Here is a 57,671-nt window from a genome sequence, read left to right on the forward strand (position 1 = left end):
ATCGACGCAGCAGTAAAGTTCTTCTAAATTATACATGCCTGAGGATCTCCACGATTTTGTTTTCTTTAGCAAAAACTTTGATCGTGCCTCAGGCACTTTAGTTCCCTTCTTAAGCGAAGCTCAGGTTTACTACATAAAAAACATCAAAATATAAAGTTGCTGATGATCGGAGATCATTCAACCACTAAAAAAGGTGAACGCGAAATTTATCGGAAAAAAGTGCTGGATAAAGCTTCAAGAATGACTGATATCTGTATCCTCGCAGGGAGTATGCTTCCGGCAGATATGCATCAGGTATATCCACTTGCTGATTTAACCGTCGTGCCTTCATTAGGGGAAGAGGCTTTTTGCATGGTTGCCTTAGAATCAATGGCATGTGGAGTCCCCGTTTTGGTCAGTCCAAGAGGTGGAATAAAGGAGTTTGTGATCCCTGAAAGGACCGGTTTTTTATTGCAAGAACCTTTGTCTCCGGAATCTATTGCCAAAGATATTTTGTCTACCTTGTTGAATAATAATTTAAACGTTATCGCTGAGAATGCCAAAGAAACGGCAATAAACCAATATGATTGGACTAATGTCAGTATGTCTCTGTCAGAAGCGTTAGCTGAGTGGTTTTAACCATTTTTAATGGGCTATCCAAAAGTGTTGAATAGCCCTCAGAGTAGTTAACTTATGCTTCAGTTTTCTGCTTTCTTTCACGCCATCTTTGCTGACACAACGCAGCCAGTAAGCCAAGATAGATACCTAAGATATTCAAATGAATACTTTCAAAATTCCCTCTGACAATAAAATACCCAACGAAAGAGATAAATAAGATTAATGCGGCCTGATTATTACCGTTATTACTTGTTACCCATTCTTGAGTAGATTGTTTCAGATACGAGAAGATTAAAAATAAAAAGGCAATTAACCCGAATACTCCAGCCGCAAACCAAACAGTCAGGAAAATATTGTGGGGACCAAGCGATGTTTTAAAGGTCCAATCAGGATAATTTTGAACGTTATCGTTATAAATTTGGTCATAGATTTTGTTACCCGCACCATGACCTTTGATTGGATTGTCTAAAATTAAAGTTAGGGCAGATCCTTGTGTCCCATTGCTATAGCGATGGCTGCTATCTGTTTGTTCCAACTTATAAGTCAAAGTAGAACCTTTCATGAGATAGTCAGATTTGATGATAAATATAGCAGAGCCAATAATAACAATGCCGGTAATTAAGGTTTTCCAATTTTTGTTCATAACAATCATTATGAAAAACATGACAAAAACTGCAAGCCAGGCACCTCTGGAAAGCGTTCCAAGTAATACAAAAAATACAGATACAATAAGCAGAGTAGTCAACACAAAACGAACATAATTTTTCTTGTTTTGAAAATGCCAAAGAGCGACAAGTGCGGGGAAAAAGAACACTATGCCATCTGATATATTACGGTGGTTATAGGTCGTGAATGGCATGATATTATTCTGATAATCCTGATAAAACAGGTACATTTCTTTTAGCGTGATAAATAACAATCCAAGCAAAAATGAACCAATAATCATTTTCTGGATTTTAAGTTTATCCGTATGGCTTAATGCTAACGTAATCAGAACACTGGAGAGAACGACATCTCTGAAAAAAGGTGTTTTAAGCTCATTGAAGCTGAGCTTGGGATCAGGCGAAATAACTATCGAATAGAGATAAGTCAAAATTAATAATCCCAAAGCTAACACAATATTATTCTTCAGTGCAGCAACGCATCCTTTGGGATTTTTAATAAGCATATAGAGTGCAGTTATTGCTATCAAAGCAAAAAATAAGTTCTTATAGCGTGTGATACCCGTTACGTAGACAAGTGCGATGTAACCACCGACACAAAATGTACTCCAAGACAGATGATTTTTAACGTTTTCTTTCAACATAAGCATACCAGAACAGGAAGTGGGTTTCTGATTAGTATTTTGTATTATTTTAGTAATACAGGCACGAACAAAAATGTAATCTCATAAATCCTGAAACATTTTTCTCCCATCCTATGAAATTCAAAAGGAAATTCCTCTTTCAATACAAGAGTGATTTATTATCCCCACCCAACCTGTTGTTATTTTGACCAATCTTAATTACCTTACGCTCTATGGCATCACTAATTAAAAAATCTTATTACTGTCATTTTGCCTCAAGGAGATAAGGATACCCAACTTTCGGTGGAATTATTGAAGGACACGGCGGGATGCTGGATAGAATTGACTCACTTTGCTTCGCAGCCCCTATATTTTTCCACTTAACGCGCTACTTTTATACCTGAGACTGACTAAATAACCAAAGGGCTGTAGTCGATGAGTATAAATTATGGGCGATGGGTCAGTACCGCTGCGTTAGCAGCAACAGTGCTGGCCAGTGTGTTATTGATCGTAAAAATTTTTTCATGGTGGCTGACAGGCTCAGTGAGCTTATTAGCAGCGCTGGTGGATTCTTTGGTAGATCTGGCTGCATCTCTGACCAATTTTTTTGCTGTGCGTTATTCAATTCAACCTGCTGATAAAGAGCATACGTTTGGGCATGGTAAGGCCGAATCACTAGCAGTCCTGGCTCAAAGTATGTTTATCTCCGGTTCAGCGATTTTTCTGTTTTTGACAGGCCTTCAGCATTTATTTTCCCCCAAGCCTTTAGAACATGCGGTAATAGGTATCTGGGTGATCGTCATTGCCCTGATTACAACGTTATGTTTGGTAACATTCCAGAAATGGGTGATCAATAAAACTCAAAGTCAGGCCATTCGCGCTGATATGTTGCATTATAAATCCGATCTATTGATGAATGGGGCAATTTTGGTCTCGCTACTTTTGAGCCTGTATGGATTTAAACGTGCAGATGCACTGTTTGCTTTGGGGATTGGGAGCTATATCCTCTATAGTGCGTTAAGAATGGGATATGATGCTGTACAGTCTTTGCTTGATCGCGCTTTGCCGGATGAAGAGCGGCAAGAGATTATCGAGATTATCCAAAATTATCCTGGCATATCAGGTGGACATAATCTCCGAACCCGTCAATCAGGCCCAATTCGTTTTATCCAGTTCCATCTGGAGATAGATGATAATCTGCCATTGGTACAGGCCCATGCTTTGGCTGAAGGCATTGAAAATAAATTGCGGAACAGGTTTCCGGGTGCCGATATTATTATTCACCAAGATCCTTGTTCCCTTGTACCTGAAGAACATAAAAACCGTTGGGATTGATGGTGAATTTACCCATAATCAAAAGATCATCAAAAAATAGACATAATCTTAATGCAGGCTGAGTGTTTTTCCGTATCATAGGTACTATTGAATCAATTCAGCTAATAAAGTGACATATCAGGTTTCGTAAAATCGCTGTAAGTCTTCCTACACAAGCAGTCGTCGGCAGATTGGCAAATACTTTACCGACAAATAATATATCTACAAGTCAGAGGTCATCATGATCAACAAGATTAAAAGAATCGGAGTCTTAACGAGTGGCGGGGATGCCCCTGGCATGAACGCCGCTATTCGTGGTGTTGTTCGTGCCGCTTTAACCGAAGGGTTAGAAGTTTACGGCATTTATGATGGCTATCTGGGGTTGTATGAAAACCGCATGAAGAAGCTCGACCGCTTTAGTGTTTCTGACATGATTAATCGTGGTGGCACCTTTTTGGGTTCAGCCCGTTTTCCTGAATTCAGGGATGATAAGGTTCGGGAAATTGCCATTGAAAATATGCGCAAAAATGATATTGATGCGCTGGTGGTAATTGGGGGTGATGGTTCTTATTTAGGTGCGAAAAAACTGACTGAAGCGGGCTTCCCTTGCATCGGTTTACCGGGAACGATTGATAATGATGTCGCAGGCACGGATTACACCATTGGTTATTTCACGGCGCTGGAAACGGTAGTTGAAGCAATCGACCGCCTGCGTGATACCTCTACTTCCCACAAACGTATCTCGATTGTTGAGGTTATGGGACGTTATTGCGGTGATTTGACCTTATCGGCAGCAATTGCGGGTGGATGTGAGTTTATTGTACTACCTGAAGGTGAAACACCATTCGATAGAGAAGAACTGCTGGCTGAAATTAAGGTTGGGATTCAAAAAGGCAAGCGTCACGCGATTGTAGCCATTACTGAGCATGTTTGTGATGTTGCAGAGTTGGCGAAATATATTGAAGCAGAAACCCGCCATGAAACCCGGGCAACGGTATTGGGGCATATCCAGCGTGGTGGTGCACCGGTCGCCTATGACCGTATTCTTGCTTCCCGCATGGGTGCTTATTCAGTGCAGTTACTGCTGGAAGGACACGGAGGCAGGTGTGTTGGTATTCAGAACGAGAAACTTGTTCATCACGATATCATTGACGCGGTTCAGAATATGCAGCGTATCTTCAAGAAAGACTGGCTGGATACAGCGAAAAAACTCTACTAATCCTTTCATCATCTTTCTTATTAATCTGCAAAATTCATCTTCTGAGGCAGCCACATAATGTGGCTGTCTTATTTCTCATATCCCCCTATCGCCTTTCAAGATGCAGCATTGTTGGCTACGCTGCATCTTGAAATAAATCGTGCATATTCTTCTTACGTATAAGAAGAAATTTTAAATTATTTCAGTGTCATAACGCTTTCTGTCAGTTTTTATGGTGAAAAATGATAATAGCTTAGGGGAGCATGTCACCGTGATCATGAACACAGGAGTTATAAAGTTAAATATAAGAAGATATTCCGCATCGGCGGTATTTTTGCTGACGTTGGCAATTGTGACGGGCAATTCATGGGCGAAAGAGGTTCAACTTTTGAATGTATCCTATGATCCGACCCGTGAATTATACCAGCAGTATGATGAAGCATTCAGCAAATACTGGCATCAAAAAACCGGAGATGATGTAAAGATCCGCCAATCACACGGTGGCTCAGGTAAACAAGCAACTTCGGTTATCAATGGCCTTCAAGCGGATGTGGTGACTTTAGCACTGGCATATGATGTAGACGCCATTGCAGAAAGTGGGCGCATTGATAAAAATTGGCTTAAACGTCTGCCAGATAATTCAGCACCTTATACATCAACCATCGTTTTTTTAGTGAGGAAAGGAAATCCCAAACAGATAAAAGATTGGTCAGATTTAATTCGCCCTGATGTTTCCGTCGTTACACCGAATCCCAAAACCTCCGGTGGCGCACGTTGGAATTATTTGGCCGCTTGGGGATATGGGTTAGAGCATAACAATCAGAATCAAGATAAAGCCAAAGAGTTCATAAAAACACTTTATAAAAATGTTGAAGTGCTGGATTCTGGTGCCCGTGGTGCAACAAATACCTTTGTGGAGCGCGGAATTGGTGATGTGCTGATTGCGTGGGAAAACGAAGCACTGCTGGCGAACAATGCCTTGGGAAAAAGTAAATTTGAAATTGTTACACCAAGCATTTCTATTCTGGCAGAGCCTACCGTTGCCGTTGTCGACAAAGTGGTTGATAAGCGAGGAACACGTGAATTGGCAACAGAATATCTGAAATATCTTTATTCCCCGACCGGGCAGGAAATTGCAGTCAAAAACTATTATCGTCCTCGCGATAAAGCCATCGCTGAAAAATACCGTGCTGTTTTTCCTGAACTGAAACTTTTTACGATTGATGAAGTTTTTGGTGGCTGGGGTAAAGCGCAGAAGGAACATTTTGCTACAGGCGGAATTTTTGATGAAATTATCCGTCGCTAATCAGAGAATTGCTTAATAAATTATTGGTGGGGAAATAATTTCCCACCAATATAACCAAAATCTAAAATAGAAATAGTATGAAAAAATGCTTTATTATCAGCAAATAACCTCTATCAAACTGTAAAGCATTGATATATCCGGTTACATACCATGAATAAAACAGCATTATTTTTACGATAATGCCGTTGATAATAATTTTATTTCTCTACTTTAATTTTTGCTGATTTATATGCGGTCAATAATGCCAATATTGGTGCAATGGAGAAGATCAAAAATAACCAATAGGACGATGAAACAGCTCCTTCTACGCCACCGGGTTTATAAAAACCAAATATATTGACGATCATTCCTGCCAAGGCAGAGCCAAATGCAGAGGAAAATAACTGAATGGTTGTAATGGATGAACCAGCAATATTTTTATCCGCCTTACTGGAAACCTGCAAAATACGTGTCAGAAGATGCGGCCAGCCGAAACCTACACCAAAGCCAAATAACCCTAGCCCTAAAGTGATCAACACCATTATTTGCCACTCTCCTGCTGATTGGAATGGCAGCATAACAAACAGCAATAACATGCCAATCAACATGAATATAGGGCCACTCATAATCGAAAATCGCATTTTCGCGCCCTGCCAGCTGGCACTGAGCATTTCTCCTAATGTCCAGCCAAGTGCTGCGGAAGCCACTATATAACCAGCAGCCAAAGGAGACTGTCCATGCAGAATTTGCAAAAAGTAGGGGACAAAAACATCACTCGCCAAGCCAAGCATCAAGAGAAAAATAGTGGCAAATAAAATCATGTGGGGTGAACGAAAACTAAAGGTATTTTCAGGTAATAATCTCGCCGAAGTGCGACGTTCATAAATGATCAGTAAGAATACCAATATCACAGCCACCGCAACGCCGATAATATTGATCCGTACATCTTGTGACAAACTTCCCGAGGAAACCACCAAAATAGCCGTTGATAGCAAAATCAATTGTACCGTCGGCAATGGCGTTTTGGTTCTGTTTTGTTCCTGCTTTTTAGGCAAAATCAGATAGGCAAATAAGGCATAGAGCAAAATGGCGGGAATCATAATACCAAACGCATAGCGCCACGCATTCATTTCAGCGAAAAGACCACCAATGGCCGGCCCGATTAACGTCGATACCCCCCACACCCCCGAAATCAGCGCTATGGCCCGGGGCCAGAGTGATTGTTCAAAAACCAGATTAATCATCAAATAAGAAAGAGCAAATAGAAATCCACCTCCCAATCCCTGAATGGTTCTTCCTATCAACATAATTTCCATCGTAGGTGCGAGAGTACAAATCAAACTGCCGATGAAAAAGACCAATGCCGCAACCAAATAAGCATTTCTTGCGCCTGACACACTGAGTAATCTCACAGAAAGGATAGAACCAATAATTGATGCCATGACAAACAATGTCGTATTCCAGGCATAGAGATTTAACCCGCCTATGTCCTTCACAATGGAAGGTAAAATAGTAATCGCAATTAAGGTATTGATCGCCATCAATCCCACACCCAGTGAAAGCACTATTGCACTCGGCGCATTTTTGCTGGAAAAAAGATCTCTCCAGCGGCTTTCCTCAGTCATTATCATCATTATTGTCCTGAACACAGGTTGAGTTGTGAAAAATCTTAGGCTAAATTAAACAAGATAAATCTTGTAATAAATTAATGTCGGAATCAACAATATGTCAAGCACTGACTTGGAAAATAGAATAATCGCAGGACAGACAGTGAGTGAGAAGTTATTGATGCTTCTAAAAACTCGAGGTGCCTTACAAGCCTCTGATGCCGGCAAACTATTGGGAACAACAGGAGAAGCAGCCCGTCAACAATTTGTGAAGCTGGCTAAAGAGGGGTTGATTAAAGGGAAATCTGAAGCGAAGGGGGTCGGCCGCCCGATTCAACTCTGGTATCTCACGGAGAAAGGTCATGCCCTATTCCCTGATACTCATGCAGAGTTAACAGCTCAATTGATTACAATTATTCGCAACCAATTAGGCGAAACAGCCCTGGATTTGATTATCAGTGTCCGCGAGAAAGAGGCACTTTCCAACTATAAAAAGATAATGGAAGGTGCCACAGAGTTACAGGAAAGAGTTGAGCGTCTGGTCGCTATCCGCAGCCGGGAAGGTTATATGGCCCATTATGATGTTGATGAAAAAGATGGCTCTATTTTGTTTTTTGAAAACCATTGCCCTATCTGCTTCGCAGCTAAAATCTGCCAAGGATTTTGTCGAACAGAGTTGAATGTTTTTCGCGAAATACTGCAAGCCAATGTGGAAAGAACCGAATTTATTCTCAGTGGTAATCGACGCTGTGCCTATCACATCACACCATTGACTTAATCTCTGATAAAACCTACGCAGTATCAATTGCGTAGGTTTTGTTTATGTCTATCTCTTCAGATGACTCAGCCAAAAGCGAAATCGTTCAGATTACCCTTGGTTGGTGCTCCATTGGCACCAGGAAGGCTGACAACTATGGCTGCAACGCGGTTTCCAAGATCCACGGCATCCCGTAACGACATGCCCTGAGACAATCCCGCCAACATACCACCACAGTGTGCATCTCCGGCACCAATCCCATCCTCAAACCGAACTTTATAAGCAGGCACATGTTCAGGCTGGTGGTTTGGCTGGCATATCCATGCCCCTTCTGCACCGACGCGAGCAATGATCGTGAAGCCATGTTCATCTGCATAGCGATTGGCCTGTATCATGGGATCACCATCGCCACACAATAAGGCAATCTCATCTTTATTTAAGCTGAGCATGGTTCTATCCACAGGTAATGCCTGAATAAATTCAAGGTCAATATCAACCAGACGAGGACCAAAATCTAATACCAAAGTCAGGCTAGCAGGCGAGGCCAATAACCATTCGCGTAAATCACCCGCAGTGGGATTCGCTAATTCATAACCACTCGTATAAATAAATCCCTGTTCCGGCAGTGGGATAGTCGCCAGAATCTCTGTATTCCAGGCATCGTCACAACCGGGGACAGAAACATAGATGCGTTTGCCATCAGGTTTCATCATGGCAAAGCACCAACTATTGTCTTTTGTGGGATGGCGCAAGGTCACCCTTAAACCCAGATTTTCCATTTCTGTTGCGACACTCTTCCCCCAAGCCCCATTCCCCACAAATATGCCGTTGATAACCGGGGTTTGCTGACGGCAAAGGGCGCGGGCAACATTCAATGCACAGCCACCAACTTGCCGATCAACTTCTTCCGCTTCCCAATATTCACCATCATGGGACAATTCAGGTAACTTAAGAACAATATCCCCTGTTGCAGATCCCACCACAACGACAGGCAGTAAAGGCTCTTTCATCTTTTATCCCTATTCAACATCAAATACAGACCATAACAGATAAAGCTGACAAAAAATGACAGAAACAAGCCAAGGCTGGAATTCGCAAAAATCCCAACTGCCCACGGACCACTAATGAAATCATTTTTCGTCACCAGAAAACCCGCCAATGCTCCCAGTAGCCAGCACAATATGGGTATCCACTTAATGCCGCCATTCGGGCCAATGTAATTGAACAATTTATCCGAACAATACCCCTGCTTTCGACGGATCACGATATAGTCAAGCAAGAATACCGCCTCCCACGATGCCAAAAAGACACCGAAGAATATCAGGAATGCGATAAATGGCCCCATAAAGTCGCCGGTAACAAACAGGGTATAAATCGCGACAGTCAACACAATCATCGAATCAATGGTAACCGCATGGATTCGTTTTATTTTTATTCCTAATGTCAATAAGTTCAAGCTGGCAGAATAAAGGCTCATGACTGCCATAATGATTATGCCTGCAATGGCTGTCATCAGGTAAGGGATCAACATCCAATCCGGCAAGATGGAGCCAATGTGGGCAATAGGATTATCTGAGCTGGGAAGGTCAGGTAATTGAACAGAGAGCAAAATTCCCGCAAATAATAACAATACCAGAGGGAGCATACCGCCTGTGGTTACTGCGGTGAAAACCTTTGCATCGGACGAATTTTCATTCTGAAAACGGCTATAATCGGCACTTGAGGCCGCCCAAGCTATACCGCTTCCCGCAGCAACTACTGAGACTGCCGGCAAAAATCCCGTTAACCAACTACCTGATGGCATGGACAACACCGATTCCCAATTTGTTGTCATCAGAATGTAAAACACCACAACCAGAGTCATGATCCCGAAAACGCGGGTAACCCATCGCTGCATAGCAATGACCATCTCTTTTCCCAGCAGCGTGACACCTATTGATAGGCCTGAAAATAATATCATGCTGGCGACAGTCAACAGCGTACTTTCAGCAAGTCCGAAAGCCTGAAATAACGCGGAAAGGGTCAAAGTACCCGTAACAATATTGATGGACTCCCACCCCATGGAGATGAACCAGAAAATCACCGTCGGGGCAATATTACCTTTAATACCAAAAATCGTGCGGGAAAGGGTAAGAGTTGTGGTTCTTCCTCGTTTGCCACTGAAACTGACATAGCCAACCAATGCAAAACTGGAAAGCCCTACTAATGCTGCCAGGGCGGATTGCAGAAAGGAGAGTTTGAAGGAGACAATGATGGCACCGTAAACAATGCCGAGAATGCCAATATTAGCGGCTGACCAGACCCAAAATAAATCCAGTGGTGTACCTGTACGTTCTGAGGAAGGAACAATATCTATACCTGTGCGTTCTATCTTCCAGAACCGTTGACTATTTTTCTGTGTACTCATTTGTGTTTTCCATCACTGTCTTAAAACTTCTTGTTTAAATGACGTACTTAAGACTCCAGGCAGAAAAACCCTATCTGAGTTGTGTTGCTAACTTATACCACGACCTCAGTAGGGAACATGTGATACCGGATAACGTCCTGAAAATGGCTCTGGTCGTGGACCCTATGGTTCTCTTCCCTGGGTTGGCGCAAAAAAATCGCACACATTAATTGGAGTCCCATAAAACATGACACCATGACCAGAGCGCAGCGTACCGACTTGATTAGCCCATGATAAGCCGATGAAGTCTCTGTTTCTTCAAGCGGGCGTGGCAGCCGGACATTTAAACCACCATACCACTTCAAGGCCGATGTCATACATCAACCCTGAGCTTGAAGAATACGTCTCTTGCAATCCCTTTCATCTTTCAAGTCTCAGCTTTGTTGGCTTTATCTTGAAATCAATTGGTTATAATTCAGGACATTACAGAAAAAGGATTCTAAACTCCCGACTTCTTATATAAGCAAGGCTTATACTTTATCCATCAATTAAGGCCAATGAAAGTCCAATTTTGTTATTATGTGATGCCAATCTAATTCCAATACACGCTATACCCAATGGATTTCAAGGCGCAACGCGACGGCAAGGGCTGGAGTGACTGGGGTAAGTGAACACAGATAACAAAGCTGCAACTTGAAAGACGAAGGGTATATACCTTGCTGTACAGGCTAATGTAAACTTATGCCATCAAATAATCGGGGCTTAAAAAATGCTGAATCACTTTGTTGACTGGGTACGCGAACAACTTGAAAAGAAAAGCAATAGCCCCCGCTATATCCAATTGCAAAAAGCCATTGAAGCGGCAATTGAAAAACAGTTATTGGAAGTCGGTGATTTTCTGCCACCGGAACGCCGATTAGCTGAATTACTCAGCATATCTCGGGTGACGGTCAGTAAAGCCATGCAGCTTCTGGAAGAAAAAGAAGTGATTATACGCCAGCAAGGGATCGGCACTCAGGTCGCCAAATCGGGCAATTCTTCACTCAATAAAGCTGTTGGTTTTACCTCACAAATCATTAAAGGGGGAGGAACAGTATCCAATTGCTGGTTATCGAGGAATATTATCCCTGCTTCGGAAGAGATAGCGAAAAAATTATCCCTTAATATCGGCGACCACATTGCCGAACTGCGCCGTATTCGCCTTGCTAACGATACGCCAGTTTCACTTGAAAATACCTATATTCCCCGGAAATACCTGCCCTGTCCTGAATTACTGGAAGGCTCCCTGTATGCACATTGGGAGAAAGAAAACATTCATCTGACCAATGTGAATCACAAAATCAAAGCTATTGCCTGCCCTGCGGAGCTTGCCGAATTACTCAATATCGCGGAGAATTCTCCACTACTGCAAATTCATCAGATAAGTTTCAATGGACAAAATGATATCATTGAGTTCAGCGAGATTTTATGTCGTGGTGATATTTATGGGCTTGATTTCAATTCTCCGCAAAATATAGACATTAATTATAATTGATAAAAAATTAATGAATAAAACCCTTCACCACTGACTTTTCTCCCTGTTTTCAGAGGGAATTCAGTACAAATACTGTCCATCACCTTTTGGTCTGTCATATCTTCCTGTCATCAAAAGTGATTCTTTTGTATAAAAAACAACATTTACTGATCGGCAAACAATCAATACATTATTTAATCACAAAAATATCATTTTAATTTTCAGGCAATTCCAAATTATTAAGAAAAAGAAAAATAACTGACAAAATAGTACATTGAACGATAAGAGGCATATTACCTTTTACTGAAGGGATTATTTATGAAAGACATTAGTCAATTATATTCAGAACATCCTGAGTTCTACGATGCATTTTCGAAAGACAGAGACTTTTTGTCTCAATGCCACTCTCTTCTCGATTTTAGCTCTCCAACAGATCCTGATGACATAACTACATTAGAATTATTAGCGGGACCAGCAAGACACTCACAAGCGTTTAGCCAATTAGGCTGTAAAGCTTATTCTCTTGATGGTTCTGAGGGTATGAAAAAGTATTCCGTTGCAAAAGGCATACAACACGAAGCAAACTACTTCGTTTCTCATTTGCCTGCTGATAAACCCAAAATTCCTCCTGATTTGAAATTTAATATTTATACGTTACTCAGATATTCAATTGGTTACTTCTCAAAAGAATCTATTCAGTGGTTACTGAAATGGTGTCAACACCATTCCCGCAAAAACGGCATACTTTTCGTTAAGGTACATAAGCAGAGTACTTTCAATAATTTTATTGAAATACATGAAGATAGCCATATTATTAGTGATTCGGAACTGGGTAAAGCGGAATGTTATTGGCCAGTCACCCCACCTGAATGGAGCGATACAGAGTGGGAAATTAAGATGACAGTAAAAGTGATTATTAATGGCGAAACACATTTTTATGAGTCCCGGGAAATAATCCATTCCTATGAAGATATCAGGCACATATCTGAATCCGTAGGATGTAAAGCAGAAATCATTTCACCTCAAAAATTATCTGGGTTCACGGACAACGCCCACATTGTGGCTATTTATCTATAAATTAAAATTATGCCCTTCTGTCAGCAATTATTGGCTGACAGAAGGGATAATGGAGAATATGGCGGCGCGTTACTCTTTGCCTGCCACTCCCAGCTGTTGGTAAATATAATGCTTGTAGCTCTCCATCAGAGCCTTATCCTGACAATCATCCAACTCACCATCACACAAATGCCGCATGATCATATTCGCCTGATAAAATTCAGGTGTGGATAAGCGGGCTCGTTCCAGAATCATCCCGCCAAGGAAAGAGATATCTGTCAGATTGCCCATTGTAATTGGAGTTCCGTCTTTCAGATTATCCCGCATAGTAAATTGGGTGATATGTGCAGGATCAGATAACGGAGAATTGTAGTGATCAAAATGTATGTTCGGTTGATGATCACCAAAATAGAGAAAAATAGTTGGTTTATCTCGCTTGGCAACAAACTCACTGAAATCCTTGATGGCAGGATCAGAAACCGTGATTTTTTCCATATAATGGCTGAATTTACCTACCGCATTTGAACTATCAACTTTGTCAGTCAAACCATAGTCATCAAAGTGGCTCTCTTCATAAGGGCCATGCTCGTACATGGTCAGCGAGAAAATAAAGATCGGCTTGTCTGTTTCCTTCGCCAAAATGGTTTTCACGTAAGACAACATATCCTGTGTCGAAATTGTCCACAGATTTTCATCGATGCTTGCCGGATAGCCCAGTTCCTGTGGCTGGATAATCCGGTCAACGCCCAATGTTTTGTAGGCATGCCCTGCATGATAGGCCGATTTATTAAATGGCGTCAGCACAACCGTGTAATAACCATTGTCTTTCATCGCACGGAACAAACTGTTTTTCAGATGATCGACAACAAAATAAAACACCGCATTTTTGCGAACGCCGAAATCATCTGTATTCAATCCGGTCAGAACAGAGAATTCAGATAGCCACGTCCCTCCACCAAAGGTTTGTACCCTGAGCGGACTTTGGGCACTGACATTCTCATCATGTTGGAACATATAAAGATCTGGCAACTTAACATTAGCAGGTAACTGATAAAGGTAGGGATTGACGGTGGACTCCTGCAATAACAAAACCACATCGGGTTTCACATCTGACTGTGGTTCCGGCAACGTCACTTTCTTCGCCTGTTGTAAGAAATAGTCAGCAGATGTACCAAATTGTGGTGGTTGGTATTGTGCATCCATCGCTGACATCACCATATTGGTCACTGTTCCCCGTCCCTTTGGTAATTCCTCCTGCCATTGAGCATGGTAGGCTCTGACCGTCAGATTGATCCCCCAGACACTGGCCGCCACCAGAATAATACTGATAAGCCGCCATTTGATCCCCCGCGTGGGAGGAACCGCTTTCCAGCTCAATATTATGTTGAATATTAACCAGACAACCATCGCTGCTACCGCAATACCTGCCAGCCAATAATGGCGTAAGGTTTCCTGATTGGAAGGGTCCAGAATGACATTCCAATCAGAAAACATCAGCTGCTCTTTGTAGTAATGAACTTTTATCTGGTTAAGGAATTTGAGGATGATAAATAGGGTTCCAGTCAACACAACCGAAAATAGCCAGCGCGCTGACACGAAAAAAGCCAGACCAAAGATAACGCTGAATACGCCGACAGACACCAGCGCAGGATAAATATCTCCGCTTTTCTCAAACACGATTATCAAGGAAGCGATTAACAGCAATCCAAGATAAACCCCCGAGATTATTTTTTTCTTCATACTTGATTGAATTCCATATATGAGTTCAGTTTGACTTCACCCAAAAAAAGTAACATAGGCTATCAAATATGCAGAAAATAAAATTCTGTATATTCGCTCAATGAAGACACCTCTGACTCAAAGGAGTTCAATCGGTACGGCATTAAAAAACCACGGCTAAAACATGCCCTCATCCCGTAAAACATGTAAATCAGACTTTCTGCGGGTAAAGCCGGTGCGGTTAAAGAATTCTAGTATCTGGATCGCTAATTTTCGACCGATATTAAATTCATCGCGGAAATTCATAGCCGTTATGCCTCCGTTATCCTGATAATATTGACGGATCAAATCAGCAAATTGCTGAATGCGCTGACGGTGATAATAACGATCTGGCACGATCGCGATAATAATCCCCAATTGCGCCGCTGTCCGCAAAAGATGGCGCACGACATCTTTATCTTCCCCCATCTGCGTAGCCAAGTCGCGAACCCACCACGCTTCGGCCCTGAAATAGGGTTCCGCTTTTAACCAAAGGCTCACCTGCTCAGCAGTAAATGCCAATCCATGCTCAGGTAAATGCAAACTTCCATAAGTTTGCTTCAGTGCTTTCCGTTCAAGTAATCGATTGAACAGAGTATAAACCAGCGTTTCATCCAGTGCAGGTAATGCCATTCTTTTCAATCGGGCTTTACCCACTCCAAGTTGATCAGGATGTTTCTCGTGATATTCCGCCAGAATCTGCAATATCCGTTGTTCTGCCAGCACTGCATTATGCTTTGACAGAACCCAGTCCCCAGCAATGATGGCATCCATCTTTATCAACAAGTGGTTGAGCTGGCTTTCTGTTAACTGACGCGCCCATGCAAAGTGGCTGAGAGATAACGCTCCGCGTGGTAAATGAGAAGCGAGATTTTCCGCATGAGTATTCGCTCTCGCCAATTGGGATAACCAATCAAGAAACTCGGGCTGACGTTTTCCCCTGCGCGGAGAATTCAGATTAATGACCCGCGCTCCCGCCAGAGTCTTTCTGGCACTGATATCACGTAATATCAGGCGATCATTTTCCACCAGCCATAAAGGGCGATCTAACACCAGTTCAGCCAATACTGGCGTATCTGTCAGGGAATTCAGTAATGAAATTCGTCCCGTGATATGGCTTGCAGCATGATGAATATGAAGGGACTGCCAATTTTGCAGCGGCGCATCAGTTTCAATCTCCACTAACACTTTGACAGCCGCAGACATGGGCTGTTGTGATAATAGCCAATCGCCACGGGAAACCTGTTCTTTACTGATATCTCCGACAATATTCAATGCGATACGTTGCCCGGCTTGCGCATGCCCAGCTGGCCGATTCTGGGCATGCAGACCACGTACTCTAACAGTTTGCTCACTGCCGGTGAACCACAAGGTATCACCGACACAGATACTCCCCGCCAACGCGGTTCCTGTCACCACTACCCCCGCCCCTTTAACGGTAAAAACGCGATCGATAGCCAAGCGAAAGCGCTGGTTTAATTTTTCATGATACGAATTTTGACGAGAATAATGGTGTTGGTGAGCGGATTGTGATTGATGGACAGAAAGTAAATAGTCTCTGAGTGGTGCAATACCTTCCTCTGTGGTGGCGGCTGTTACAAACAAAGGAACGGATTGCCACCCTTGTGATACCAGTAACTGTGCAGCTTGTTGCCGGACTTCCTCAATCCGGGCAGGTTCAACACCATCCGCTTTGGTCAGTACAACCGTAATTTCAGGCCGTCCGATTAAACGTAAAATCGCCAGATGCTCGCGTGTCTGCGCCATCACACCATCATCGCAGGCAACAACCAGCAGGACATGTTCAATGCCCCCGATCCCCGCCAACATATTGGACAGAAATTTCTCATGGCCCGGTACATCGACAAATCCCAGCGAAGAACCATCCGACTGTGGCCAATAAGCATAACCAAGATCGATAGTCATGCCCCGCTTTTTTTCTTCCGGTAAATGGGTTGTATCAACCCCTGTGATTGCTTGAATCAATGTCGTTTTACCGTGATCAACATGTCCTGCTGTGGCAAAAATCATAGTAATTCAGCTCATTTGTATAACAACGATTTTTATAGCGACAATTTTTATGGCATTCATTTTTATAACAATCATTGCTATAACAATAACTTTTATAACAACAACTGTTATAACAACAACGCCTGCAATAATGCGCCGCTATCTTCAAGACAACGTAAATCCAGCCATAATCGCCCATCGTACAGACGCCCTATCACTGGATTGTGCAAATTGCGCCACTGGTGGGCTAAATTTTCCAATGTACTGCCGCGCCCATCAATCGCAGCAAAAGTCAGCGCCCAACTGGGCAGGCGATCGACAGGCAAAGAACCACTGCCAATCTGAGAATAACAAGGTTCGTCACGGACAATAAACTTTTCACCGTAATGATCCCGAATTTTGGGAAGGAGCTGCTGCACCATATCATGGATTTCATTTTGCGTACGAGACAACAGACGCAGCGTCGGTAATTTTTGATGGAGTTGTTCAGGATGTTGGTAAAGGCGCAATGTTGCTTCCAGTGCAGCCAGCGTCATTTTATCCGCCCGCAATGCACGTTTCAGAGGATGACGCTGGATAGCATCAATCCACTGTTTCTTGCCGACAATAATGCCGGCTTGCGGGCCACCCAGTAATTTATCACCGGAGAAAGTCACCAAATCAATGCCGTGATTCAGATAATCCCGGGGCATGGGTTCGGCAGGCAAGCCATATTGTGTCATATCTATCATGGAACCACTGCCAAGATCGATGGCTGTCGGGATTTGAGATCCCGCGCCCAGCGTCGCCAATTCCTCTCCCGACACTTCAGCAGTAAAGCCTTCGATGCTGTAATTACTGGTATGTATCTTCATCAGCAAACCCGTATCTGGATTGATTGCCTGTTGGTAATCTTTCAGATGCGTCCGGTTTGTGGTGCCCACTTCCACCAAACGACAGCCCGCCTGTACCATCACATCAGGAACACGAAATGCCCCGCCAATCTCCACCAATTCCCCACGGGAAACAACGACCTCTTTTCCCTGAGCCATCGTTGCCAATACCAATAAAACCGCTGCGGCATTGTTGTTGACGATACAGGCATCTTCTGCCCCTGTCAGCGTGCACAGGAGATCTGCCAAGGCACGGTCACGGTGCCCCCGACCGGCACCATCAAGGGAGTACTCCAATGTCACTGGTGAACGCATTGCCTGTGTCACCGCATCAATCGCTGACTCCGCCAGCACAGCCCGCCCGAGATTGGTATGGAGTACCGTGCCAGTCAGATTAAATACTGGTCTCAAAGCTGACAGGCTCTCTTGTTTGATTCTTTGATGCAATGAAGCAACCCAGTTACCATTCCATTCCGGCAAGTGTTGATGTTCCCGAATATTGACCCTCGCCAGCTCCTGCATTTCCCTCAGTATACCCACTACCCGTGTTTGCCCGTGCATCTCAATCAGCGGAGTGATTTCAGATTCCCGCAATAATTTATCGATGGAAGGTAACTGACGGTATAGCGAATTTATTTCCTGTGTCATCGCTGTCCCCTTAATCACTTATTCATTGGGAAACAGAAAAGGGTTCAGGCTACTGCGGGCAAAACCTTCATCTTCCATTTTGGCATCCAGAATCAGTGATGCCAGATCATCAGCCACCGCATCCACATTCGGATCTTTTTCCTGATAAAGGATTTTCAGGTAACTGCCACAATCACCACAACTTTCTGCTTTGACTGCCGCTTGCTCACTATCCAGTGACCAATAATTCAGATCGCCGGTTTGCTCACAGTTGCTGCATTTGATCCGCACAACGTGCCATTCACTTTCACACAAATGACAATGCAAATAACGCAGACGCTGACCAGTCCCAATCTGAACAACACTGGCAACAGGCATACTGCCACAGACCGGGCAAAACTGGCGATGCTCACCATATTCCGCACGCGCTTTACCGGGGATCAAACTGGCCATTTGCGTCCAATAAACAGACAGCGCAGCCCAGACAAACACCGACTGATCGGCACTGACTTTACTGAATTCGCTATTAAGCAATGCACTTGCCATCCCTTCTAATTCTTGCTCTGAATTTTTCGCCAGATTTTCGAGGGCAGGTTTCACATGTTCAGGCACGGCAGGCAGCAATTCCGCAATCAGAGAATGCAGGACACTGTGCCAGTGACGGGTACGTTTCAGGGTTTTGCAATCCAGCGGAACACGGGTTCCTTGTCGGGCATGAGAAAGGATCTCATCTAATTCCACACTCAAGGGATTATCATACTGAGCCTTTTGCTGTGCCTGAACAATTTCAGCAGCAAAATTCAGATAGCTTGAAAATGGGTTGTCCTCAGTCGCCAACATTTTCAGGCGCTCAACACGATGCTGATACAGATTTTTCAGGTTGGCAAACAGCAATGGTGGAATAAAACCTGCACTTCTTTCATTCATTCGTTCTTTGCCCAACTGTTCTTTAGGAACAATACGAATATTCATTCTTTTAACCTCCCCGTTATCATTATAATACGCCATCATCTTACTGACCTTGCCAGCCAGTGAAATACATTACGATTAATTTCAATACAAGTTTACAAATACTACATATTCAATCCAGACTAAACTGTTATTCAGGTTAGACTGTCAGTGTTATTACACCCAATAGATTTCAAAATGTGGCCAACAAAGCGGCAACTTGAAAGATGGCGGGTACAAAGGAGGAAGGGTGAATTTAGTCGCATCAATCATGAACACTCTTCTTGATTTGCAACTCAATAAATGAAGAGACTTATGATGAAACTCACACCTGAAAAATTATGCTCAGCAATAAACGAATATTCTCATAAACCTGAGAAACAGCGCCAATTAACCCCGGAACAAATGCAATGGTTTACTGATCCAGAGAACGTATTTTTACTGATAAACATGGCGTTAACGATACCTGAAGAAGCGATGGACGATATAGGCGATGCCATCAATAGTTGGGCTGAAGTTGCTATCGCTGAACTGGCACTGACCGCAACCAAATTGCCGGCGGAAGCCAAACAACAATTTGAAGAAACTATCGAGCAAATTCTGGTTGATACCAAAGAAAACGTCGAGCTCAATAATGAATGTATTTTGTTATTTTTATCAATATTGAAGAAACATCAGTTTCATATCCAAGCTGACATTACTCAGCTGCTGAAAACACCAAAACAGGATGACGACACTAATGTCGCCAGCTTTCCCCAACAACCGTTCAAATTAAGCCAGCTACTTGATCAATTTGATCTTAAATCGGGCATCGAATTCATTGAGTTCTTTGAAAATGGTTTTTCTGTTATACCTCACGAAGCTTTACCCTATTTACTGTCAGAAGTGACCCAATATCCATGGGGCATAGATGCTCTTCTGCTGTTAACCCAGTATTTTGAAGAGCCGGTTGCACTTGCCAGTGCGCAAGTGTTGGATAGTTGTCCCTCCTCCGCATGGGCACATTTATCCTCCCAACAGCTAATCAACCTGTGTACCCGATTCAACCGCCATCCTTCTATTAAGCGTTATATAAAACGCTGGAAAAAACTGGCAATGAAGCACAGTAAAGCTCCGGCGGCGGCAGTAATACATGAATTATACGTTTCCCATGTTGATGGCAATGATTGCGCCAGCATGATGATGAAAATCACTCTGGATGGTCAGATACTCCAGCTAAACATGATGTTGGATTTTAAATCTGGTATCCGGGAAACGTTATTGAATCTAGCGCCTGACCACACACTCACTGAACTGATGGCACAACTGGATGACAGTGTTGACTTCACCCCCGTCTCCCCGGACTGGCTGCAACAAATATTGCCATGGATACTTTCAGTTCAGCTCAATAAAAATACCCCAATCGATCTCTATTCTCTTCATTGGTTATCGCAATTACCTTTCGAATGGACACAACCAGAAACGTTTGAATTTGAGGTCTGGAGCAAAAAACTCGGTTATCAGGAAGATCCTAAACGACAAGAACGGAATCGTCTCAGCTCCATCTATATGGAACATTTTTCGCCGTTACTGATGAGTTGGCTGGCCCCAGAAGAATATTTACTGGCAGCGAAAAAGCCCAGAGACTTATTGAAGAATTATTACTACGCAAACCGGGAGTTGTTTACAGAGCGCCTGACTTACTCAGCCACAGTTGAACAATATAAACTACCGACACAAACTCAGCGTTTAACAAATGACTATTTGGATTTGGCTCATACGCTCTACGATCCTGCATTGAACCGCAAGAAATTTTCGCTATTTGATACTTTATCAGAGATAAGTTTTGAGTACTTTTCCATGATAATGGAACCCACCAATGCCGAACTACCACCGCAAGGATTAGTGATCAAGGTCAACTTACTTGATGCAAGCCCTGCGGTATGGCGTCGGCTCCGTATCAGTAATCAACTGACTCTCAGTGAACTCCATGAAGTGATACAAGATGCCATGGGTTGGGAAAATGCCCACCTGTACAGTTTTGATATTGGCGAAATAGAAATTCCGGAAGAACATAATGACCAAATACGTATCGGGGTATTCCTGAATGATATTGACGCAACACTCAACTATCAGTATGACTTTGGTGATGGTTGGTTCCATCAAATAACCGTCGAAAAAATACTTCCGAAAGATATTCTCCAACCCGAAGTCACCGCAGGTAATGGCATGTGTCCGGCTGAAGACTCCGGCGGTATCTGGCATTGGAATCATCTGCTCAAATTGAGGAAAAAGAAAATCCTGACAGAAGATGAAGCAGAGCAATTAGAGTGGGCAGGTTTGTCTCCGGATGAACAGCCTGAACCTTTTGATAAACAACAAGCTAACAAGAGACTGAAGGCACTGTTCAATTACTAAAAGCCCATAACATCCTGCAAAACCGGAGGGTAAAAACAGCCTCCGGTTTCATTTGTTCAAAATCCGTCAAAGAGGAAATCCATAGCATCTTTAATTGGTTTTCTGTGGGATGAGACATTTGTCATCTCATCACCTAACACAGAGACTCTGATGCTAGCCATCTCGTGGGTCATAACGAGATATTCGTTCCCATCAATGTTCAGGGTCGGGCATAATCGGGTTGGAATTCTCCCGTTGAAATTTGATTTTGGGAATAATGGAATAACTAATCGTGTTTCCAGTACGTCAATAATGTCGCTCTGAACATCCAACAGGTAGGGATAATCAGGATTACCTGTATTTTTGTAAACTGTATACTGCATCTTAGAATGTCCTGTATTGATCGGACAGTAGACCATGTTCACGGGTGATGCGATTGAGTTCTTCCAATCCCTCTCTATTCTCACGTTTCCACTGCTCAGCCGTCGCAGATTTAAGTTCTGCAATTAATGCCTGAGTCAAAATAGCAGAAAAATTTAGCCCTAGTTGTTTTGCCTGTTCATACAACTCAGGTGACACAGTTACGCTAACAGTTTTTTTAGTTCTAGAATGTAATGCTGTCATATAACCCCCGTAAATGACACGCGTAAGTACGCGTGTCATAATAGCAGGCAACACTAATTAATCAAAAACACCCTGCCCCAAATTCACTCTTTCTCTTTTTGTTGCCCGTTTCGTTGCTCTTGCTTCACGATTTCACGATTTCACGATACCAGCGTGGATGGTGTTTCTTCAATCAACTACTTGAATAAATCCGCATGACTACCAACACGGTACAATATTAATTCGGTGCCAGTGCGTTGATAAATCAAGAGTAGATCCGGAGCGCCATGGCATTCCAAATAACCAATATAATTACCAATCAGTCGGTGTTCTTTATATTTGGGTGGCAATGGCAGGCCTGTCTGTAAAAGCGCAAGAGTTTCAAGAATAACCTCTTGCGCTTTCTTATTGTTAGCATACTTCTTGGCGTCCTTTTTAAACCGACTCTGGTAAACAATGCTCAACATTATCTACCAACCTAGATCATGCTTTAATTCATCAATTGTGTTGACCCTGTGCACTTCATTACCATTTTCCAGATCACGAATTGCTTGCAACGTTTCACTATTTGGCTGGAAAAAACCGTCAGGTAATTGTCCTTCAACAGCCAACCGATTAACAAGCATACGGATCACAGTGGACAGATCCAATCCCAAAGCTTTGGCATTTGCCATCGCAGCTTCTTTAGAAGCTGAAGATACTCTGGCTCTTACAACAGTATCAGCCATACAGACGCCCTCACATCGTGTGTTTAATTAATGAACATTGTAGCTATTTTGTAGCCACACAACAAATATAAAAAAGCGGGATATATCAAAAACACCCTGCCCCAAATTCACTCTTTCTCTTTTTGTTGCCCGTTTCGTTGCTCTTGCTTCACGATTTCACGATACCAGCGTGGATGGTGTTTCTTCGCCCAGCCGCGCGTGACCCAGCCTTCCACCATCGCCCGCACTGATCCCTTCACCCAAAACGCCGCGTAAGCATGAATAATAATCGTCAGGATCAGGCCAATCGCCGACAGTGAGTGAACCAGCAAAGCAATTCGGATTAAGGGAATCGGGAAATATTCCGCAAAATAAGGACGCCAGATAATGATGCCGCTGACCAGCAACAGGAACAGGCAGACACTCACCGACCAGTAAATGCCTTTCTGTCCGAGATTGTACTGCCCAATATCCCCCGCTTCTTCATTACGCAGTACGTTGTGAATATTCTTCGCCCATTCAATGTCACCCTTGTCGATCATGTTATGTTTGAAGTACCTGAAAAACATAAAAACAAACAAGAAGAACATTACCGAACCCGCAAACGGATGCAGTATCCGTGATAACTGCGGCGTACCGAAGATATTCATCATCCAGTTCAGAGATGGAAAGAAAAAACCCAACCCACTGATGGCGGTGAACAGGAAGCAGATAACAACCGCCCAATGATTGACCCGTTCAACCGGAGAATGGCGAATGATGACATCGTTACGTTTTTTCATTTCTTCGTCTCCCCACAATCTGAATTGCCCGAATCAATGTCCTCAAGGGCGCTCTCTTCCTCTTCCCTGGAAACACGGTTAGGGCCAATTCCCACGTAATGGAAAATGGAAGCGGCAAAGGTCGCGGCAAAACCGATGGCCGCCAATGGCTTCCAGATACCTTTCCAGAATGTGATTGTCGGACTGATAGTCGGGTTATCCGGCAGACCGTGATAGAGCTGAGGTTTATTGGCATGATGCAGCACATACATAACATGCGTTCCACCCACACCTTCAGGATCGTACAGACCAGCATTGTCATAACCGCGTCCCTTAAGTTCTTCAACCCGTTCTGCCGCCAGCGCTTTCATATCCTGTTTACTGCCGAAATGAATCGCCCCTGTCGGACAGGTTTTCACACATGCCGGTTCCTGACCCACACCAACACGATCAACACACAGAGTACATTTGTAAGCACGGTTATCTTCTTTGTTAATGCGCGGGACGTTGAATGGACAGCCCGCAATACAATAGCCGCAACCAATGCAGTGCTCTGACTGAAAATCGACAATACCGTTGGCGTACTGAATAATCGCTCCTTCCGCAGGACACGCTTTCAGGCAGCCCGGATCGGCACAGTGCATACAGCCATCCTTACGGATCAGCCATTCCAGCTTTCCATTTTCCTCAACTTCGGAAAACCGCATGACTGTCCATGACTTCGCCGTCAGATCAGCCGGATTATCATAAACACCCACATTGTGACCAATTTCATCACGAATATCGTTCCATTCTGAACACGCCACCTGACACGCTTTACAGCCGATACAGGTTGTCACGTCAATAAGTTTCGCCACTTCTTGCTGGTGATCCCGCACACGGGGTGCGGGAGTCAGTGAATTGGTGGCAGAGCGACGAATAATGTCCTGAGATTGCAATGACATGTTTTCCCCCTACACCTTTTCTACATTAACCAGAAATGCTTTGAATTCCGGTGTCTGTGTATTGGCATCACCGACAAACGGCGTCAGGGTATTAGCAAGGAAACCTTTTTTCGCTGCCCCTTCAAATCCCCAATGAATCGGAATGCCAATGGTGTCCACTTCACGACCGTGAACATTCAAGGTACGAATACGCTTCGTCACTACCGCTTTGGCCTTGATATAACCACGATTGGAGCTGACTTTAACGGTATCGCCCTGTTTGATGCCTTTCTCTGCCGCCAACCGTTCACCAATTTCCACAAACTGCTCCGGCTGGGCAATGGCGTTCAGCAACGCATGCTTTGTCCAGAAATGGAAATGTTCGGTCAGGCGGTAAGTCGTTCCCACGTAAGGGAATTTATCGGCTTTGCCCATTGCTGCAAAATCACTCTTGAACACGCGAGCCGCTGGGTTGGAAACCACATTCGGATGCAAGGGATTGGTGCCCAGCGGCGTTTCGAACGGCTCATAATGCTCAGGAAATGGCCCTTCTGCCATTTTGTCGATGGCAAACAGGCGTCCCATGCCTTCCGGCTGCATGATAAATGGCCCGACATCGGTTCCGGGCGCGGCATTGCTGTAATCGGCAATATCCACCCCGCTCCATTTATCGCCATCCCACGCGATCAACTGACGTTCAGGATCCCACGGATTGCCCTGTGGATCGGCAGACGCACGGTTATACAAGATGCGGCGGTTCAACGGCCACGCCCATGCCCAACCCAGCGTATTGCCGATACCAGAAGGATCAGCATTATCACGGCGTGCCATCTGGTTGCCTTCCGGCGTCCAGCTTCCGGCAAAAATCCAGCAGCCGCTGGCGGTTGTTCCGTCATCACGCAATTGCGCGAAAGACGACAATTGCTGACCTTTTTTCACCAGTACATTGCCATTGGCATCCAGCACATCAGCCAGAGCACGACCGTTATTTTCCTGTGCGATTTCTTCCGGTGTCGGATTATCAGAATCGAGATAATCCCATGTCATGCTCAGGACTTGTTCCGGTGCCGCACCACCCTCTTCACGGTACAGGTCACGCAGGCGCTTATAGATACCTGACAGAATTTCACCATCCCCAATCGCTTCTCCGGGGGCATCAGCACCTTTCCAGTGCCATTGCAGCCAGCGTGCTGAATTGACTATCGAGCCATTCTCTTCAGCAAAACAGCAACAGGGCAGACGGAACACTTCTGTTTGAATGGAAGCCGGATCAACATCATTGAACTCGCCATGATTTTGCCAGAATGAAGCTGTTTCGGTACTGAGCGGATCAACCGTCACCAAAAACTTCAGTTTTGACAAAGCAGCGACAACTTTGTTTTTATTAGGAAATGATGCTAGGGGGTTGAAGCCCTGACAAATATAGCCATTGACTTCCCCTTTCGACATCATCTCGAAATATTGCAGTACGTCGTAAGGTTTATCCCACTTAGGCAGGAGATCAAAACCCCAGTCATTCTCTTTACGGGCATGATCGCCGTAGAAACTCTTCATCAGGCTGACAAAGAACTTCGGATAATTGCCCCAATAGTTGACCTGCCCCGGAACCGTGGATTTTGGTGTGTTGGCTTGCAGATAGGTTTGCAAATCCACCTGTTTTTCCGACGGCAAGGAGAGATAACCCGGCAAGCTCTGGGACAGCAGCCCTAAATCTGTCAGCCCCTGAATATTTGAGTGACCACGCAGCGCATTAATACCACCGCCCGCCATCCCCATATTGCCGAGCAGCAATTGGATCATCGCCATAGTACGGATGTTCTGGGCGCCTGTGGAGTGTTGAGTCCAGCCCAATGCATACAAGAAAGAAGTCGTTTTATCTTTCACACTGGTTTCAGCCAGATATTCACACACCCTGAGAAAATCTTCCTTCGGCGTCCCGCAAATATCGGTGACCACATCCGGCGTATAGCGGCTGACATGCTCTTTCAGCAGATTCCAGACACAACGAGGATGGCTCAGGGTCTTGTCACGTTTGGCAAAACCGTTTTCATCCAGCTCATAATTCCATGTTGTTTTATCGTATTGGCGATTTTCCGCATCATAGCCGCTGAACAGGCCATCATCGAACGAGAAATCTGCCCGCACAATCAAACTGGCGTTGGTATAAGCCTCGACATATTCACGGTTAATCTTTTCATTGGTCATCAGGTATAAAATCACACCTGACAGGAAAACAATATCCGTACCGGAACGAATAGGCGTGTAAAAATCCGCCACGGATGCCGTACGGGTAAAACGGGGATCGATAACAATCAGTTTGGCGTTGTTGTGAATCTTGGCTTCCATCGCCCAGCGGAAACCGACCGGGTGAGCCTCTGCGGCATTCCCGCCCATAACGACAATCAGATTCGCGTTCTTAATATCCACCCAGTGGTTGGTCATCGCACCGCGACCAAATGTTGGAGCAAGACTTGCTACCGTTGGTCCGTGTCAGACACGCGCCTGGTTGTCTACGGCAAGCATGCCGAGAGCACGAGTAAATTTTTGCGATAAATAACCGGTTTCATTGCTGGCAGCGGAGGCACACAACATGCCCGTTGTCAGCCAGCGGTTAACCGTAACGCCATCTTGGTTGGTTTTGATAAAATTGGCATCACGGTCTTGTTTCATCAATTTTGCGATACGATCGAAGGCGTCATCCCAGCTTATGCGCTGCCATTGATTGGAGCCTGGCGCACGATATTCCGGGTAATGCAGCCGATTTTTACTGTGAATAAAATCGACCAACCCGGCCCCTTTAGGGCACAAGGCACCCCGGTTTACAGGATGATCCGGGTCCCCTTCGATATGAAAAATAGTAGATTTGGCATTTTTGGCACCATCACCAAGGCTGTACATCAACAATCCACAGCCGACAGAGCAGTACGTACAGGTATTTCGGGTTTCACGCGCACGCAGCAATTTGTAGTTACGTGTTTGTGCAATCGCTGCGGTTGGGGAAAATCCCAACGCAGCTGCCGTCGTACCCGCCATACCGCCAGCACAGATCTTAAAGAACTGCCTTCTGCTGACTTGCATGGGGATCTCCTCACTCACATTGCTTATCTACACACCGTCTAACAGCGGTTCCCGTGGGTGTGCTCGCTTTTTATAAAAAAAGATCTTTTGAATGGTTTTTGATTTTGGGTACTGTCTGTTATAAACATTATTCACTGTGTACTCAGGTTACTTATCCTATATACCCACACAAATAGTCCACACAAACAGCATTATGAATTAATCTGTCGGGGAATTCACTAATGGATGATATTAAGCCAGAAAATGAGTTAGCCATTGAAGGTATCTGTGGTACTTTCCGCATCAATGTAAAACAAAAAAATCACCTGAGTAGTTCCAAACCGGACTGGGTAGCCGAGGAAGTGCCTGTCGCCCTAGTTTATAACGGTATTTCCCATGTCGTGATGATGACCAGCCCGAAAGATTTAGAACATTTCGCCATCGGTTTTTCATTATCAGAAGGAATTATCACTTCCCCGCAGGAAATTCGTGGCATTGATTCAATGATCAGCTGCCACAGCGGAATTGAGCTGCACATTGAACTGTCGAGCCGCCGTTTTGTTGCATTGAAAGAGCACCGACGCAATATGGCGGGAAGAACTGGCTGTGGTATCTGTGGCACCGAACAACTGGCAGAAGTCTTTCGTCCGATTACTCCCCTGCCTTTCACCCAGACATTTTCACTTTCTAACCTTGATTCAGCTCTTGCCCAATTACCTCGCCTGCAAGAAATCGGTGCGCTGACTGGTTGTACTCATGCGGCTGGCTGGATCTCCCCTGAAGGAAATTTACTCGGTGGATGCGAGGATGTAGGCCGCCACGTTGCGCTGGATAAATTGCTGGGAATGCGGGCAAAAACTGGCTGGCAACAAGGTGCGGTTTTGGTTTCCAGCCGGGCCAGTTACGAAATGGTGCAAAAATCGGCCAATTGTGGCGTGGAAATTTTGTTTGCTGTTTCCGCTGCCACCTCACTTGCCATCGAAGTCGCACAAAAATGTAACCTGACACTTATCGGATTTTGCAAACCGGGACGGGCAACAATATATACTCATCCTCAACGGATAACCGATTAATTGAAGCGCTGAAGCGCCTACAGACTCATTTTTACTCAACTTTAAAACCCAAAATCCTCAACTTTAAAAAAGTTAGCCCATCCCTCGATGTGATCATAATTCAATCAATAAAAGATAAACGAAAAGTTACTGATAATTTACATTATAAATTATCAGGGGTAATTTTTTTTCAAGTACACGTTTTTTTTTACCCAAAAAGTTAGGATCGCATTCCCGATAAGGAAATAACACACTCCTTAACTCCGTGAGGCTAACAATGAAAAAAATTAACATATTAATCACTATATTAGGCATTTCGGGATGGATAACACAGGCTCAGGCAGAAGTTGGATATGGCATAAGCCAAACAGAAACAAATCCACATATACAGCTCGGTGATAAAAATGGCGAACCCGGCATTGGTATCTCTCTCTTGCCTGATAGCCTCTACACGGCCTCTGAATTGAAAGAATTGGCCACACTTGATGATAATGGCATCTATCGTTACAAACTAGAGGATAATTGGAATATCGAAAACCAGTATATCGATATCGGTCAGGTTCCCAATGCAGACGTTTACTTTGGTGAATGGGCACAAACCACTCCCGATAAATCGGATATCACACATACTGTTTTTTATATCGGTAAAGATGTCACAACCAATATGCCAAACTCGGGTACTGCGACCTATTCGGTGAAAGGCCTCAGCCAATATAACGGTAACAATCTCCTCAACGGTCAACTTGTCGCAAACTTTGATACCAAAAAATTAGAGGGTTCATTGAGCAATGATTCACTCAAAATAGGTATCAATGCCAACATCAATGATAATGCCGAATTTTCAGGCAATGCTACAGCCAATAATAGTATTAAAGGCATCACTGATGGGAAATTCTATGGTGATTCAGCCTCTTCTGTGGCGGGATATACCAAATTTGATGGTGACAGAAGCAAAGATACCGCTTTCGGCGGTACTAAACAGTAATGGCTCATTTTCCAGATAACCGTGCCATTTCTGGCACGGTTATTTTCTTCGGCTCTCCATCTTCTTTGCCCTGTTTATTACATCTTGTATTGGGATTTACCCCCACTATTTACCTTCAACTACTTACCTTCAACTATTTGCCCCTAATAAATAAGGGACTTTTAATCAGGTGCTGCCATGACTGACAAGAGAAAAGTTTCGGTATTACTAACAACACTGCTGACTTCATTTATTCCCTTCGCAGTTTATCCCAATGAAGATATTAGCGACAAAATCTGGCAGAAAATGCAGTACAACCAAAAAGAGAATCAGAAGAAAAATAAAGCCGATTTGAAGATACCAGATATTATTTCCAAAAATAGAGGTACTTCATCAGCCGTGAATCATGGGCAAATCCTTAAGATTGAAAGTAGTCCTAAGGGTATTGGTCAAGCACTGTATCTTGCCATAAACGATCAGCAATGGCGGGACATCAGGAATTTAGTCGTGATTTATCAAGAACTGCCGGAACACAATCCGTTACTCGTCGATTTTGCTCAAGGCAGTCTGGCACGCCTTGAAGGAAACTTGGCACTTTCTGCCTCTTATTATGAAAAAATATTACGCCAACAACCGAATTCCACACGCATCAAACTGGAACTTTCCCGTGTTTATTTTGAAGATCACAAGAACCGGGAAGCCGAACAGATACTTGACGGATTAAGTCAACAACATCAGTTACCAGCAATGGTTTTGAAAAATATCGACAATTATCTAAAAACAATCACTACAAGAACTGGCTGGCACGGTTCATTATCATTAAGTTACGGTTATGACGATAATATAAATATGTCCTCAGAGCAGGAACCGACCTGCACATTTACCATAAAAGGAAAGTGCATAATTGTTAGAGAAATACCAAAAGCTATTAAAGAATGGGGAAACACTTATAGTGCTACGTTAAGCCGACGTTACCAAATCGCTGGGCATCACGGCATTTTTGGACGTGGCCTGATTCATGGTAAAAATTATCGCCATTATCACAACGAAAACGAAAATACGCTTCAACTAATCAGTGGCTATCACTATAAAAGCAGGAATCATGACATATCCTTTGGCCCACTGTTCGAATATAAACTGCGGGCTGGAAGTACCGAATACCACGCTGTCGGTGCAAAAATAGAATGGCAATGGGCTATCACCGCCCAAACCAACCTCAACGTTGAACTTAGACATAAGCGACTGACTTACCAGCAACTTTATCACTGGAAAAACGGGACACTTTCCTCATCCTATTTCGGCATGTCCCATGCCATCAACGACAAATTTATTCTGTTTGGCGGTAGCAGCTGGGTCTATCGGGACAATTCACAACCAGCGGCCCGGTATCAACAATGGGGAGTGAATGCAGGCATAGCAGGACAGCTCTATTCCGGCATAAATGGTTCACTGTTTATTTCATTGAAAAAACAACATTTCGCGGCCTACAACGCATTATTAGGTGCCAAACGGCGGGAAAGTGAGCAAATATACACTGCTTCCATTAAATTTCCTGCCACTAAAATTATGGGTATGACACCCTCTTTAACTTTCATTCATCGGTGCAATCACAGCAATGTGAGTTGGTTATACAGCTATGATAAAAATGAAGTACGGATACAAGTGGAGAAATATTTTTAGTCAAGGCTATGGAACACCCACAGATTAGGTTCAATGTAATAGGCCGTCTGTTTCTCGGCATCCACCACCAGCGGCACTAAACCACCCGGAATAATATACTCCCCGCTTTGTGGAAATTTCATGCCTGCCCACTCCTGCCATTGTTCCAGAGTACCGTAAATTTCCATGGAGCGCAGGGCGGGTTTGATGATTTTTGCGCCCAAACGGCAATGAGTACGGAGCCATGGGTCAAATGGCTCACCTTTTTCATTTTTCCAGCCACAATACTCAACAAAATCTTGCAAGGGATATTTGCTTTTCAAACTGGGCCTGACGGGAACAACCAGCCCTTCTAATCCTTCATCACGGGCAGTTTGTTTTAATCCATTAATTAATAAATCAGGAATGTTTTGACCTCGGAATCCGGGATCAACCGTCACGGACAATGCTGACAGCATATTGGCTTTCTGCTTACCCTTCGCTTCCCCACCAGCATGTAACACAGCATCCCAACCTTCATCAGGCAGTTGTTCTAATGAATGATGCTTCCAGGGAAAAGGCACGGAATTCAACATACCAACCAGACGTTCTTCTTGCCCTTGTTGCAAAATCGCGAATTTTTGAAAACGGCTGAAACCCGGCTCATATAATTTATCCCAATATTGTTCAGCTACTGCATCATAATTCATAAACTCAGGCCAATTAGCCCCGATTAAATGACTTACTGCTTCTTCTAAATCTGTTCTCTCTTCAGCAGACTGGATAATAATTTTTACTTCCATAATACATCTCCCATGAACCTTGATTCAGATATGACACAATAATATTGGGTGATTAAATCTACTTGCATCACATTTTTAGCAAAAATGTAGATTAACATCCACTTTTCAAAAATAATATAAAACCAAATTATTCAACGACTTAAAAACTAAGTCCTGCCAATAAACCCCACAATCACTATAACAAATGGTAATAATTATCATTTACATTATCATTTAAAAGGTGTACTTTTTTTTCGCGCAATAAATCAGGCCGTTTTTAAGACTGGGTAACGAGGGATCCCCCATTCCAAATGAGGATAATGATGAAAAAGTTAAATGTATTAGTCGCCGCTGTAGCAGCGTTGGGATTTATGGCACAGGCTCAGGCAGCAGTAGGATTTGGTCAGAGTCAGAAAAACACAACACCACATATTATTGTTGGTGCAACTGAAAAAAGTTCAAATTCACACGGCGGGGCAATCGGTGAACCAGGCATTGGAGTCAGTACAATTGGAGAAGGCAGACTCATCGGTTTTGCCGGACTGACACGCATGGCCCCAGCAGACAGCAATGGCATCCATAACATCTCAATGGCAGGAGCACCCGGCTCTCACGGCGGTATGGGCGTATTTCATTTCAGCAAAGTTGCCAATGCAGATGTTTACTTCGGTGAATGGTCAGCAACCGGTAACGCATCAGATCCTACCCACACCGTTTATTATGCGGGCAAGGATATTACTACCAATATACCAACCGACGGCACAGCAACCTATACTGTGAAAGGCGTTAACCAGTACAGCGGTAACAATGCCCTGTCCGGTACATTTACCGCAGACTTTGGTGACAAAACTCTAATTGGCTCTATGGCAAATAACATGATGACAATAAATATCGATGCCGATATCTATGCTGATGCCAAATTTGAGGGTGATGCAAACATTGGCAATCTTGCCGGAACAACGGAAGGCCATTTCTTCGGAAACGATGCTTCCAGTCTGGCTGGGCATGCCACATTTGCAGGTGACCACTCCAAGGATACCGCTTTCGGTGGTTCTAAACAGTAAACAGTAATTTTTCAGAGAACAGTGCTACTTTTGGCGCTGTTCTCTGTTTTTATTTCTTATTAACACGAGCCTTGTGATCTGGTTTCCCGATGTCTGACAAGAAAATAATACCCATATTATCAACGGCACTGATGGCACTTTGCCTCTCTCTGCCCGCTTATGCCGATGAAGATATTACCCGTAAAATCTGGCAGGAAGCACAACATAACCAACAGGAAAACGAAAACCGTCTGATTACACCAGATCCCGTTTTTGTTGAATATAACTCTTCATACATTGTGCTTAACGGGAAAACATTCCAGGTCGGAAACAATATTAACGATATCGGTCAGGCATTATTCCTTGCCATTAACCACCGGCAATGGCCGGATGTCAGACGCTTTCTCGCCGCTTACCTAAAATTGCCGGGATATGACGTTATGCTGGTGAATTTTGCCCAAGGCGGGCTGGCCCGTCTTGAAGGTGATTTAGATCTCGCAACCTATCATTATCAACAAATCCTGAATCAACAACCCGACTTTCCCCGCATTAAACTAGAACTGGCTCGTATCTATTTTGAAGATCATAAAAATCGGGAATCCGAACAACTGTTTTCAGAATTGAGTGAAAATCAGCAATTACCAGAAGCTGTCTCAAAAAACATTAACAGCTATCTGGAAGCCATAGACCTGAGAAACAGTTGGCGCGGTTCTTTTTCAGCCGGTTATGCCTATAACGATAATGTGAATATGTCTCCCGATCAGGACATTATTTATCAGTCTTATGATCCCAAAACGAAACTTATCTATCTAGGCCAGATACCTAAAGCCGTCAAAGCATGGGGCATATCTTATGACGCAACATTAAACCGACGTTACCAACTTTCTGGTCATCACGGTATTTTTGGTCGGGGGCTGATTTATGGCGAAAACTACCGCAATTTCCACGATGAGAATGAAGATACTTTTCTGCTGACAGGTGGTTACAATTATAAAAACAAGCGGCATGATTTCTCATTCGGACCCTTATTTGAATATAAACAGCGAGCGGATGACGCTGGTTATCGTGCTATGGGTGCCAAAACAGAGTGGAGATGGGCATTCACTTCCCAAACATCACTGAATGTTGAACTTGAACATAAACAGCTACGCCATCAACAGCGTTTCCGTCGAAAAGATGGCGGATTTACCTCAAGTTACCTGACTTTATCCCACGCCATTAACAAAGATTTTGCCCTGTTTGGCGGCGGCGACTGGCTCTATCGGGGTAATGATCAATATCCCATAGATCGCTATCAACAATGGGGTCTTCGCGCTGGAATTGCCGGGCAACTCTATCCCGGTATTACTGGCTCACTGTTTGCCACGCTGAAAGAACGACGCTTCGGTGCCTACAATCCAATGCTGAAAGCCACACGCCAAGATACTGAACAGATTTACACAGCGGTTATCAAAGTGCCCTCTGCTGAAATACTGGGCATGACGCCTTCTCTTACTTTCCGCCACCGACGCAATCACAGTAATGTGAATTGGTTATACAGCTATAACAAAAACGAAGTGCTGATTAGGCTGGAGAAGTATTTTTAATCAAAAAGTTATGATTTTTTATTTGCGTGATGATAACCGAAAATCGAGGCAGGGATAACAATGGTATACCGAGTCAAAACCCAACTAACCCCCATCACAATAGCGCTATCACTGGCATTCTCACTGGCAACATCTCCCTTGTTTGCCGAATCTAAATCGACCGCCACATCTCCAAACAATAAGACAGATTTAGGTAAAATTAGTGTCACCGATACCAGTGATAAAGATGAGGCCGGATATGATGCCGTCTATGACAAAGATATCTCTAATATTTATATCGGCAAAAAAGAGATAGAACGCTACAAAGGCTCATCTCCCGCCGACTTAATTAAAGGTGCCGTTGGTGTATACAGCGGCGATGCCCGCAATAGTAGCGCGCTGGATATCAATATTCGAGGTGTTCAAGGACAGGGACGCATTCCCGTCACGATTGATGGTACAGAACAAGCGATGACGGTAGGACGGGGCTATCACGGTGCCAATAGCCGCAGCTATATAGATCCAAACTTAATCAGCAGTATTGAAATCGAAAAAGGCCCTTCACTGAGCCGTGGAATCAAAGGTTCTGTCGGCGGTGCGGTCTCTATCAAAACCTTAGGCATTGATGATGTCGTACCAAAAGGGGAAACCTTCGGCATCAATACCAAACTGGAAACCAGCAGTAACTCTGTGAGAGAACGCACACCTTCCCTGTCATTGGGACAGGATTACCGCGATATTCCGAATTTTATCCAAAATGGTGTTGAGACTGATCCCGCTTTACATATCACTCCCCATTCATCAAAAGACAATAAACTGTTTGGTTTAAAGGATAATGCCTTCCGTATCGCGATGGGAACACGGCAAGAATATTTTGACTTAATGCTGGCCTACGCTTACCGCCGTCAGGGTAACTATTTTGCTGGTAAAGGAGGGGCTCATCGTTATGATGACGCCATTACGGAAAATGACAGGGCACTGATGAAAAATTCCCTGACAACACTGGACCCTTATCTGCCATTTGCTGCCCGTATTTATCGCCCCGGTAATGAAGTGCCCAATACCTCCAGTGAAATGCGCTCTGTATTAATCAAAAACAGTTGGCGCTTCAATGATAATCAAGTGCTGTTATTGGGTTTTCGCCATACCCGCATGGAGTTTGGCGATATTATGCCCTCACGTTTGGGTTGGGTTGATCCTGCCGATAATAAGGTTCCCCAATGGTCACTAGCTAATGTCCACCAGCAAGCTGCCAACCTGCACTATAAATGGCAACCTACCGATAATCCTTATGCTGATTTCGACATGAACCTGTGGACAACCCGCACCACCAGCAATACCAATACCGCAGGGGGATATCCCCGTACTCCTACCGATAGAGACTGGAACTGGGAAAGCAAGAAAGCCCCCAGGAGCAACAACATTGATGGTACATTGATCAATTCTGCTGTGACTCATAGCCAAAACAACCGTTGGGGTATCGATCTCTCCAATACATTTTCTTTACACCCCAGTCTGGATCTGACCTTAATAGGCAATTTTCAACGGGAACGTCTTGATTCCAATGATGATTACACAACCACAAATATCTATTTTTTCCAGTCACCATCGCGAAAAGGGCAGCGGCAAGAAATGAATCTCGCCTTTAATTTTGACTGGCGTCCGACTTCATGGCTGGCACTCGGTGCGGGAGCTAAACGTGTCTCCTACTGGTCTCAAGATGATCTGCTCAGAGAACGACGTGCAGCAAAAGACAGTCGCTATCAAAAACTGTCGGAAATCACCGGACATAAAATGAGCTATTACCGGACACCGACAGCAGAAGAATCTGATTATCTCAATAAAAGACTGCATGGAAAACTGAGCCGGAAAGAACGCGTAGCATTAACCAATAAATTGAAAGAAATAGGCTTATCAACAAACGATGTTCCTGTTCGTGATGGGCAACGACGCTATATGGTTCTGAGAGAATTCGATTGGCTTTATGATCCCCAAAAAAGCGTTCTCAATAAAAACGATAACCCCTATTTCAATGGTCAACTGAATATGAATGAAAAGGTTATCGATCCAATCAGTGGCAAAGAAGCCTATAAATATGAATATGGTACAAAGATCGATGCTGATAATAATATACGAGGTTCTAATGTTGATGACCCTTGGGAAACACCGCCAAAACGCAAGGGACATGCTTGGGCGCCTTCATTCTCTGCCACCGTCTATGTGACTGACAATTTCCGGCTCTATACCCGCTATGCCGAAGCTGTAAGAATGCCCAGCATTTTTGAAGATACCATCGGTTTTTCAGGTATCCCGGATAACCGAATCGGTCAACAAGTGAAGCCTGAACGTGCCAAAACCACTGAAGTCGGCTTAGTTTATGATTTCAGCCAGTTAGTTGATGCAGAGCGCCACGCTGATATCAAATTTTCTTATTACAATACCCTGATTGAAAATGTATTCGACAGGGACAACTCCTATCATTTCTCCCAACTGGATAAACAGAAACTGGCGGGTCTGGAATTACAGGCACGTTATGACAATGGCAGTTTCTTTACCGATATGGGGCTAACCTACAATATGAAAAACAAGGTGTGCGACAAGAATTCCGCCCTGAAAAGGGACTCACAGAATCGCTATAACATCCCTGAATGTATTGATGGCGGTTTTCCCAATGGTTATCTGCGTACATCCATCCAGCCCCAATACTCGGTTAACCTGACCATCGGCGGTCGCCTGCTTGACGAAAAACTGGAGCTGGGCAGCCGGATGCTCTATCACAGCAAGGCAGAAAACAAAGATGAAAAATGGCTGATGAATGCCTTACCGGATGTTTATAAAGGCCAGTCCAACAACCCGATGCGCTGGAATCCGGTGTTTACGGTTGATGCCTATATCAGCTACCAAATCACCCCAGACACATCTGTGGAGCTAATTGGCACAAATTTAACCAATCGCTATTATCTCGACCCTCTGACACGTTCGATGATGCCAGCACCGGGAAGAACCTTTAAACTCAGTCTGACCAGCCAATTTTAGAGGCCAGGAGGATAGAATGACCAACGCAGCCATATTCGATAATCCAGCTTCGCATTTCCCCCTGACATCACAAAAGGGCTTGCTGGCAGGTATTCTGATTGCCATTTTATTGCATATCAGTCTGATATGGCTGTTTAACCGACATACTTCGTATGACGATGATGCTGCCCATCACATCACCAACAACGCTCCGGCCATGGAGCTATCCATAACGATGATCGCAGCCCCATCATGGGAGAGTGAACCGGAGCCTGTCTCTCCTCCACCACCGCTTTTAATGGTACCTGAATCACTGACAACACCCAAAATCGTGCTGGATAAAGCGATTCATCCTGAAAACAAGGTAGAAAAGCCGCCGGAACCCAGCAAACCCAAAAAACATAAAAAACAGCAGAAAGAAAAACCACAGGAAATGGCAGAAAAGAAACCCGCGCCATCACCGCAGGTACAGAAAGACAGTCACACAGCAAAGGAAACCAACGGTAGCAATCAGATTAATTCACAAGGAAGTATGAGCCGAGCAGCAACTTCACAGCCTTTGGTGGGACAAGGAAATAGTGAAATGGATAATTATAACTCAAGGTTACGGCAGGAAATTGAACGCCATAAACGTTATCCCCGCAAGGCAAAGAGAATGAGACAAGAAGGTACGGTTACCGTCCATTTTACCCTGCTGAATGATGGTTCAATCACTACGGCCAGAATCGCTCAATCATCTGGCAACAACGCATTGGATAATGAAGCACTGAATGCCATTAATCGTGCCCGTTCGGTTGGTGTCAGACCTTCAAACATGAAACCAGAAATGACAGTGGCACTCGATTTTACATTGAATAACACGGATTAAATCAGCCCCCAGAAACATAGATAAATATGTTTCTGGGGATTTGTCTCTGGAAAAATAAGTTTTTTTATTTTCCAATACAAAAACTCGAAAAAATCCGGCCGAGCAAATCATCAGAGGTAAATTCACCCGTGATTTCACTCAATACCTGCTGTGCCAGCCGCAGTTCTTCTGCCAATAATTCTCCTGAACGGGCAAAAATCAACTGCTGGTGGCCTTCCTGCAAATGCTCTGCCGCTGCATTCAATGCCTGCAAGTGACGACGACGGGCAAGAAAACCGCCCTCGGTATTACTGTTGAAACCCATCGTTTCTTTCAGATGATCGCGCAACAAATCAATACCTTTTCCATCACGGGCAGAAAGGCGAACTAATGTGTAACCACTGATTTCCGATACACCCGTTTCTTCCCCTGTCATATCTGTCTTATTGCGAATAACAGTAACCGGCAGGGAAGCTGACAACTTAGCCATAAATTCAGGCCAGATTTGGGCGGGTTCAATTGCATCCGTCGTCGTGCTATCCACCATAAACAACACCCGATCCGCCTGTTCGATTTCCTGCCACGCCCGCTCAATGCCAATACGCTCTACTTCATCACTCGCTTCACGCAACCCCGCGGTATCAATCACATGTAGCGGCATTCCATCGATATGAATGTGTTCACGCAGGACATCACGCGTTGTTCCCGCGATATCAGTAACAATCGCAGCTTCACGACCTGCCAGTGCATTGAGCAGGCTGGATTTACCGGCATTAGGACGCCCGGCAATCACCACTTTCATGCCTTCGCGCAACAAGCTGCCCTGACGCGCCTGTGAACGGACGTTCTCCAGTTCAGCAATCACCTCATCCAGTTTAGCTTCAATCTTGCCATCAGAAAGGAAATCAATTTCTTCATCGGGAAAATCAATCGCCGCTTCAACATAAATCCGCAAATTAGTAAGTGCTTCCACCATTTGGTGGACTTGATTGGAGAATGTTCCTTGCAGGGAATTCATCGCGGAACGCGCAGCCTGCTCAGAACTGGCGTCAATCAAATCCGCAATGGCTTCAGCCTGTGCCAAATCCAGTTTATCGTTCAGAAATGCACGCTCCGAGAATTCCCCCGGATTGGCAATGCGCACACCAGAAATCATCAGAATACGTTTTAACAATAAGTCGAGAATAACCGGCCCACCGTGCCCTTGCAGTTCCAGTACATCTTCTCCCGTAAAAGAGTTAGGGCCAGGGAAATAAAGTGCAATACCTTGATCAAGTACGGAACCATCTACATCACGGAAAGGCAGGTAATCGGCATAACGGGGTTTCGGGAGTTTTCCCAATACCACCTCAGCAACTTCTGCCGCTTTCCGGCCAGAAATACGCAGGATGCCTACACCGCCTCGTCCCGGAGGAGTAGCCTGAGCGACTATCGTATCGGTGGTATTCATGAAATTCTCTCTTTTTACCTATGAACTGAAATAACAAAGGCGGCCAATGACCGCCTTCCACTTATATCTTCTGCTTCTATACCTGTCGTCTTTCAAGTTGCAGCTTTGTTGGCTGCATCTTGAAATCCAATGGGTGTATTTAAAAAACAGATTTTTAACAGATCTATTTTTTCTCGCGAGTATGTAAACCGCGTTTTTCCAGACTGCGGAAAATTACCTGCTGCTGGATAATGGTAACCAAGTTACTCACGATGTAGTACAGCACCAGACCAGATGGGAACCACAGGAAGAAAACGGTAAACACGACTGGCATGTAGGTCATGATCTTCTGCTGCATCGGGTCAGTCACGGTAGTTGGTGACAATTTCTGGATAACAAACATGGTCACACCCATCAGCAATGGCAGGATGTAGTATGGATCTTGCGCAGACAAGTCATTAATCCAGCCGATGAATGGTGCGTGGCGCAGTTCAACAGAACCCATCAGCATGTAGTACAACGCAAGGAAGATTGGCATCTGAATCACCAGAGGCAAACAGCCGCCCAGCGGGTTTACTTTCTCTGTTTTGTACAGCGCCATCATTTCCTGACTCATGCGCTGACGGTCATCACCAAAACGCTCACGCATCGCCGTGATTTTTGGCTGCAACAGACGCATTTTCGCCATCGAGGTGTATTGCGCCTTAGTCAGCGGATACATGATACCGCGCACGATGAAAGTGATCGCAATGATGGAGAAGCCCCAGTTACCGATATATTCGTGCAGGAATTTCAGCAACTTGAACAGTGGTTGGGAAATAAACCACAACCAACCGTAATCGACAGTCAGATCCAGATGTGGTGCAACCGCTGCCATTTTGTCCTGAATTTCAGGACCAACCCACAGGGTAGAAGAGATATTCTGCTGGCTGTTTGGTGCGATATTGATGTTTTCACCCTTGTACCCGATGATCGCCATTTTTTGGTTTTTCAGGTCAATGGTGTAGAAATTGCTGGTTTTGCCTTCACCCGGCACCCAAGCAGTGGCGAAATATTGCTGAAGCATCGCTACCCAGCCACCTTTGGTGGTTACGGAAAGCGCCTTACTTTCAATTTCATCAAATTTGTATTTTTCGTATTTTGCTTCATCAGAAGAATAAGCAGCACCACGATAAGTATGCAGAGCAAAGTTGCTACTGCCAGTATCACGGTGTTTCGGCAAATCAACGCTCTGCTTCAACTGACCAAAAAACGCCATTTGCAGGGGTTTATCAGTAACGTTATTGATGCTGTAGTCAATAGAAACAGCATAATTACCGCGTTTCAAAATGAAGGTTTTGACATAAACAACGCCATCTGGCGCAGTGTAAGTCATCGGAATACGTAATTCATCCTGACCATCAGCCAAAACAAAGCTATTCCGGGTGGTGTGATAAAATGGACGTTCAGCCTGGTTATCAGGACCATTAAGGCCTGTTAAACCACTTTGAGCCTGATAAGTAAACTCAGGTGTTGTTTCCAACAGTTTGAACGGCGTATTGGAACCTAGGGTATCAGGATAGGCTAGCAAATCAGCCTCCTCGATATCACCGCCACGGGTATTGATATGCAAAGAAAGCACATCCGTTTTCACGGTGATCAGTTTACCTTGTTCAGTGCTTGCTTCACGACTCAGCGTATTTGTTTGCTGCGTGATCTGTGCAGTTGGTTGTGGGTTCTTATCATTTTCCCACGCTTGCCAGACCAAGAACGAAACAAACAGCAAAGCGATGAGAAGAAGATTGCGTTGCGAATCCATCGTTAATGTTCTCTGTTATCGTCGTTTTTAGGTGGGACAGGATCATCACCACCTTTATGTAAAGGGTGGCATTTTAATATGCGTTTCACTGTTAACCAACTGCCTTTTATCATTCCAAACCTACGCAATGCCTCAATGCCATAATGAGAACAGGTAGGGTTGAAACGACAACGGGGTCCCAGCAGTGGACTAATCACCAACTGGTAACCCCTGATCAAAGCAATCAGCAGGCGCGAGCCAAGCGACAGTGACGACGCCATAATTTGCCTAAAGCTTCCGTTAGCTCACGGTTATCAAGCTCAGCGACCCCTTTCCTCACCAAAATAACAAAATCCATTGATGGCAATTTATGTTGGTTTAAACGAAAACTTTCACGAGCCAGTCGTTTGATACGATTACGCTCATGGGCGCGTTTAACATTTTTTTTGGCGATGGTTAAACCGATGCGGGGATGCCCCAGCTCATTCAAGCGCCCAAGGATAGTTATCTCTGCGGAGCTTGCCCGTTGTGGCTGCTGGAAAACATAAGTGAAATGCTCGGGAGTTAACAAACGTAACTCCCTCGGAAAAGCGAGCTTAACCACGAGGTATGGTTAGCTTTATTACTTAGAAACGGTCAGACGAGTACGGCCTTTCGCACGACGGCGAGCCAGAACCTGACGACCATTTTTAGTGGCCATACGTGAGCGGAAGCCGTGAGTACGGTTACGTTTCAGTACGGATGGTTGAAAAGTGCGTTTCATAGCGATTTCTACCTAACTTAAAATTTGTTACTGATTCAGCAAATGCGTTGGCGACCAGTGAGAAATAAGTAGACACCGATGCCTCAATCGCAACATCAATATATAGAAAGAGGCAGGATTGTAATAAAATGTACTACCCTTAGTCAATCCAAGATGACGCGAGCCTTATCGCTTTCCTGCCAGATTATTAACTTCACAATCAGACATGACCAGACTTTTTGCTACCCGAAGCGCTTATCCCAAATCCTCACCAGACATAACCGGAAAAATCGTTGGTATAACACGCAGGGTGCAAGATTATACGGACTGCACAATAAAGCGCAAGGATCATACACAGATCGTCGCACATGAATATGCGATCAGGGTATTGTTTTTTTGTTAAATTTTAAACAGTAGCTAAATGGAGTTTGCTATATATCATGATTACACTACATTATCTCTTACGGGCCTTTATATCCTGCAAGTACCAAAGTGTGGTTATCTCCCTGTGGATAAAAAGCGTCAAAGCTGTGTAAAAGAATGAGGATCTATGTCGTCTTTTGCGTTATGATCGTTGATCACGATCCCGGTCTTTCTATATGCGGATCGTTGGGGAGCGATGATATTAAAAATCGCCACAAGGTACATGCTATCTTCCTCAGCATTGGGGAGTGATGCCTTGTGCCCAGTATAACGTATCTATTATTCCGGTTTCTTTTATTGGTCTCGTTTTAGGGGAGTTCGCCGTGTCACTTTCGCTTTGGCAGCAATGTCTTGCCCGATTGCAGGATGAGTTACCTGCCACAGAATTCAGTATGTGGATACGACCCCTTCAGGCAGAACTGAGTAATAACACTTTGGCTCTCTATGCCCCTAACCGCTTTGTGCTGGATTGGGTAAGAGAGAAGTATATTAATAATATCAATTTGTTATTAAATGATTTCTGTGGTCCTGAAGTACCGTTGCTTCGTTTTGAAGTAGGAAATAAGCCTATTTCACCAAACCAGTCTCCATCTCAGAAAATCATTGCCGATATGCCAGTGGCTTCGGTGCCGTCCAATTCTTCTGTACGCCCAAGCTGGGACAATGCAAAAGCCCAGCCAGAGTTATCCTATCGTTCCAATGTTAATCCCAAACATACATTCGATAACTTTGTCGAAGGTAAATCCAACCAACTTGCCAGAGCCGCCGCCAGACAAGTAGCCGATAATCCGGGGGGCGCATACAATCCCCTGTTCCTTTATGGCGGAACAGGATTGGGTAAAACCCACCTTTTGCATGCTGTCGGCAATAGCATCATGGCACGCAAAGCCAATGCAAAAGTGGTTTACATGCATTCTGAACGTTTCGTTCAGGACATGGTAAAAGCATTGCAGAACAATGCGATAGAAGAGTTTAAACGTTATTATCGTTCCGTAGATGCCCTGCTTATCGATGATATTCAGTTTTTTGCAAATAAAGAACGATCTCAGGAAGAATTCTTTCACACGTTCAATGCCCTGCTGGAAGGTAATCAACAGATTATTCTGACATCAGACCGCTATCCGAAAGAGATCAATGGCGTCGAAGATCGGTTAAAATCCCGTTTTGGTTGGGGATTGACCGTTGCTATCGAACCACCGGAGCTGGAAACTCGCGTGGCTATTCTGATGAAAAAAGCTGACGAGAACCAAATTCAGTTACCGGGAGAAGTGGCTTTCTTTATTGCCAAACGCCTGCGATCCAACGTTCGTGAACTCGAAGGCGCTTTGAATCGGGTTATCGCCAATGCCAATTTTACTGGGCGGGCGATTACCATTGATTTTGTACGCGAAGCATTACGTGACTTATTAGCTCTACAGGAAAAGCTGGTAACTATTGATAATATCCAGAAAACTGTCGCTGAATATTACAAAATCAAGGTTGCAGACCTGCTTTCCAAGCGCCGTTCTCGCTCCGTTGCCCGTCCGAGACAAATGGCAATGGCGCTGGCAAAAGAGCTGACAAATCACAGCTTGCCTGAAATTGGGGATGCCTTTGGTGGACGTGACCATACAACTGTGCTTCACGCTTGTCGTAAAATCGAACAACTGCGAGAAGAAAGTCACGACATCAAAGAAGATTTTTCTAACTTAATCAGAACACTATCTTCCTAGCGCTATGAAATTTATCATTGAACGTGAGCAATTATTAAAACCTTTGCAACAGGTTAGCAGCCCCTTGGGAGGCCGCCCCACGCTGCCCATTTTAGGCAACTTATTATTGCAGGTAACAGAAGGCTCCCTGCTGCTAACAGGTACCGACCTAGAAATGGAAATGATGGCTCGGGTTACACTTACCCAGCCACATGAACAGGGTGCAACCACTGTTCCCGCGCGTAAATTCTTTGATATCTGGCGCGGGCTGCCTGACGGCGCAGAAATCAGCGTGGAACTGGATGGCGATCGTATTCTCGTCCGTTCCGGGCGTAGCCGCTTTTCGCTCTCAACCCTGCCCGCTTCAGATTTTCCCAATCTTGACGACTGGCAGAGCGAGGTCGAATTTTCTCTGCCACAGGCCACACTGAAACGTCTGATTGAATCCACCCAATTTTCCATGGCGCATCAGGATGTCCGCTATTATTTGAACGGTATGTTGTTTGAAACTGAAGGGGAAGAACTGCGTACCGTTGCAACAGATGGTCACCGACTGGCAGTCTGCTCCATGAATATCGGACAAAATCTGCCATCCCATTCGGTGATCGTTCCCCGTAAAGGGGTCATTGAATTGATGCGTCTGCTGGATGGCGGTGATAATCCACTGCAATTGCAGATTGGCAGCAATAACATTCGTGCCCATGTCGGTGATTTTATCTTCACTTCAAAGCTGGTTGACGGCCGCTTTCCTGATTACCGTCGAGTACTGCCGAAAAATCCCGATAAAACGCTGGAAGCAAATTGTGACACGCTTAAACAAGCATTTTCACGGGCAGCGATTTTATCCAACGAAAAATTCCGTGGAGTTCGCATCTATTTAAGCGAAAACCAGCTCAGAATTACAGCCAACAACCCAGAGCAGGAAGAAGCGGAAGAAATAGTTGATGTCAGTTACCAAGGCACTGAAATGGAAATTGGCTTTAATGTCAGCTACGTACTGGATGTTCTGAACGCATTGAAATGCGAGCAGGTGAGTCTCCTGCTTACGGATGCAACATCCAGTGTGAAAATTGAGAATTCAGCCAGCCAGGCTGCGACTTATGTCGTGATGCCAATGCGTCTGTAACACGACTAACCCATACATATGATTCTCTCGCGTTTGCTGATCCGCGATTTTCGTAATATCGCTAATGCTGACTTACCACTGGCAACAGGTTTTAATTTTCTGGTTGGGCCAAACGGTAGCGGCAAAACAAGTATACTGGAAGCTATTTATACATTGGGCCATGGTCGGGCTTTTCGCAGCATTCAAGCAGGAAGAGTAATCCGCCATGATTGCGAGGAATTCATTCTTCATGGGCGACTTGATCAACAATATCATGAACGTTCCTTGTCGATAGGCTTAAGCAAAAACCGTCAAGGTGATAGCAAAGTCAGGATTGATGGCTGTGATGGGCATAAAATCGCGGAATTAGCGAAAATGTTACCGATGCAGCTTATCACGCCAGAAGGTTTTACCTTGTTAAATGGCGGCCCGAAATATCGTCGTGCCTTTATTGATTGGGGTTGCTTTCACAATGAACCGCGTTTTTTTACAGCTTGGGGTAACCTGAAAAGACTGCTCAAACAACGAAATGCGGCGTTGCGACAAGTCACTCGCTACAGTCAGATCCAACACTGGGATCGCGAACTTGCTCCGCTGGCGACAGAAGTAAGTCAATGGCGGGCTGAATACATTGCGGGAATTTCTGAGGATATCGAAAAAACCTGCAAACAATTTTTACCTGAATTCGCTCTGAGTATCAGCTTTCAACAAGGCTGGGACAAAGAGAGTGAATATGCAGAATTGCTCGCGCGGCAATTTGAGCGCGACAGAGCGCTAACCTACACCGCTTCCGGCCCCCATAAAGCCGATCTGCGGATCAGGGCGGACGGCACATCGGTAGAGGATATGCTTTCCCGGGGTCAGTTAAAATTACTGATGTGCGCGTTGAGGTTAGCGCAGGGTGAATATTTCACCCGACAGAGCGGGCAAAAATGCCTGTATCTGCTTGATGATTTTGCCTCGGAACTGGATGCCGGCCGTCGTCAGCTATTAGCCGAGCGTCTAAAATCTACGCAAGCCCAAGTGTTTGTCAGTGCAATCACTCCTAAGCAAGTTACAGACATGATTGATGTAAATAGCAGGATGTTTCGCGTAGAACATGGCAAAATAGAGGTTCAACCACAGGATTAAGATGAGCGAGAAACGTTGATGTCGAATACATATGACTCCTCAAGTATCAAGGTATTAAAAGGGCTGGATGCTGTCCGTAAACGTCCAGGCATGTATATCGGTGATACCGATGATGGTACTGGTCTGCACCACATGGTCTTCGAGGTTGTTGACAACGCTATCGACGAAGCCCTCGCAGGTCATTGTGACAAGATAGTTGTCACCATCCATGCAGATAATTCAGTGTCTGTACAGGATGATGGTCGCGGTATTCCTACCGGCATACACGAAGAAGAAGGTGTTTCAGCAGCGGAAGTTATCATGACTGTGCTGCATGCGGGGGGTAAATTCGATGACAACTCCTATAAAGTTTCCGGCGGTCTGCATGGAGTGGGAGTTTCTGTTGTTAACGCCTTATCGGAAAAACTGGAACTGACTATCCGTCGTGACGGGAAAGTCCACGAACAGACTTATCATCATGGGGTTCCACAGTCTCCGCTGAACGTTGTCGGCGATACCGAACTGACGGGAACTACTGTCCGTTTCTGGCCAAGTATGGATACGTTCAAAATTAACATTGAGTTTGAATACGATATCCTGGCTAAGCGCCTGCGTGAATTATCATTCCTGAATTCCGGTGTTTCTATTCGTTTAGTCGATAAACGCACTAATGCAGAAGATCTTTTCCACTATAAAGGTGGTATCAAGGCGTTTGTTGAGTTCCTGAGCCGCAATAAAAACCCAATTCATCCAAATGTCTTCTATTTTTCAACAGAAAAAGATGGTATTGGTGTTGAAATTTCCATGCAATGGAATGATGGCTTCCAGGAAAATATTTACTGCTTTACTAACAACATTCCTCAGCGCGATGGAGGAACCCACTTAGTTGGTTTCCGTACTGCGATGACCCGTACCCTCAATAGCTACATGGATAAAGAGGGTTACAACAAAAAATCCAAAGTCAGCGCTACCGGTGATGATGCACGTGAAGGCCTGATTGCAGTTATCTCTGTTAAAGTGCCTGATCCTAAATTCTCTTCCCAGACCAAAGACAAACTGGTTTCTTCCGAAGTGAAAACCGCCGTCGAAACACTGATGAATGAGAAACTGGTAGAGTACCTGCTGGAAAACCCGAACGATGCTAAAACGGTTGTCGGCAAGATCATTGATGCGGCACGTGCCCGTGAAGCGGCGCGTAAAGCCCGTGAAATGACCCGTCGCAAAGGCGCACTGGATCTGGCTGGTTTGCCGGGTAAACTGGCTGACTGCCAAGAGCGTGATCCTGCTCTGTCCGAACTCTACTTGGTGGAGGGTGATTCTGCGGGCGGTTCAGCAAAACAAGGGCGTAACCGTAAAAGTCAGGCAATTCTGCCACTGAAAGGTAAGATCCTGAACGTTGAGAAAGCACGCTTTGACAAAATGCTCTCATCACAAGAAGTCGCAACCTTGATCACCGCTTTGGGCTGTGGAATTGGTCGTGATGAGTACAACCCTGATAAGCTGCGTTACCACAGCATCATCATCATGACCGACGCCGATGTTGATGGTTCTCACATACGCACTCTTTTGCTGACATTTTTCTATCGCCAGATGCCGGAAATCATTGAGCGTGGCTATGTTTATATCGCCCAGCCACCGCTATACAAAGTGAAAAAAGGTAAACAAGAGCAATACATCAAAGATGATGATGCGATGGAAGCGTACCAGATGTCCATCGCATTGGATGGTGCAGCACTGTATACCAATCCACATGCGCCGGGTCTGAAAGGTGAAGCACTGGAAAATCTGGTGACTGAGTTCAATACTACCCAGAAACTCATCCGTCGTATGGAACGCCTGTATCCATTGGCTCTGCTGAACAACCTGATTTACCATCCGAAACTGACCGAAGATACCCTGAACGATCAGGCAAAAGTAGAAGAATGGGTAAGCGCTCTCACTATTCGTTTGAATGACAACGAACAACATGGCAGCACTTACAGCTACCAAATCCATGAAAATCGTGAGCGTCAGGTTTTTGAACCGATTCTGTGTATTCGTACCCATGGTGTTGATACCAACTACAGTCTGGATTTCGATTTCGTCCACGGTGGTGAATACCGCCGCATTACTAAACTGGGTGATTTGATCGGAAACTTGATTGAAGAAGGCGCATACATCGAACGCGGTGAACGTCGTCAGGCAATCAGTAGTTTTGAGCAGGCACTGGAATGGTTAACCAAAGAGTCACGTCGTGGTCTTTCCATCCAACGCTATAAAGGTCTGGGAGAAATGAACCCTGATCAGTTGTGGGAAACCACCATGAACCCAGAAACCCGCCGCATGATGCGTGTAACAGTAAAAGATGCAATTGCCACTGACCTGCTGTTCACAACCCTGATGGGGGATGCTGTTGAACCCCGCCGTGCATTTATTGAAGAGAATGCTCTGAAAGCGGCGAATATTGATATCTGATATTTCTACTTATTATCCACATCTCAGATTTATCTGGGATGTGGTCATAATACTGTGAATTGATTTACTTCACCGCCGCCAATCTAATCATATTTATTCCATTGGCGGCCAATATTTATAACGAAGTAACGTTTAAAACTAACTTTCTACAACAAAATACGCAACATACGGCGCAGAGGCTCTGCTGCTCCCCATAGAAGCTGATCACCAACGGTGAAAGCTGATAGGTATTCCGGTCCCATATTCAGTTTACGCAAACGACCAACCGGCGTATTCAATGTGCCAGTCACCGCAGCCGGCGTTAATTCCCGCATCGTCAATTCACGATCATTCGGAATGACACGCACCCAATCATTATGGGAAGCCAGCAGTGTTTCAATTTCATGGATCGGGATATTTTTTTTCAATTTCAGAGTAAATGCCTGACTATGGCAGCGCAATGCTCCGATACGAACACACAAGCCATCAACCGGAATGACATTATTGCCCGTGTTCAGGATCTTGTTAGTCTCCGCCTGACCTTTCCACTCTTCACGGCTCTGCCCATTTTCCAGTTGTTTATCAATCCATGGAATCAGGCTACCTGCCAGAGGAGCGCCAAACTGCTCCGTCGGCAATGCCCCACTGCGGGTTAAATCCGTTACACGTTTTTCAATATCCAGAATCGCAGAAGCAGGATCTTGTAACTTCTCTGCTACCTGATTATGCAGCATTCCCATTTGTACCAACAGTTCCCGCATATGACGGGCACCGCCACCAGAAGCTGCCTGATAACTTGATACCGATGCCCATTCAACCAAATCATTGGTAAACAATCCGCCCAATGACATAAGCATTAAACTCACCGTACAGTTACCACCAACAAACGTTTTAATGCCTTTATTCAGGCTGTTTTGAATGTGCTGATGGTTAACCGGATCGAGAATAATGACAGCATCATCATTCATACGCAGGGAAGAAGCAGCATCAATCCAATACCCCTGCCAACCCGCAGCTCTCAGTTTAGGATAAACTTCATTGGTATAATCCCCACCCTGACAGCTAAGGATAATATCCAGTGCGCTCAATGCGTCGATATCAAAAGCATTCTGTAAGACGCCTGATTTTCCGGCGCTATTTATTGCAAACTGAGGTGCAGATAACCCGTGTTGGGACGTTGTAAAGAAAACCGGATTTATTTCGTCAAAATCCCGTTCTTCCATCATCCGCTGCATCAATACTGAGCCGACCATACCACGCCAGCCGACAAATCCTACGTTTTTCATCATGTTTACCCTGCCTTGAAAGATATTCGTCAGACACCACTGACAGCATTAAAACTGACAAAATATAGCAAAAGGTGCAAGTATATTTACGGACTATAGCACCAGCATTTCTGCATGGATGCGTTTGCCATTTTTAAACCATATTGATGTATGTCCTACCATATCAAAATTAGAATTATCTATCGCTCTCCCCGGATTTTTGGCTCTCAAAAAAGGTAGAGGCATAATAGGTTCCGTTGTTCCGACTTTTGAATAGGCTACTTTGGCTGCCATAAAGGCAGTCTGGGCTTTCCGCTTTATAGAAAATTCACCAAAAGAAATCTGATAAATATCAGCTGGTTTAAACACTTCCTCATTACGTCGAGTATCTTCATGATATCTGTAACTCAACGTATGTTCATCAAAATGATTATGACGTACATTAATAACTCCCAAATAACCAATGACAATACTATTTGGGCACAATTTAGAAAACTCTGATGCGAAAGATTGCTCTACGTTGTAGGGAATATCTGAACTATCTTTCTTGCTCTCTGCCGAATGACAGATAATCAGCCGAATATATCGAAATCTATTTATTTCTATTTCTTTAAATAACTTGTCATATAATTCATTGGATGTCATTTTTTCTATGTTTTGATGCTCACCCGGAACAAATAAATATCCAATGAATTCTTTTTCATCATAATGTCCATGAGCACACACCGATAAACGCAGATGACCACGATAAGAATCTTCGAATGTATAAAACCCATAAAAAACTTTAATATTTCTCATAATAACCCTTCCTCGTATGCCATTATTTTCATACCCTATATACGACTGTAATGGCCGATCAATCACTCATTTATTATTAGAATTAAATATCAAAAACAAACAAGCGAAAAAAATGAATCAATTGAGGATTGGATTATGAGATGATCAGATAAATATCAATGCTATAGATATAGATGAGGGGAAAAACCTACAGCAGGACTGTAGGCTTGTGATTAGCGTTTCTTTTTCTTAACCCTGAACCGCCTTAAAACGCGGATTAGATTTACAGATGACATACAACCGACCACGACGGCGAACGACTTTGCAATCAGGGTGACGTTGTTTTGTTGTTTTGCTGTTTTCAGTGAACTCAGTACCTGCATTAATGATATCCTTCATTATTGACTATTAAAAACGCGGCCAAACCTTTCTGGGAACGCGCCGTGCTGCTTTCTTATGACACACTTCTTTGTTTATCCATATAAAAAGGATGTATTCCCAGTTTCATAAGCCCCAACGTAAATGTAACAATATAACATAACAATATCTCAACTTTCTGTTGTTGACAACTATCTTTTGATAATTTTCATGACATGTATTTTAGCTATTGACTGATCCGCGCCATCCAAACTAAATAAAAAATAATACCAATCGTTAGTATTAATAAGATTATAATTAACAAAATAAATAAATTACTTGGCAATTGATAAAATCATCCTATCCCTCACAAATTATTTCTTATTAGATTTTTCCACTTCCAAATCTTCCATTATGAGAAATTTAATTTATATTTATCGCTAATTTTAGCATTCATCATTTCATTCCGGCATAAACGAAAAAATCAAGCATATTTATTACTCACTATCTATAAAGAACATCAATAAATCAGGGTCATCTCATTCTTGCGATACGATTCAAAAAAAGCCTTTTTTCCCCGATTAAGTTATTTAAAAAAATGATTTAATTAAGTATTATTTAATAATTATTATCATATTGAGACAGCATTCTAATGGATCTTTTTTTTCAAAACTGCTTAGCTTTTCCGGTTGTTATTTTCAGCGGGCTGTTATTGATTATTTTGTTTTATTGGATATGCGCTGCATTTGGCTTATTCGATATTGATATATTAAATATAGATGCAGATAGTTTCGATGCTTCCTCTCTGGCTGGTTGGTTAACGAAACTCGGTTTAACCGGTATTCCGGTCACCATCATTATTACGTTATTTACGCTGATTAGCTGGCCATTCAGCTATTTCATCATGCATTTAATGCTCCGTTTCATTGAAACCGATGTGCTCCGCTATCTGCTTGGAACTGTCACTTTCTTTGTTGTGACATTCATTGCTTTATTGCTGGCAGCAATGTTATTGCGCCCGTTGAAACCTCTCCTGTCCAAACTCAATCGCTCTAACAGTGTTGATAACCTGATTGGCAAAGTTGCCGAAGTTCGCTCCCCGATTGTGACTGAGCAGCGTGGAGAAGCGCTGATGGAAAATAACGGAGCCAGCCTGATCTTACAGGTACGGGCACCAGAAAGTGATGGCATCACTCGCTGCGATCGTGTCGTGATAATCAGCTATGACGCATCGACCCATAGTTACACTGTGGTCAGTGAAAACGAATTCAAATTGTAACGGGTTGTTGTAACAACGTGTTTTAAAGGATTAGTTAACCCCAAACAAATTCGCCCCAAAATAAAATGGAGAAATACATGTCAGATATTTCCATGGCAGATTTCATGCCTTTCTTGATGATTATTGCGACGATAATTATCGTCATTCTGGGTTTCTTCGGGCTTTTCAAAGCATTTTATATCAAAGTCCCGCAAGGAACGGCACTGATCGTCAACGATATGTCATCCCAGCCGAAAGTGCATTTCACTGGTGCATTGGTCTATCCGGTGATTTACAAAAAAGAGTTTATGCGCATCTCTCTGTTGACGCTGGAAGTCGATCGCCGTGGTAAAGATGGCCTGATCTGTAAAGATAACCTGCGTGCTGACATTACCGTTGCATTCTACCTGCGTGTTAACGAAACTACCGAAGACGTACTGAAAGTCGCCAAATCTATCGGTGTGGAGCGTGCTTCTGACCATAACGCAGTAAATGCCCTGTTCAGTGCCAAATTCTCAGAAGCCCTGAAAACGGTAGGTAAACAATTCGAACTCTCGAAACTGTTTGAAGATCGCCAAAACTTCCGTGACCGCATTGTTGATGTGATTGGTAAAGATCTGAACGGCTATGCACTGGAAGATGTTGCCATCGACTATCTGGAACAAACGCCAAAAAACTCACTCGACCCTAACAATATCTTTGATGCGGAAGGTATTCGCAAAATCACCGAAATCACCGCCATTCACAATATTGAAACCAACCAGAAAGAACGTGATCAAGAACTGGCTATCCAGAAAAAAAACGTGGAAACCCGTGAAGCTAGTCTGGCATTGGAACGTCAGCAAGCGGATGCAGAAGCCCGTCAGAAACGTGAAATTGAGAGCATTCGCGCCCGTGAATCAGCCGAAACACTGAAAGTACAAGAAGAAGAACGCCTGAAAGCAGAACAGGCCCGTATTCAGACCCAGCAAGAAATCGAAATTCGTGAAGAAAACCGTCTGCGTGAAGTAGAAGTGGCTCAACAAAACCGCTCCCGCGCCGTCACTATTGAAATGGAAAAAGTGATTCGCGCACAGGAATTGGAAATTGTTTCCCGTGAACGTGAAGTGGAACTCCAGCGCATCGATAAAGAAAAAGCACTGGAAGAAGAACGCAAAAACATCTCTAACGTGATTCGTGAACGTGTTGTTGTAGAAAAAACCGTAGCGCAGGAAGAAGAACGTATCAAAGAAGTCCGCATGATCTCTGATGCTGACCGCCAGAAACAGATCACGATTATTCAGGCTCAGGCTAAAGCAGAACAAGAACTGGTTCGTCAGGTAAAACAAGCCGAAGCGGATGAAAACAGTGCCAAATTCAAGGCATTGGAAATCAGTACCATGGCACAAGCGGAACTGGAAGCAGCAGCCAAACAGTCAGAAGCGAAAAAACGCATGGCCGAAGGTATTGAAGCCGAAGAAGCCGCATTGGGTCTGGCTGAAGCCCGCATCCGTCAGGCTAAAGCCGAAGTTGAAGAAAAAGAAGGTTTGGTACAGGCGAATGTGATTGCAGAGAAATTGCTGGCGGAAGCTCGTGGCACACAAGAAAAAGGTCTGGCAGAAGCACGTGTTCTGGAAGCTCAGGCCAACGCAGCCGAGAAGCAAGGTCTTGCCGAAGCGAAAGTTCTGGAAGAGAAATTAGTAGCGCAAGCCCGTGGTGAAGGCCAGCTCGGTTCAGCACAAGCAGAAGTTATCCGTCAGCGTCTGAAAGCAGAAGCCGATGGTCTGACCGACAAATTCACCGCGATGGGCAATCTCAATGATACCGCTCGTAACCACGAAGAGTTCCGCATGCAGCTTGAGAAAAACTTCGAACAAGCGATGGCGTCTATTGCCGCCAACAAAGATATTGCCAAAGAACAAGCCGATGTTCTGGCTGCGGCACTCAGTAAAACTAACATTGATATCGTGGGTGGTGATGGCAGCTTCTTCAATACCTTCTCCAAAGCACTCAGCGTGGGCAAGGCCATTAATGGCGTGGCAGACAAAAGTCCTCTGGTAAAAGATGCCGTACAGAAATTGCTGGCTGGAAAAGGAGAAAAAGGGAACAGCGAAAAAGAAGTCGGGGAATCTAAACTGAATCTCGATTCACTCCTGCAAAACCCGGAAGTGCAGTCTCTGGTCAATATGTTTGGTTCAAACAAAAAGAACCAGAACAAAAATAGTACCGAAGAGTAATAAGCAATGTTCATCCGTCACAGATAACTGTGGCGGGTTTCCCCTGCACTAAACCATACAGGGTGTACTCAAAGATATTCTAAATCATACGGCATGAGCTTCCAGAGTATCTGTACAGTGCCCAAAACCAGAATCAACGCCATTAAAATCAATCTTGAGCAAGGAAACGTGTACGCCATGTCAGATAGCCAAGTGAATAATCGTGAACAGGAATTACTGGATAATGCTGTCGCAAAAGGCGGAGCCTACGATATCTTACGCAATCGCCTGTCTGAACAAGGCCAGCAGCTATATGAAAAAGTCAGTCTGCTGAACACCCGACGTCTGGAAGAGTTCGGTAAAAACCAGACTGACATTATCGGGCGTATTCGCATCCGCACAGAAAACAACTGCGTTGCCCGCGATATCGTTCGGGTCGGTAATTGGCTGCTGTTTGGCTACAACGTATTCCTTGGCTTAAAAAAAGAAACACGCGTTGAAGATGTTTTCTCCCTTTATAAGCTCAAGAAAGAAAATGACGAATATGATGTGGAATCTGTCCCGCTGACAGGCACATTTCTCAACATCACCAGCTTCGTACAGGACTTCCACGAACTTTACACTTACTACAAAAATACCCAGCTGCTGGAACTGGTTGAGCGCGATGGCAAACTGCTTGCCAGCTTCCAGATTGGTGAGAGAATTACCGATATTCGTGTGTTTCGCTGGGCAGTTTCCAGCGATAAAACAGAAATAACTTATATTGATAATCGCGGTGAGCGTGATATCGCCCTGCCTCCAGCCTACGATTTCGAGTGGCAGAAAACCACACGGGAAAATACCGTAAATGGTCGCTATCCACATATGAACATATTGGATACCGTATTTGTGGAAACCATCGGCGGTGACCTGACTATTAAATGCGAAAACAACACTGAAGATGGTCTGGGGATCTACCGGGAAGCTGTACTGGATAAAACCCAGTCCTTGGATGACGCACAAATAGAATACGTTCAGGCTGGTAGCCTGATACTCCTGAAAATCCAGCCTTACCGCGAAGAGTCCTGGCGTTATCTGGTCTACAACACGCTGACCCAAAGCGTACAGCGCATTGATGCCATCGGTTTAGCCTGCATTCAGCTGCCGGAAGATCACGGTATTATTTTCCCCGGCGGTTATTATCTGCAAAGCGGGGAATACAAAACATTCGATCAACCGATGGATGGAATGCGTTTCCGCCGGGTTCGCCGCTCTCCAAATGGCGAAGATGTCATGTACATCTTCTATGAGCCAAAACTTGGTCGTCTGGCACTGTTTAATTACAACCTGATCGAACGTAAACTGCAAAATCCACTGTTCGGCCATGGCTATGCCATGCTAGAAGATGGTCAGATGGTGCTGTTTGAAGGACAATCAGAAGAGCCGACCCGAATCCATCCGATGCAGATTTGGCAGACCCCCTTCTATTCTGACGAATATGCCGCCCGCCAACCAGCAAGAAACAGCTTTTTGGGACGCATCGGTAATGCTGAGTTAGTTCGTGGTATTTCCGATCTCTACCATATTGCCAAAGAGATTGAGCAACAGCATATTTCCTCCCTGCTCTATGAAAAACTCTGCCAAGATGCCCGCCGCCTGACCGATATCTACTATTGGCTCCATGACGAACACTGCCTGAATATCTCTGAATTACTGAAAGAAATCGCCAATACTGGCGAAAAGGTATTGGATGAATACGAAAAAGTAGAGAGCATCCGGCATCAGTCTATTCGGGCCATGAATGAAGCAACATCGTATCAGAAAGAGCTACTGTCTGAGATGTTGCCGGAAAGCTGGACAGAGACTCAGCAATTTATCGATAACTTAAACCGTTTAAGCATCCAGCGGGGTCACTTGATCACTCTGCGTGATCACCGTTATATCGACCTGTCCCGCCTTGATGAAATGGAAACGCAACTGGCTGATAACCATCAACACATTTCACGGGCAACAGCCGAATTCCTTGCCAGCGAAAAAGCATTACAGCCGTTTAACCAGCAATTACAAGTGCTGGAGAAACAGGTTCAGGCCGCTGCCAACAGTGCCCAGCTCACTGAACCGCTGGCGGGCATGGAGAAAATGTCCACTGATCTGGATATGCTGTCGAACCTGATGGCTTCTCTGAAATTCGAAGACACCACTCAACAAACCCATATCATTGAGTCAATTTCTGAAATTTATGCTCTGCTGAACCAAGCTCGGGCCAGACTGCAACAGCGTCGCAAGGAACAGGGAGCCATTGAATCAGTGGCTCAGTTCGGAGCACAATTTAAATTATTCAGCCAAGGGATCACCAATGCCCTGACGCTCTCTACCGATCCAGAACGTTGTGACGAACAACTTTCCCGTCTGTTGATACAACTGGAAGAGTTGGAAACCCAATTCAGTGATCACGATGAGTTCTTGAATGACATTCTGGGCAAACGTGAAGAGCTGCTAGAAACCTTTGAAACTCACAAACAGTCATTGCTGGATGAACGTCAGCGCAAAACCCAGAATTTACAGATTGCAGCAGAACGCCTGC

At 44.4% G+C, this 57,671-nt stretch carries 44 protein-coding genes and 3 pseudogenes (1 of these 47 running past the window's edge); 23 read left to right on the forward strand and 24 right to left on the reverse strand.

Going from position 1 to position 57,671, the window contains the following annotated elements; all coding sequences use genetic code 11:
* Positions 1 to 132: 132 nt before the first annotated feature.
* A pseudogene (locus AACQ81_RS01045) lies at positions 133 to 618 on the forward strand (glycosyltransferase); the annotation flags it as partial.
* A 52-nt stretch (positions 619 to 670) separates the two neighbouring features.
* Here AACQ81_RS01045 and rfaL read toward each other — a convergent pair.
* Positions 671 to 1,903 carry an O-antigen ligase RfaL gene (rfaL, locus tag AACQ81_RS01050; RefSeq protein ID WP_237385988.1) on the reverse strand — a complete coding sequence of 411 codons (1,233 nt, stop codon included), beginning with the start codon at positions 1,901 to 1,903 and terminating at the stop codon, positions 671 to 673.
* A 266-nt stretch (positions 1,904 to 2,169) separates the two neighbouring features.
* On the opposite strand from rfaL, the pseudogene AACQ81_RS01055 reads away from it, so the two are divergent.
* From AACQ81_RS01055 to AACQ81_RS01070, 4 genes and pseudogenes are all read left to right on the forward strand, one after another.
* Positions 2,170 to 2,286, forward strand: a pseudogene (locus AACQ81_RS01055) (phosphatidate cytidylyltransferase); the annotation flags it as partial.
* Between the two features lie 31 nt (positions 2,287 to 2,317).
* On the forward strand, positions 2,318 to 3,217 hold the full coding sequence (gene fieF / locus AACQ81_RS01060; RefSeq protein ID WP_237385989.1) for a CDF family cation-efflux transporter FieF: 900 nt from the start codon (positions 2,318 to 2,320) through the stop codon (positions 3,215 to 3,217).
* Between the two features lie 220 nt (positions 3,218 to 3,437).
* The gene (pfkA, locus tag AACQ81_RS01065; protein ID WP_237385990.1) at positions 3,438 to 4,415 is read left to right on the forward strand and encodes a 6-phosphofructokinase; all 978 of its coding nucleotides are present in this window, start codon (positions 3,438 to 3,440) and stop codon (positions 4,413 to 4,415) included.
* 211 nt (positions 4,416 to 4,626) lie between these two features.
* Entirely contained in the window at positions 4,627 to 5,700 is a 1,074-nt protein-coding gene (locus AACQ81_RS01070; RefSeq protein ID WP_443089524.1) for a sulfate ABC transporter substrate-binding protein, read from the forward strand.
* A gap of 197 nt (positions 5,701 to 5,897) precedes the next feature.
* Here the strand turns inward: AACQ81_RS01070 and AACQ81_RS01075 are convergent, their stop codons facing one another.
* Complete coding sequence (locus AACQ81_RS01075; protein ID WP_237385991.1) at positions 5,898 to 7,310, reverse strand: MFS transporter; 1,413 nt, start codon at positions 7,308 to 7,310, stop codon at positions 5,898 to 5,900.
* Positions 7,311 to 7,404: 94 nt separating this feature from the next.
* Here AACQ81_RS01075 and AACQ81_RS01080 point away from each other — a divergent pair, with 94 nt between their 5' ends.
* Positions 7,405 to 8,064, forward strand: a complete 660-nt coding sequence (locus AACQ81_RS01080; RefSeq protein WP_237385992.1) for a helix-turn-helix transcriptional regulator — start codon at positions 7,405 to 7,407, stop codon at positions 8,062 to 8,064.
* A 65-nt stretch (positions 8,065 to 8,129) separates the two neighbouring features.
* Here the strand turns inward: AACQ81_RS01080 and AACQ81_RS01085 are convergent, their stop codons facing one another.
* On the reverse strand, positions 8,130 to 9,053 hold the full coding sequence (locus tag AACQ81_RS01085; protein WP_237385993.1) for a PfkB family carbohydrate kinase: 924 nt from the start codon (positions 9,051 to 9,053) through the stop codon (positions 8,130 to 8,132).
* Positions 9,050 to 10,450, reverse strand: a complete 1,401-nt coding sequence (locus AACQ81_RS01090; RefSeq protein ID WP_237385994.1) for a purine-cytosine permease family protein — start codon at positions 10,448 to 10,450, stop codon at positions 9,050 to 9,052. The genes AACQ81_RS01085 and AACQ81_RS01090 overlap by 4 nt, the downstream gene beginning before the upstream one ends.
* A gap of 748 nt (positions 10,451 to 11,198) precedes the next feature.
* Between AACQ81_RS01090 and AACQ81_RS01095 the strand changes: the two genes are divergently transcribed.
* On the forward strand, positions 11,199 to 11,963 hold the full coding sequence (locus AACQ81_RS01095; protein WP_237385995.1) for a GntR family transcriptional regulator: 765 nt from the start codon (positions 11,199 to 11,201) through the stop codon (positions 11,961 to 11,963).
* 297 nt (positions 11,964 to 12,260) lie between these two features.
* Positions 12,261 to 13,019 carry a hypothetical protein gene (locus AACQ81_RS01100; protein ID WP_237385996.1) on the forward strand — a complete coding sequence of 253 codons (759 nt, stop codon included), beginning with the start codon at positions 12,261 to 12,263 and terminating at the stop codon, positions 13,017 to 13,019.
* 69 nt (positions 13,020 to 13,088) lie between these two features.
* Here the strand turns inward: AACQ81_RS01100 and AACQ81_RS01105 are convergent, their stop codons facing one another.
* The 4 genes from AACQ81_RS01105 to fdhE form a co-directional block, all read right to left on the reverse strand.
* Entirely contained in the window at positions 13,089 to 14,738 is a 1,650-nt protein-coding gene (locus tag AACQ81_RS01105; RefSeq protein ID WP_237385997.1) for an LTA synthase family protein, read from the reverse strand.
* A gap of 156 nt (positions 14,739 to 14,894) precedes the next feature.
* Positions 14,895 to 16,787 carry a selenocysteine-specific translation elongation factor gene (selB, locus tag AACQ81_RS01110; RefSeq protein ID WP_237385998.1) on the reverse strand — a complete coding sequence of 631 codons (1,893 nt, stop codon included), beginning with the start codon at positions 16,785 to 16,787 and terminating at the stop codon, positions 14,895 to 14,897.
* A gap of 107 nt (positions 16,788 to 16,894) precedes the next feature.
* Positions 16,895 to 18,286: an L-seryl-tRNA(Sec) selenium transferase gene (selA, locus tag AACQ81_RS01115; RefSeq protein ID WP_237385999.1), complete on the reverse strand. Its 1,392-nt coding sequence runs from the start codon at positions 18,284 to 18,286 to the stop codon at positions 16,895 to 16,897.
* 18 nt (positions 18,287 to 18,304) lie between these two features.
* Positions 18,305 to 19,237, reverse strand: coding sequence for a formate dehydrogenase accessory protein FdhE (gene fdhE / locus AACQ81_RS01120; RefSeq protein ID WP_237386000.1), 933 nt, complete (start codon positions 19,235 to 19,237; stop codon positions 18,305 to 18,307).
* A 291-nt stretch (positions 19,238 to 19,528) separates the two neighbouring features.
* Here fdhE and AACQ81_RS01125 point away from each other — a divergent pair, with 291 nt between their 5' ends.
* The gene (locus AACQ81_RS01125; protein ID WP_237386001.1) at positions 19,529 to 21,610 is read left to right on the forward strand and encodes a plasmid pRiA4b ORF-3 family protein; all 2,082 of its coding nucleotides are present in this window, start codon (positions 19,529 to 19,531) and stop codon (positions 21,608 to 21,610) included.
* A gap of 56 nt (positions 21,611 to 21,666) precedes the next feature.
* Here the strand turns inward: AACQ81_RS01125 and AACQ81_RS01130 are convergent, their stop codons facing one another.
* The 7 genes from AACQ81_RS01130 to fdnG all read right to left on the reverse strand — a co-directional run bounded on the left by AACQ81_RS01130 (position 21,667) and on the right by fdnG (position 27,661).
* A complete protein-coding gene (locus tag AACQ81_RS01130; RefSeq protein WP_092553645.1) occupies positions 21,667 to 21,972 on the reverse strand; it encodes a CcdB family protein in 306 nt (101 codons plus the stop codon).
* A gap of 1 nt (position 21,973) precedes the next feature.
* Positions 21,974 to 22,252, reverse strand: coding sequence for a type II toxin-antitoxin system CcdA family antitoxin (locus AACQ81_RS01135; RefSeq protein WP_443089525.1), 279 nt, complete (start codon positions 22,250 to 22,252; stop codon positions 21,974 to 21,976).
* Between the two features lie 137 nt (positions 22,253 to 22,389).
* Complete coding sequence (locus tag AACQ81_RS01140; protein WP_237386003.1) at positions 22,390 to 22,659, reverse strand: type II toxin-antitoxin system RelE/ParE family toxin; 270 nt, start codon at positions 22,657 to 22,659, stop codon at positions 22,390 to 22,392.
* Positions 22,660 to 22,662: 3 nt separating this feature from the next.
* Entirely contained in the window at positions 22,663 to 22,920 is a 258-nt protein-coding gene (locus tag AACQ81_RS01145) for a type II toxin-antitoxin system RelB/DinJ family antitoxin (protein WP_272903004.1), read from the reverse strand.
* 107 nt (positions 22,921 to 23,027) lie between these two features.
* Complete coding sequence (gene fdoI, locus AACQ81_RS01150) at positions 23,028 to 23,681, reverse strand: formate dehydrogenase cytochrome b556 subunit (RefSeq protein ID WP_237386004.1); 654 nt, start codon at positions 23,679 to 23,681, stop codon at positions 23,028 to 23,030.
* Positions 23,678 to 24,604 carry a formate dehydrogenase subunit beta gene (gene fdxH, locus AACQ81_RS01155; protein WP_237386005.1) on the reverse strand — a complete coding sequence of 309 codons (927 nt, stop codon included), beginning with the start codon at positions 24,602 to 24,604 and terminating at the stop codon, positions 23,678 to 23,680. Before fdxH ends, fdoI begins: the two co-directional genes overlap by 4 nt.
* A gap of 9 nt (positions 24,605 to 24,613) precedes the next feature.
* Positions 24,614 to 27,661 carry a formate dehydrogenase-N subunit alpha gene (gene fdnG, locus AACQ81_RS01160; protein ID WP_237386006.1) on the reverse strand — a complete coding sequence of 1,016 codons (3,048 nt, stop codon included), beginning with the start codon at positions 27,659 to 27,661 and terminating at the stop codon, positions 24,614 to 24,616.
* A gap of 221 nt (positions 27,662 to 27,882) precedes the next feature.
* Between fdnG and fdhD the strand changes: the two genes are divergently transcribed.
* The 3 genes from fdhD to AACQ81_RS01175 all read left to right on the forward strand — a co-directional run bounded on the left by fdhD (position 27,883) and on the right by AACQ81_RS01175 (position 31,336).
* Complete coding sequence (gene fdhD / locus AACQ81_RS01165; protein WP_237386007.1) at positions 27,883 to 28,713, forward strand: formate dehydrogenase accessory sulfurtransferase FdhD; 831 nt, start codon at positions 27,883 to 27,885, stop codon at positions 28,711 to 28,713.
* A 256-nt stretch (positions 28,714 to 28,969) separates the two neighbouring features.
* On the forward strand, positions 28,970 to 29,677 hold the full coding sequence (locus tag AACQ81_RS01170; RefSeq protein ID WP_237386008.1) for a Slam-dependent surface lipoprotein: 708 nt from the start codon (positions 28,970 to 28,972) through the stop codon (positions 29,675 to 29,677).
* 177 nt (positions 29,678 to 29,854) lie between these two features.
* Complete coding sequence (locus AACQ81_RS01175; protein WP_237386009.1) at positions 29,855 to 31,336, forward strand: porin family protein; 1,482 nt, start codon at positions 29,855 to 29,857, stop codon at positions 31,334 to 31,336.
* Here the strand turns inward: AACQ81_RS01175 and AACQ81_RS01180 are convergent.
* A complete protein-coding gene (locus AACQ81_RS01180) occupies positions 31,333 to 32,097 on the reverse strand; it encodes a GNAT family N-acetyltransferase (RefSeq protein WP_237386010.1) in 765 nt (254 codons plus the stop codon). The genes AACQ81_RS01175 and AACQ81_RS01180 overlap by 4 nt on opposite strands.
* Before the next feature lie 299 nt (positions 32,098 to 32,396).
* Between AACQ81_RS01180 and AACQ81_RS01185 the strand changes: the two genes are divergently transcribed.
* The 4 genes from AACQ81_RS01185 (at position 32,397) to AACQ81_RS01200 (ending at position 38,567) form a co-directional block, all read left to right on the forward strand.
* Entirely contained in the window at positions 32,397 to 33,140 is a 744-nt protein-coding gene (locus tag AACQ81_RS01185; protein WP_339353342.1) for a Slam-dependent surface lipoprotein, read from the forward strand.
* Between the two features lie 89 nt (positions 33,141 to 33,229).
* Positions 33,230 to 34,705: a porin family protein gene (locus AACQ81_RS01190; protein WP_237386012.1), complete on the forward strand. Its 1,476-nt coding sequence runs from the start codon at positions 33,230 to 33,232 to the stop codon at positions 34,703 to 34,705.
* Between the two features lie 60 nt (positions 34,706 to 34,765).
* Positions 34,766 to 37,720 (forward strand): TonB-dependent receptor domain-containing protein, encoded by a 2,955-nt coding sequence (locus AACQ81_RS01195; protein ID WP_237386013.1) that lies wholly within the window; start codon positions 34,766 to 34,768, stop codon positions 37,718 to 37,720.
* Positions 37,721 to 37,736: 16 nt separating this feature from the next.
* Positions 37,737 to 38,567 (forward strand): energy transducer TonB, encoded by an 831-nt coding sequence (locus tag AACQ81_RS01200; protein ID WP_237386014.1) that lies wholly within the window; start codon positions 37,737 to 37,739, stop codon positions 38,565 to 38,567.
* Between the two features lie 64 nt (positions 38,568 to 38,631).
* Here AACQ81_RS01200 and mnmE read toward each other — a convergent pair whose 3' ends face one another.
* From mnmE to rpmH, 5 genes are all read right to left on the reverse strand, one after another.
* Positions 38,632 to 39,996 carry a tRNA uridine-5-carboxymethylaminomethyl(34) synthesis GTPase MnmE gene (mnmE, locus tag AACQ81_RS01205; protein ID WP_237386015.1) on the reverse strand — a complete coding sequence of 455 codons (1,365 nt, stop codon included), beginning with the start codon at positions 39,994 to 39,996 and terminating at the stop codon, positions 38,632 to 38,634.
* Positions 39,997 to 40,159: 163 nt separating this feature from the next.
* Positions 40,160 to 41,773 carry a membrane protein insertase YidC gene (gene yidC, locus AACQ81_RS01210; protein ID WP_237386016.1) on the reverse strand — a complete coding sequence of 538 codons (1,614 nt, stop codon included), beginning with the start codon at positions 41,771 to 41,773 and terminating at the stop codon, positions 40,160 to 40,162.
* Between the two features lie 2 nt (positions 41,774 to 41,775).
* Positions 41,776 to 42,033, reverse strand: coding sequence for a membrane protein insertion efficiency factor YidD (gene yidD / locus AACQ81_RS01215; protein ID WP_237386017.1), 258 nt, complete (start codon positions 42,031 to 42,033; stop codon positions 41,776 to 41,778).
* Positions 41,997 to 42,356 (reverse strand): ribonuclease P protein component, encoded by a 360-nt coding sequence (rnpA, locus tag AACQ81_RS01220; protein ID WP_237386018.1) that lies wholly within the window; start codon positions 42,354 to 42,356, stop codon positions 41,997 to 41,999. The genes yidD and rnpA overlap by 37 nt, the downstream gene beginning before the upstream one ends.
* 18 nt (positions 42,357 to 42,374) lie before the next feature.
* Positions 42,375 to 42,515, reverse strand: coding sequence for a 50S ribosomal protein L34 (rpmH, locus tag AACQ81_RS01225; protein ID WP_012990648.1), 141 nt, complete (start codon positions 42,513 to 42,515; stop codon positions 42,375 to 42,377).
* Positions 42,516 to 43,240: 725 nt separating this feature from the next.
* On the opposite strand from rpmH, the gene dnaA reads away from it, so the two are divergent.
* From dnaA to gyrB, 4 genes are read left to right on the forward strand one after another with little or no spacing between them, the layout of a single operon-like run.
* On the forward strand, positions 43,241 to 44,629 hold the full coding sequence (gene dnaA / locus AACQ81_RS01230; RefSeq protein WP_237386019.1) for a chromosomal replication initiator protein DnaA: 1,389 nt from the start codon (positions 43,241 to 43,243) through the stop codon (positions 44,627 to 44,629).
* A 4-nt stretch (positions 44,630 to 44,633) separates the two neighbouring features.
* Positions 44,634 to 45,734: a DNA polymerase III subunit beta gene (dnaN, locus tag AACQ81_RS01235; RefSeq protein ID WP_237386020.1), complete on the forward strand. Its 1,101-nt coding sequence runs from the start codon at positions 44,634 to 44,636 to the stop codon at positions 45,732 to 45,734.
* An 18-nt stretch (positions 45,735 to 45,752) separates the two neighbouring features.
* Positions 45,753 to 46,844 carry a DNA replication/repair protein RecF gene (gene recF, locus AACQ81_RS01240; protein ID WP_237386021.1) on the forward strand — a complete coding sequence of 364 codons (1,092 nt, stop codon included), beginning with the start codon at positions 45,753 to 45,755 and terminating at the stop codon, positions 46,842 to 46,844.
* 18 nt (positions 46,845 to 46,862) lie between these two features.
* On the forward strand, positions 46,863 to 49,277 hold the full coding sequence (gyrB, locus tag AACQ81_RS01245; RefSeq protein WP_237386022.1) for a DNA topoisomerase (ATP-hydrolyzing) subunit B: 2,415 nt from the start codon (positions 46,863 to 46,865) through the stop codon (positions 49,275 to 49,277).
* 146 nt (positions 49,278 to 49,423) lie between these two features.
* Here the strand turns inward: gyrB and asd are convergent, their stop codons facing one another.
* From asd to ykgO, 3 genes and pseudogenes are all read right to left on the reverse strand, one after another.
* Positions 49,424 to 50,542, reverse strand: coding sequence for an aspartate-semialdehyde dehydrogenase (gene asd, locus AACQ81_RS01250; RefSeq protein WP_237386046.1), 1,119 nt, complete (start codon positions 50,540 to 50,542; stop codon positions 49,424 to 49,426).
* Positions 50,543 to 50,635: 93 nt separating this feature from the next.
* The gene (locus AACQ81_RS01255; RefSeq protein ID WP_237386023.1) at positions 50,636 to 51,319 is read right to left on the reverse strand and encodes a hypothetical protein; all 684 of its coding nucleotides are present in this window, start codon (positions 51,317 to 51,319) and stop codon (positions 50,636 to 50,638) included.
* A 212-nt stretch (positions 51,320 to 51,531) separates the two neighbouring features.
* Positions 51,532 to 51,649: pseudogene (gene ykgO, locus AACQ81_RS01260) on the reverse strand (type B 50S ribosomal protein L36); the annotation flags it as partial.
* Positions 51,650 to 52,307: 658 nt separating this feature from the next.
* Between ykgO and AACQ81_RS01265 the strand changes: the two are divergent.
* The 3 genes from AACQ81_RS01265 to AACQ81_RS01275 form a co-directional block, all read left to right on the forward strand.
* On the forward strand, positions 52,308 to 52,934 hold the full coding sequence (locus AACQ81_RS01265) for a ubiquinone biosynthesis protein UbiH (RefSeq protein ID WP_237386025.1): 627 nt from the start codon (positions 52,308 to 52,310) through the stop codon (positions 52,932 to 52,934).
* Positions 52,935 to 53,011: 77 nt separating this feature from the next.
* The gene (locus tag AACQ81_RS01270) at positions 53,012 to 55,129 is read left to right on the forward strand and encodes a flotillin family protein (RefSeq protein ID WP_237386026.1); all 2,118 of its coding nucleotides are present in this window, start codon (positions 53,012 to 53,014) and stop codon (positions 55,127 to 55,129) included.
* A gap of 177 nt (positions 55,130 to 55,306) precedes the next feature.
* A protein-coding gene (locus AACQ81_RS01275; protein ID WP_237386027.1) for a DNA repair ATPase crosses the window boundary here: on the forward strand, positions 55,307 to 57,671 show its 5' end (the start). It continues 2,591 nt past the right edge of the window; 2,365 of the gene's 4,956 nt are visible here — the first part of the coding sequence; its start codon is at positions 55,307 to 55,309; its stop codon lies beyond the right edge, outside the window.

Origin of the sequence: Xenorhabdus sp. Sc-CR9 (genome assembly GCF_963897815.1) — a bacterium.
GTDB lineage: Bacteria > Pseudomonadota > Gammaproteobacteria > Enterobacterales > Enterobacteriaceae > Xenorhabdus.

What these genes read in the sequence shown, in the direction of transcription:
- AACQ81_RS01255 (WP_237386023.1), bottom strand. Translation starts at nt 51,319, where the DNA reads ATGAGAAATATTAAAGTTTTTTATGGGTTTTATACATTCGAAGATTCT.
- gyrB (WP_237386022.1), top strand. Translation starts at nt 46,863, where the DNA reads ATGTCGAATACATATGACTCCTCAAGTATCAAGGTATTAAAAGGGCTG.
- selA (WP_237385999.1), bottom strand. Translation starts at nt 18,286, where the DNA reads ATGACACAGGAAATAAATTCGCTATACCGTCAGTTACCTTCCATCGAT.
- AACQ81_RS01105 (WP_237385997.1), bottom strand. Translation starts at nt 14,738, where the DNA reads ATGAAGAAAAAAATAATCTCGGGGGTTTATCTTGGATTGCTGTTAATC.
- AACQ81_RS01075 (WP_237385991.1), bottom strand. Translation starts at nt 7,310, where the DNA reads ATGATAATGACTGAGGAAAGCCGCTGGAGAGATCTTTTTTCCAGCAAA.
- pfkA (WP_237385990.1), top strand. Translation starts at nt 3,438, where the DNA reads ATGATCAACAAGATTAAAAGAATCGGAGTCTTAACGAGTGGCGGGGAT.
- recF (WP_237386021.1), top strand. Translation starts at nt 45,753, where the DNA reads ATGATTCTCTCGCGTTTGCTGATCCGCGATTTTCGTAATATCGCTAAT.
- AACQ81_RS01200 (WP_237386014.1), top strand. Translation starts at nt 37,737, where the DNA reads ATGACCAACGCAGCCATATTCGATAATCCAGCTTCGCATTTCCCCCTG.
- rfaL (WP_237385988.1), bottom strand. Translation starts at nt 1,903, where the DNA reads ATGTTGAAAGAAAACGTTAAAAATCATCTGTCTTGGAGTACATTTTGT.
- AACQ81_RS01095 (WP_237385995.1), top strand. Translation starts at nt 11,199, where the DNA reads ATGCTGAATCACTTTGTTGACTGGGTACGCGAACAACTTGAAAAGAAA.
- fdoI (WP_237386004.1), bottom strand. Translation starts at nt 23,681, where the DNA reads ATGAAAAAACGTAACGATGTCATCATTCGCCATTCTCCGGTTGAACGG.
- AACQ81_RS01180 (WP_237386010.1), bottom strand. Translation starts at nt 32,097, where the DNA reads ATGGAAGTAAAAATTATTATCCAGTCTGCTGAAGAGAGAACAGATTTA.
- AACQ81_RS01130 (WP_092553645.1), bottom strand. Translation starts at nt 21,972, where the DNA reads ATGCAGTATACAGTTTACAAAAATACAGGTAATCCTGATTATCCCTAC.
- AACQ81_RS01125 (WP_237386001.1), top strand. Translation starts at nt 19,529, where the DNA reads ATGATGAAACTCACACCTGAAAAATTATGCTCAGCAATAAACGAATAT.
- AACQ81_RS01135 (WP_443089525.1), bottom strand. Translation starts at nt 22,252, where the DNA reads ATGACACGCGTACTTACGCGTGTCATTTACGGGGGTTATATGACAGCA.
- AACQ81_RS01195 (WP_237386013.1), top strand. Translation starts at nt 34,766, where the DNA reads ATGGTATACCGAGTCAAAACCCAACTAACCCCCATCACAATAGCGCTA.
- AACQ81_RS01085 (WP_237385993.1), bottom strand. Translation starts at nt 9,053, where the DNA reads ATGAAAGAGCCTTTACTGCCTGTCGTTGTGGTGGGATCTGCAACAGGG.
- dnaN (WP_237386020.1), top strand. Translation starts at nt 44,634, where the DNA reads ATGAAATTTATCATTGAACGTGAGCAATTATTAAAACCTTTGCAACAG.
- selB (WP_237385998.1), bottom strand. Translation starts at nt 16,787, where the DNA reads ATGATTTTTGCCACAGCAGGACATGTTGATCACGGTAAAACGACATTG.
- mnmE (WP_237386015.1), bottom strand. Translation starts at nt 39,996, where the DNA reads ATGAATACCACCGATACGATAGTCGCTCAGGCTACTCCTCCGGGACGA.
- fdhD (WP_237386007.1), top strand. Translation starts at nt 27,883, where the DNA reads ATGGATGATATTAAGCCAGAAAATGAGTTAGCCATTGAAGGTATCTGT.
- AACQ81_RS01145 (WP_272903004.1), bottom strand. Translation starts at nt 22,920, where the DNA reads ATGGCTGATACTGTTGTAAGAGCCAGAGTATCTTCAGCTTCTAAAGAA.
- AACQ81_RS01100 (WP_237385996.1), top strand. Translation starts at nt 12,261, where the DNA reads ATGAAAGACATTAGTCAATTATATTCAGAACATCCTGAGTTCTACGAT.
- rpmH (WP_012990648.1), bottom strand. Translation starts at nt 42,515, where the DNA reads ATGAAACGCACTTTTCAACCATCCGTACTGAAACGTAACCGTACTCAC.
- AACQ81_RS01190 (WP_237386012.1), top strand. Translation starts at nt 33,230, where the DNA reads ATGTCTGACAAGAAAATAATACCCATATTATCAACGGCACTGATGGCA.
- yidC (WP_237386016.1), bottom strand. Translation starts at nt 41,773, where the DNA reads ATGGATTCGCAACGCAATCTTCTTCTCATCGCTTTGCTGTTTGTTTCG.
- fdxH (WP_237386005.1), bottom strand. Translation starts at nt 24,604, where the DNA reads ATGTCATTGCAATCTCAGGACATTATTCGTCGCTCTGCCACCAATTCA.
- fieF (WP_237385989.1), top strand. Translation starts at nt 2,318, where the DNA reads ATGAGTATAAATTATGGGCGATGGGTCAGTACCGCTGCGTTAGCAGCA.
- AACQ81_RS01170 (WP_237386008.1), top strand. Translation starts at nt 28,970, where the DNA reads ATGAAAAAAATTAACATATTAATCACTATATTAGGCATTTCGGGATGG.
- AACQ81_RS01265 (WP_237386025.1), top strand. Translation starts at nt 52,308, where the DNA reads ATGGATCTTTTTTTTCAAAACTGCTTAGCTTTTCCGGTTGTTATTTTC.
- AACQ81_RS01270 (WP_237386026.1), top strand. Translation starts at nt 53,012, where the DNA reads ATGTCAGATATTTCCATGGCAGATTTCATGCCTTTCTTGATGATTATT.
- AACQ81_RS01185 (WP_339353342.1), top strand. Translation starts at nt 32,397, where the DNA reads ATGATGAAAAAGTTAAATGTATTAGTCGCCGCTGTAGCAGCGTTGGGA.
- AACQ81_RS01140 (WP_237386003.1), bottom strand. Translation starts at nt 22,659, where the DNA reads ATGTTGAGCATTGTTTACCAGAGTCGGTTTAAAAAGGACGCCAAGAAG.
- fdhE (WP_237386000.1), bottom strand. Translation starts at nt 19,237, where the DNA reads ATGAATATTCGTATTGTTCCTAAAGAACAGTTGGGCAAAGAACGAATG.
- AACQ81_RS01080 (WP_237385992.1), top strand. Translation starts at nt 7,405, where the DNA reads ATGTCAAGCACTGACTTGGAAAATAGAATAATCGCAGGACAGACAGTG.
- yidD (WP_237386017.1), bottom strand. Translation starts at nt 42,033, where the DNA reads ATGGCGTCGTCACTGTCGCTTGGCTCGCGCCTGCTGATTGCTTTGATC.
- AACQ81_RS01090 (WP_237385994.1), bottom strand. Translation starts at nt 10,450, where the DNA reads ATGAGTACACAGAAAAATAGTCAACGGTTCTGGAAGATAGAACGCACA.
- asd (WP_237386046.1), bottom strand. Translation starts at nt 50,542, where the DNA reads ATGAAAAACGTAGGATTTGTCGGCTGGCGTGGTATGGTCGGCTCAGTA.
- AACQ81_RS01070 (WP_443089524.1), top strand. Translation starts at nt 4,627, where the DNA reads ATGGTGAAAAATGATAATAGCTTAGGGGAGCATGTCACCGTGATCATG.
- AACQ81_RS01175 (WP_237386009.1), top strand. Translation starts at nt 29,855, where the DNA reads ATGACTGACAAGAGAAAAGTTTCGGTATTACTAACAACACTGCTGACT.